Here is a 57,034-nt window from a genome sequence, read left to right on the forward strand (position 1 = left end):
CGGCTGGAACACCCACGAGGTGAACGGCGAGTGGGTCCCCACCTTCCCCAACGCCCGCTACCTCACCTCCCGCGTCGAGCGGGAGTTCTGGGCCGGCTACGACATGGAGGAGCCGCGCAAGCAGATGTTCCGCGACTCCGTGATCCCCATCGAGGAGGCGGGGCTGCTCGACCTCGTCGACGTCCCCGCCGACGGCGTCGAGGTCGTCCCCGGCCTGCGCCTGATCCCCACCCCCGGGCACACCCCCGGCCACGTCGCCCTCGAGCTGACCAGCCGCGGCCAGACGGCTCTGATCACCGGCGACTGCATCCACCACCCCGTCCAGCTCGCCCACCCCGCCATCGGGGCCTGCGTCGACATCGAGCCCGAGCGGTCCGAGGCCTCGCGCCGCACGCTGCTCCGCTCGCTCGCCGGCACGGACACCCTCGTCCTGGGCACCCACTTCGCGCCGCCCACCGCCGGCCGCGTCGTCACCCATGAGGGCACCTACCGGCTCTCCCCCGTCCCCGCCGACTCGCACTGACCCGGTGCGGCCCAGCCCATGTCCGGCCGGAACTCCGCACAGCCGGCCGTTGCTTGGTTCACCCTCGCCGGATTCTGGAGGCGTATCTGACGTACTCGACTTCGACGGCGTGACCAGCCGCCGTACCACGTCGGACACTTCGCGGCCCAGCAGCAGCGTGGCCACCGAACCCACAGGAGCCGCCTCCCACAACACGAAGCGCTAACCAGCCCGCCGGGCGAGCCGCCTCCCCGGAGGAGCCTTCGCATCGTCAGCATGCGGCTGCGGCGGATCCGCAGGCGGAGCCACGGGGCGTGCGGCCTCCGGCGGGGCCACGTCGTTCTCCTTGTGCCGCAGCCGGTTGTGGAGGGAGTTGAGCACAGTGGCGAGGATCAGGCCACAAGCGAGCTCGAAGACCCGTCCGTACCAGGCGTCGGCCTCCGCACGGTCCGCCAACAGGTGGGCCACGGGATAAGCCAGCAGGCATCCCACCGGAACCAGCCACAGCGGACCGCTCCAGCGTCGTCCGGCGACCGCGACGATTCCCACGGTCAGGACCACGACCGCACTCATCAAAACGGAGTAATTGATCTGCATCGACAACTTTCCTGCCCTTCAACGGGCGATAGGCGGTGCGCCCGCGACGTTTGGAACGAGGGCAAGGCGGGACCGGTTCACCAGCCGCGCTCGTTGCCGAGTGAGAGGTGTACGGGAGGACGGGCGCGTCGACGAAGCCTCCGGTGGCGAGACGGGCGGGCAGCCTCGGGCGCGCCCAGCGGCGGAGCTGACGCTGCCGAACCCCATCTGGTTCTCGTTGGGCCACTTCGGATGAATGGGTTACCTCACGTTTCTCCCATCGAACCGAGACATCCGCCTGCCCCTAGGAACCGACTGTGCGGCGCGGCGTCCGGGTTTTGCGCCCCCGTCGCGTGCGAACCGCTCGGTTGCCGCCGCAACTCCCACACCACCGGCACCGAACACCGCGAAGAGTCCGTCCACGGAGGAGCAGACAAAGATGAAGCACATTGGCAAGAAGATGATGACCACGGGAGCCGCCCTCCTGACAGCTGCCGGGCTTGTCACGGCGGCCGCACCGTCGGCACACGCCGCAGGCAGCTACAACATCATGATCAATACGGCCGCCTCTACGTATTTCATCGCCGACTACTGCCTGCTGACGACCACCAGCGGTAACGCACAGGCCGCGTGCAGTGGCAACATGGGGAAGTCGAGCTCCTTCCGGCTGGGCACGGTCCACAACCCGGGCGACCGGGTGTGGATCGACATCAACATCGTCGCCGGTACGGACCGCAAGGGGATCGACCTGAGGGGAATGCACTACATCAAGGTGAGGGGAGACCTGGGCGCCGTGGAGGTCTGCGGGTGGCCGAGCCTCGCCTCGGTCCCGACCACCAAGGGACTTCCTCTCCACGGCGACACCATCTGCGAATGGTGATCGCCCGCGAACCCTGAGCAGTCACCGTTTCACCGTCAGGGCGCCGGTGGTTATTCCACCGGCACGTCGATGGTGAACAGCTGAGTTCGACGTCGGGGCGGCGAGGACGCGGAGCATGAGCGTCCGCCACGCGCAGGAGATCGGCATGGCCCCTACTGCCCGGGGGTCGGCCGCGGCGTGGTCGCAGGTTGTCGACGATGCGCGCCGACGGAGCACCGACTGACGGCGCGTCAACATTTCATCGCCTGGATACCGGTGCAGTTCGAGCGACTACGGGGATCTTGTCGTTACCTGAGCAGGGCGTCCTTCCAGCTGACAAGAACCTGGCATCGAGAGCTCGCCGGACCGGACCGCGAAGCCCCTGACGCCGGCCAAGGACACCGGTCCCCCGCCACCGGGCCGAGACAAAGGACTGTTCCCGGCCCGGTGTTTCCACGGCGGGCGCCACCGCCGCGATCATGACGATCGCGCGCGGCGACCAGCGAATCAGTCCTCCGCCACGCCCACCCACTCGGTGCCGCCGACCGGGTACTCGTACAGAGGACGGCCCCCACTGCCGCTGGTGCGGAACGGTTTTCCGTGGTCGTCGATCCGGATCGTCCCCTGACGGCCGCCACTGGACCACTGCAGTTCCACGTACCAGCTCACATCGTGGGCACTGGCCTGTGCGGTGATGTACAGCACCTCGGGATCGGACTGGCTGACCTTGTACGGGAAACCACGCTGTCCGGCCTTCGGCACGATGGCGGGGTGACCGGCGTCGAGATCCGTGTCGAACGACCTCGTCTCCACGCCTCCGCCGCAGCCCGACGACCCGAGGTACGCGTTCCAGGCCGGGGGCGCGCTCGAGCTGACCACACGGACGTGCATGGACTCGATGACGACGGTTTCGTCCCCGGCACCCTGGACGGTCAGCGCCACCCGCTGCCTGTCGGCGGCGACGGCGCTGTGCGCCTTCACCCAGCCCGGCACGTCCTGCCCCATCACCGGCGGCGAGACTTCGCCGGGAGGCCGGTTGATCAGGTACTTCCCCTCGCACTGCGGGTCGTCCCAGGCGTAGGTGCGGGTGGTCACCGTCAGCGGCACGCCCGCGCTGCCCTGTGGGCCCGTATCAGTGCTTTGCGCCGACGCCGACGGCTTCGCGCCCGCCGCCTTGGGGCTCGGGGAGCGACTCGGACGCGCGGAGGGGGACGCGGACGCCGAAGGAGGCGTCGTGGAGGAAGCGGAGGGCTGCGGTCCGGAGGACGACACGGCGCCGGCCGGCCTGCCGTTCCCCGCCACCTCCGTCCCCCCGCCCTTCAGGTTGACCGTGATCGCGGTGGACACGGCGACGACGGCGGCGGTGCTCGCCGCGATCAGGGCCCACCGCTTGCGGGCGCTCCGGACGGGCGTCGGCGTGCGGTGGGTGAGGATGTCCGAATCCGGCGACGAGTCGCCAACGGACCCGGGCGGGTCTGCGGGCGCGCTCATGGATGAGGGCGCAGTCGCGGACGCGGTCTGCGGCGCGGGTGCGGGCGGGGTCGGTGAGGCGGGCACGGCGTCCGGTTGATGTTGGTCGGTACGCGCCTGCACGGAACGGGGCTCCGACGCGGCGTCGGACGTGGGCGCTTCGGCCCGGTCCGCGGAGGCCGGTTCCGTATCCGCCGCGGCCCGCCGGGCGCGTTCCCGTGCCGCGTCCGCCAGGGCCCAGCGCCGGTGCAGTTCGACCAGTTCCTCGGGAGTCGCCTTGCACACCCGGGCGAAGCGGGCGACGACAGCGTTGTCGGCCGGCACGCCTTCCCCCTTGCAGTAGCGGTGCAGCGTCGAGGTGCTCATGTGTGCCCGCTTCGCCAGGGCCTCGTAACTCAGCCCGGAACGCTGCTTCAACTCGCGCAGCAACGCCGCGAAATCAGCTGTCTCCTCAGCCGCCCCCACCAGTTCTCCATTCCGTTCAGCATCCCAGGAAGGTCACGTTTCACCAGGTCAGAGCCGGTGCGAGCATCCCATCATTCCGAAATCCCCGATGGAATGGCGGACGGGACGCGGCATGGCACAGGCTTGGGCCATCCAAGCACGCCGCCTCACCGGACACGGTGATCGGCCCCGCTTAATCCCCTTTCACGGCCCGCACTTCCGGCGCGCCCACTCACACCCCCACCCAGCACACCCAAGACAAGACCGACCGACACAGTTCACAAGCGGAAGATCACCTTCCTAATATCCACAGAAAGCAGTCCACTCATGCGTATCGCCACCCGTTTCGCCTCCCGTGCGGCCGCCTCCTCCGTGGTCGTCGCCGCCGCCCTCGCGCTCATCGGCTTCCAGGCCGCCGAGCAGACCGCCTCCGCCGCCACCAAGAAGGCCCCCTCGGTCACCACCTGCACCACGGCGAACACCAAGCTGACCGTCACCGAGGTGTCCCGCCCGATCAACCACTTGCTGCTCAAGGCCACCAACACCGGCACCAAGCCCTGCTACGCCTACAGCGCCCCCTACCTGAAGGCCGGCGCCGACGCCCAGGCCCCGCTGCCGTGGGCGGAGGAGACCACGCCGCACGCCGTGGTGATGCTCAAGCCCGGCCAGTCCGCGTACGCGGGCATCACGACGTACTCCCCCGACGGCGAGGGGGGCGGCAAGGCGAAGACCCTGGGCGTGTTCCTCGCCGACAAGAAGGGCGACGCGACCAACAAGGAGAAGACCCTGAAGCTGCCGAAGGGCGGTGTCTTCTTCAACAGCGCCGCCACCGTCACCTACTGGCAGGACAACCCGAAGGACGCCCTCTCCTGGTAGTCGCCCCGGCGTCCCACGGCACAGCCGCCGTCCGGCCGCACCGAATGTCCCGCCTTCACCGGGGACGCGGTGCCGCCGGCGGCGGTGCCACGGACGCCACGCGGACTCCCCGCCATCTGTTGCCCAAGACGAATTTCGCGTGAGGAAGTGTGACGCCGTGACGCTTGTCGCAGAGGTCCGCCCGGCCGGGGCGCCGACCAGGAACGAGGCGCCGTGCCAGGAATGGAGCGACGCGGACGCCGAGACGTTCATCCGCACCGTGTACCTGCAGCACGGGAAACAGTTGCTCTGGTACGCGGCCCGGCTGCTGGAGGGTGACTGGCACAGGGCGCAGGACGTGCTCCAGGAGGCAGCCATCCGCGCCTGGCGTCACGCCGCGAAGCAGGGAGGCGCGCCCCAGGCGATGCGGCCCTGGCTTTTCACGGTCGTACGAAACCTGGTGATCGACCGGCATCGTGCGCGGATGCTGCGCCCGGTGACACCGGATCCCTTGGAGGACACGGTCGTCGCCGTTGCCGACGAGGTGGACCGGCTGCTGACGACGCAGATGGTGGCGGACGCTCTGGGAGAACTCACCCAGCAGCAGCGGGAGATCCTCCGGCTCATGTACTTCAACGGCAGCAGCGTGGCAGAAGTGTCGGAACTCCTCGGCATTCCGCAGGGCACGGTGAAGTCCCGTACGCACAACGCGCTGCGGGCACTGAAGAGAGTGCTGGCCGCCCGAGGCTTCCACGGCTGACGTCCGCCGTCCGCCCCCGGCCGACGGGGCGGCACCCCGCGACCGGCATCCGCGGCCTTGTGCGCCACACCCATCCAGGCCCTCAAAGAGCCCAGGCAGCGAAATCCGCCTCAGGGACGGTGAGTTACCGTTCCGTGGGATGGTCCGGGTGCACGGAGAACACCGTGTTGCCGGCCACCGCCACGATCGCGTCCTTGACGAGCAGCACGCCGGGCGGCGTGTCCTGCGCCGCGTCCCCCGGGTCGTCCAGGGCGGCGGTGCGCCACAGCTCCGCTCCGGTGGCACCGTCCAGCGCCAGCAGCCGGCCGAAGCGGTTCGCGAAATACAGCCGCCCGCCCCGCTTCGACTCCATCGGAGCGGACAGGTTTTCCGTCTCCGTCGTCGTCTGCCACAGCTCCTCGCCGCTGCCCGCGGACACCGCCGTCACCGCGCCGTTGGTCCGTACGAAGTAGACGACCCCGTTCAGCAGAGTGGCCGCGCCGCGCTGCGGACGTGACAGCGCCGTCCGGCTGAGCCTCCCGCTGTCCGGATCCACCCGCAGCAGCGCGTTGTACGGCCGTTCGTACCCGCCCTCGTAGACGTCCTCGGCGGTCTCCGGGGCGAGGAACAGCGGCTGCCCGCCGACCGCGCCGAGGCTGACCGCCTTCCGGGGCAGCGAGGCCAGCGCGCGTGCGGAGCCGTCGTCGGGATCCAGCCGCAGCAGGGTATAGGGGCCGTCGCCCGGCTCGTAGGGCGTGCACAGCCCGTACGGATCGTCCGCCAGCACCAGCGGATGACACAGCAGTCCTTGCGGGGTCGGCGACTCCCACAGCACGTCACCGTCCGGCCCGTAGGCGACGAGTTCGGTGTCCTGGGCGGACAGCGTCAGCAGCCCGTCGCCGTACAAGGACGCGGGGATGGACAGGCTGACGCTCTGTTCCCACTTGCGTTCCTTGGTGTCGGCGTCCAGCGCCACCACGCGCCTGACCAAATCGTTCGGGGCCTCGTAGATGTGGACGAGCCCGTCCCGTACGCCGATCGGCTGCTTGTTCTGGGGCTCGTTGCCCGCCCGCCACAGGATGCGACCGGTGGCGGCATCGACCTTGGCGACCGTGAAGCCTTCTCCGCCGCAGTACAGGGAGGTGTCGTCCGACACGCACCCGGACTCCTGGTGACCACTCGGCGTCTGCAAGTCATCCTGCCCCAGGACCGTCTGCCACGGGCGCCAGCCGTCGGGCAGCGACACCGGGCCCAGGCGGGCTGTCCCCGAGGGGGTCGGGGAGCCGCCCGTCGGTACGAGCAGCCCGGTTGTGACGATCACGCCGGTGACGGCCAGGGCCGCGCCCAGGACCGTGAGGATCAGCCGCGCTCGCCGACGGCCGGTGCGGGGCGTTGGGCCGGCCCCGCCGCCATTCCTGTTCGCGCCGGGGTCCTGGACTTCTCCGGAGGAGACGACGGGTGCTCCGGCTTGCCCGGCGTCCGTTGTGAGGGAATCCGGCAGCGTCTGCAGCATGCGGTGCAGTTCGGCGATGTCCGGCCGTGCCGCAGGGGTCTTGTCCAGGCAGCGCTCGGCGATGCCGCGGAGCGGTTCGGGGACCTGGTCCAGCCTCGGAGGCTCATACATCACCTGGTAGCCGGTCATGTACGGGGTGTCCGCGTCGAACGGCCCCGCGCCGGTGACCGCGTACACCAGCAGCGACCCGAGCGAGAAGACATCGGTGGCCGTGGTGACCTCCCGAGGGGAACGCAGCTGCTCCGGCGACATGAAGGGCGGGGTGCCCATCACCTGCCCGGTCATGGTCAGCGCCTGGTTGTCGGCGGCGCGTGAGATGCCGAAGTCGATGACGCGCGGCCCGTCCTCGGCCATCAGGACATTGGCCGGCTTCAGGTCGCGGTGCACCACCCCGGCCTGATGGATGTCACGCAGCGCCTCGGCCAGCCCCAGCCCCAGCGTTCGCACCTCTTTGCCGTTCAGGGGGCCTTTCTTCTCCACGACTTCGGCCAGTGTCGGCCCCGGTACGTAGAGAGTGGCCATCCACGGCCGCTCGGCGTCGGGGTCGGCGTCCACCACCGGTGCGGTGAACGCTCCGCTGACCCTGCGCGCCGCGGCGACCTCCTGTCGGAAGCGCGCACGGAACCCCTCGTCCTCGGCGAGTTGCGTGTGCACGATCTTGACCGCGACCTGCCGCCCGGAGGCCGCCAGCCCCAGAAAGACGACTCCCATGCCACCGGAACCGAGCCGGTTCACCAGGACGTAGCCGCCTATGGACTCCGGGTCGCCGGTTGTCAGCGGCATCGCGGATGCCCTCCTGTTCTTCCCTGACGGTTGCGCGGCGATCAGAGGACTCGCTGATCACGTGCGGGAGCCTAGTCGGGGACTCCGGGCTCGCTCATGCCGCCTGTGAGCTGCGGCGGAGCCCCGGAACACGGTCAGGGTGCTCCGCTCATACACTCCGCCTCATCACAGCCGAGGCAGGTGCGCCAGGATGACCGCCGTGATCTCCCCGAACTGCGAGCCGGGCAGGAAGAGTTCGTACGACAGCAGCAGACAGACGGCGACGTTGACGGTCTTGTGCGACAGGACTACCGCGGCGAACTCCCTGATGATCGCGCTCGGCCGGAAGTAGGAGGCGGTGGGGGAGCCGAGCACCTGGCCCCTGATGCCCGTGGCCCGGGCGATGAGGGCGGCCCGGAACGCGTGGAAGTCGTTGGTCACGACCAGGCATCGGTAGTCCGTTCCCTTCCGCTGCATGATGGCCTTGCTGAAGCGGAGGTTCTCGTCGGTGGTGCGGGATTCCGCCTCCCGTTCGATGCTTCCGGCAGGCACTCCGCGGTCGATCAGGTACTGCGCCATCGCGTGCGCCTCGGGGAGGCTTTCGTCCGGGCCCTGTCCTCCGGACGTGATCAGCACCGGCGCGTTGCCGCGCGCGACCTGCTCCTCGTAGACGTCGCGGGCCTTCTCCAGCCGGCTGGCGAGAAGCGGCGGCACTCGGTTTCCTCCGACGAGACCGGACCCGAGCACGACGATGTAGTCGAGGTCGGCCCGGACCCTCAGCCGGTTGTAGAGGAAGCCGTAGGCGACGAAGCAGACGAACAGGAAGGCGGAGTAGACGCTCACCACCATGGGGATGGCGAGGATGGCGAAGAAGAGGATCCGGAGCGCATTCGAGTCGATCACCCTGTCCGGGAACAGCGATACGGCCGCGGCTGCCGGCGGCGCCGACAGGATGCTGATGCCCGCCAGCAGCGAGAGCAGATGGGCCAGACGCCTGCCCTCCTTCCGGATCATCTGCACCCCGTTGAGGATCAGGTACACGGCGAGCGTCAGGACTGCGGGGATGAGCATCAGGGAGAAGACCGCGTCCATGCTCAGGAAGCCCAGGGATGTCTTGCGGAGCGCGGAGGTCAGAGAAAGGCCCAGCAGCACGACGAACAGGCCGAGGAACACGGCATTGATGAACCGCCGCGGATCGGTCGCCACACCGATGCCGAAGAGCAGCAGCGCGGTGGCCGTCAGTATGGAGAGCAGCACCTTCAGGATCCTTGGGTGAGTTCGACCTGGTATTTACGGCAGAGGACGCTCGTGGGGCGATGCGCCGGCCGTCGATCACCACAACGGGAAAGGTGCACGGAGGGTTCGACCGTTCCTCGGTGAATAACGGCAAGGCACCGCCTGTCCTCGGACGGGACGGGCCGACCGAGGACAGGCGGTGGTGTGGTGCGGTATGCGCCTCTGTGCGGGTTACTTGATGGTGCGGTACGCGCGGTGGATCGTCTGCTTCACCGTGTTGCCGTCCGCGTCGGTGAGCGCGACGCGCAGGGAGACGGTGCCGGGGCGGGCGGGGTGGCGCAGTTCGAGTCGCTTGTGGTCGACCGCCTTGACCGCCTTCCAGGTCCTGCCGTCGTCGTAGGACACGGCGAAGTCGAGCCGGCTGGCGGTACGGGCGGTGGCTGCGCCCTCGACCGTGAACGGGACGGTGAGAGTCCTGCCCGCCTTGGCCGTACTGGCCGCCCCCAGCTCGGGCGTGAAGCGCACCACCGACAGCGGCAGCCGCTTCGCGGTGTCACCGGCCACGTGCGCGGAGCGGAAGGTCCACTCGGCGGTGACCCGGGTGCTGGCCGCGGAGACCGACGCGGCGCGGGAGACATCGGTGGTGAGCCGGTAGGTCCGCTCCCCGGTGGGAAGGGTGTGCACATCGCCGTTCAGGGGCGTGTCCGTGGTGAACACCGGCCTGCCGCCGGCGTACAGGGCGCTCTTGGCCTTGGTGTACTCGGATTCGCCCAGATGGCCCCCGCCGTCGGAGAACAGCGGCACATAGGCGGCGAACTTGTCGCCGACACGGACCGCGCCCGTCGCGTCCTCGCCGGAGCGGACCAGGTGCGGGCCGAAGACGCCGATGTTGAACCGCTCGGTGTACTGCTTGCCCGCGGTGTAGGCCCTGGGTCGTCCGGTCCAGTAGATGCTCTCCAGCACCGGTTCGCCATCCGCCCCCGGGGCACCGCTCTGGCTGACCGCGTACCGCCACTTCACGTCCGGCAGGACGTAGTCGGTGCTCGTCAGCGGCAGCGCGCCGGTGGTCGGGTAGAAGTCGAACCAGCTGCCGCCGGGCGTCTGGGGTGCGGCGATGACGCCCGCGGTCTTGCCCTTGGCGGGCTCGCCGATGATGACCTTGAGCTTCGCGAACTGCTCGCGCCGCAGGTTCGCGGTGAAGCCCGACAGATCGCCGGTACGGTTCCAGGCCGGGCGGTAGTTCACCGAACCACGGGTCCACGTCCCGTGGTACTGCGCGTGGGCCTCGACCGCGGGCAGCTGGGCCCCGAGCTGCCCGACGCGCAGGTTGCGGAAGCTGCCCACGTCATAAGTGGACACATAGCGCGACCCGTTGATGTCGATACCGAAGTTGAGCATGGCGTCGGTGTGCTTCGCCGCCCTGTCGGGCACGGTGATCCGGACGGGCTCGGCCTTGCGGGCGTCCATGACCAGGGTGGTGTCCCGGGTCAGTGCGAACTTCGGGTTCAGCAGGAGGGCCAGCTTCCCGTCGTCGGGCTGGGCACCGGTGGATATGCGGCCCTCCAGGGTGTAGCGCCCCTTCGGCAGCCGCACCGTGAACTCTCCGTCCCTGTCGTCGGAGTAGTCCTCCCAGACCTCGTTGTCCAGACCGTAGACGCCGGTCTGCGAGTCGCCGGTGGGCTTGCCCTGCAGGTCGAGGTGCTTGACCGTCAGGTTGTACGACTCGACCTCGCGGTCCACACCGAGGGCGGTCCGTACGGTGGTGCCTCCGGCCGTCGCCATCACGGAACCGCCGAACGCGCCGTCGGCTGTGCCCGCGCGGGGGTCGGCGGTCACGGTGGCGGTCGCGGTGCCGCCCACCGGGACGGTGAGCTGCTTCGGTGAGACCTCGAACATGCCCTCGGCGGCGGGCTTTCCGTCCGCGCCGAAGGCCTCCGTGGCCAGGTCCAGGGTGACCGGACGGTCGCCCGCGTTGCGGTAGGTGATCTGCTTGGTGACCGGCCGGTCGTCGGTGTGCGGCCATCGAGCAGTGCCGAAGCTCAGCGACGTGGGGCTGCTCGTGACCTGCTGACCGATGGCTCGCGCGATGTCCGTACGGCCCGTGCCCTGCGCGAACGCGGAGAGGCCGGCGGTCGGTTCGGCGGAAGCGGTGAGGGCGGCCTTGATCTGCTCACCGGTCCAGTCCGGGTGCCGCTGCGCGAGGACGGCGGCGGCGCCCGCCACATGCGGGGTGGCCATCGACGTACCGCTCATCGACACATAGCCGTCGGCGGCCGGGTCGCCGCCCTCGCCCTTGGCCGCCTTCGCGGCGACGATGTCCACGCCGGGCGCGGTGAGGTCCGGCTTGAGGGAACCGTCGGCGGCGGGCCCGCGGCTGGAGAAGTCCGCGATGGCGTCCGCCCGGTCCACGGCACCCACGGTGAGTGCCGCGGCAGCGCTGCCCGGCGAGCTCAACGTGCCGTTCTTCGGTCCTTCGTTGCCCGCCGCGACGACGAAGAGAGCGCCGGAGGAGGCCGACAGCTCGTTCACGGCCTGTTCGATCGGGTCGATCCCCGGGGTGTCCGTGGCGCCCAGGCTCAGGTTGACCACCTTCGCACCCTCGGCGACGGCCCACTGCATACCGGCGATGACGTCGGAGGCGTTGCCCCCGCCGCTGTCGTCGAGCACCTTTCCGTTGAGGATCCGGGCGCCGGGCGCGACGCCCTTGTACTTCCCGCCCGACCGGGCCCCGGAGCCCGCGACGGTCGAGGCCACATGTGTGCCGTGGCCCGCGCGGTCCACGGTGTCCGGGGACTCGGAGAAGTTCTTCTCGGCCTCGATACGGTCCTTCAGGTCCGGATGCGTGGCGTCCACCCCGGTGTCCAGCACCGCGACGGCGACGCCCTTGCCGTCATAGCCGGACTTCCAGGCCTCGGGGGCGCCGACCTGCGCCGTGCTCTTGTCCAGGCTCGCCCTGACCTTGCCGTCGAGCCAGATCCTGTCGACCTTCGCCGAGATGGCGTCAGCCGCCGTGCGGGATCCCGCGCCGCTGCCCGTGAGGGTCTGCCAGAGCGCCGCTCCCTCGGACTTGCGGAACCGCAGGGCGTCGCCGTTGATGCTGGACAGGTCCCGGCCGACCCGGGCACCGGAGGCGGTCAGCGAACGCTCCGCGACGGAGCGGCCCTTGTCATAGGTGACGATCAGAGGCAGCTCGGGCCGCGACGCGTCGTCGTACCCCTGGCTCACCAGCCGCGACACGTCGAACAGCCGCCGGTCGGCCGTGCCGCCCGCGATCAGTCCCTCGGCGTCACGCGGTACGACGTAGGTGTGGCCGTCGGCCTGCGATATACGGAAGGCCGTCCCTTCCCGGCCCTTGGCGGCCACCACGCCAGTGACCTTTCCGGCGGCGTCCAGGGTCACTTTGTCGCCGGTGATGAGAGTGACGGTCTTCCTGGCGCCGTCCGACCCGGCAGCTAACTCGGACCCGCCGCCGGCGGGCGCGGCCTGGGCCCCGTCGGCCGGATCGCTGAGCACCACAGTGGAGAGGGCGGCGACGCTCAGCGCGGCGATCGCGGCCATTCGTCTTTTGTGCAGGCGCAGGCGCGCCTGCGGGAGGTCGTTCAAGGGCATGCCTTTCTTTCCGGGCACGGCGAAGCAGCCTGTGCCGGTGAAAATGGGGGTGGGGGTGGAAAAGGGCGAGCGGGTGCGGCCGTCACACGAGCCGCTTGCGGCCCCAGAAGAAGACGAACGCCGTGATGGCGCCGGTCAGCGCCAGCAGGATCGCGGCCCCGAGCCACTGCATGGCGGGCATCTGCGAGATGGGCAGGTAGTCGACCGACCAGCCGACGACATCGGCCTTGCGCATGCAGACGTCCATCGCCTGCTCGGTCTCCTCGGTCTGGCAGGTGCTCCAGCCCAGCAGACGCCCCGAGCCGGTGTAATACGAGTGGTCCAGCACGTACGCACCGTCCGGGACCGACGCGAGGGCGTCCTTGTCGACGCCGGGAGTGCGGACGGTCACCACGTCGCCGAGGGCCAGCCGGACGTATTCCCAGACGCCCTGCACGGCGATGACGAACCCGAAGGTGACCACCATCGAGATGAGCGTGCGGCGCAGCAGCACGCCGATGGCCATGCCCCCGGCAACGGTGAACAGCGTGAGTGCCACTGGTACCGGCCCAGTGACGTCGAAGGCGGTGCCGGAGGTCCACGTGATGGCGAATGCGGTCTCCGTGCGGACCGGTCCCCACCACCAGGCGAACGCGATCGAGAGCACAGTCGTGCAGATGACCAGCACCAGCGCCGTCATGCCGAGTTTGGTCGCCAGCCAGCGGGTGCGGCCTGCCGACTGGGAGGCGATGAGTTTCGCGGTGCCCTGCTCGATGTCCTGGGCGAACAGCGGGGCGCCGATGAACACGCCGAGCAGCACGGGAATGACACGCAGGGCCCCTCCGGTGGCGTCCAGCCACTGTCCGCCCTGCTGCTGGAAGTCGTTGCGCCACTCGTCGGACAGCGAGTGCGGCCAGCCGTAACCGCTGAGGTAGTCCGTCATCTGGCCGCGCTGGTAGCCGATCCATACCAGCGCGGCCGCGGTGATGGCGAGCATGGTCAGGAACGCGGCCCGGTGCTGGCGCCACACCAGCCAGGGCATGCCGCTCAGCAATGAGCGAGGCGCAGTACCGGACGGGGCGGTGCGATTCGGGGTGCTGGTCACCGTGGTCATGCCGCCACCGCCTCTCCGTCGGTCCGGTCGTCGAGCCGGGCGCTGGAAGTGATCAACGGCGGTGTCTGGTGAGAGCGCAGGTAGGCGAGCAGGAGTTCCTCCATGCTCACGGGGCCGGCCTGCCATGCGCCCTCGATCGGCCCGTTGGGCCGTACCAGGGCGGAGACCTGGCGCCCGACGGCGCGTGACTCGACGACGGTATGGCGGCCCAGGTCGACCGGCCCGCTGTCGCTGCCCCGTACCCCGGTGAGCAGGACGTGCGCCTCCAGCAAATCGTCCGTCTCGCCGGCCAGACGCAGGCTGCCGCCGGAGACGACGAGGAGGTAGTCGCAGACGTTCTCCAGCTCGGAGAGCATGTGGGAGGACATCACGACCGTGGTGCCGCGCTCGGCGGCTTCCGCCATCAGGGTGCCCATCATTTCGTGGCGCACCAGCGGGTCCAGGTCCGACATCGGCTCGTCCAGCAGCAGCAGGTCTGGGCGCTTGCCGAAGGCGAGCGCGAACGCGACCCGGGTGCGCTGCCCGCCGGAGAGGGTGCCGATCCGCGCCTCGAAGGGCACGTTCCCCGCGCGGACGATGTCCTCCGCGGCCTGCTGGTCCCAGCCGGGGTTCAGCTCCCGGCCCAGCCGCAAGGTCTCCTCCACCGTGAAGCGGCGGAAGAGAGGCTTCTCCTGGGCGAGGAAAGCTGTACGCAGTCCGGCCTCCCTCGACTGCGGAGCCGCGCCGAACACCTGCAGCGTGCCGGTGGTCGGTTCCAGCAGGTTGGCCGCGACCCCCAACAACGTTGTCTTGCCTGCTCCGTTGGGGCCGACCAGCCCGCATATGCGGCCGGCCGGCAGTCGGAAGGAACAGTCACGCAGCGCCCACCCCCTCCGGTATTTCATGCCCAGGCCGCGCACTTCCAGCGCGTACTCGCCCAAAGGTCTCGTGATACCGGTTCCGTCACTCATCCGTGCTCCTCAACGGTTCATTCCCACGTCAGCTGTCGTGGCCGCCGCGCTCGGCGCGGTACTTCTCCTCCAGGGCCGACGTGAACAGCGCGATCACGTCCTCCCGCTCCAAGCCCCCCTCGCGTGCCCGGTCCATCCATGTCTCCAGTTCGCCACGCAGCGGCGATTCCGCGGCGGTCTGTGGGCGGGCCAGCGACCGGCGTACGAAGGTGCCCGATCCGGGGCGCGCTTCGACCAAGCCCTCCCGTTCCAGCTCGCGGTACGCCTTGAGCACGGTGTTCGGGTTGATCAAGCAGGTCTTCGACACTTCCTTCGCAGTCGGCAGCTGGTCCCCGGGGAGCAGGGCGCCCAGCCGAAGCGCCTGCTTGGTCTGCTGAACGATCTGCTGGTAGGCGGCGACGCCGCTCCTTCTGTCGATACGGAACTGCATCGCCACCACCAAATAGCTAGTTGATTAGTGATTTGAGGATGACACGGCATCTCTGTGTGCGTCAAAGAGACACGCTGCGAGATGAGCGCGGGCGGAACCACCGCAGCGCTGTGACCACGGTGAGCCTCAACCGGCATGCCGGGGCGGAACTTGGGGCGCTGACGTCCCAGTACAGACAGTCGATGCGGCCGGCAGTGCCGAGTGCTGGCGCTGCTACTTCCGCGGGCTCCCGCCGTATCCGCGGCATCGCGGCGCAAACGATCCTGCTCGCCTTCCAGCCGGCCCACGCGAACCGCCGGAAGATCAAGAAATGGCTGAACACACTGTCGTTCGGCGGCGAGCGTCCCCGCCGACGCACCCACCACCACCGTCCGAAAAGAGAGCCGAGGAGCTGGACCCCGACCGGCCATCTGGCGCCAGCGGCATAGATCAATCCGGCCCCGGCGCTGCAGCACAACGGAGACAGGCCCCCACTCGTGAGATAGCTCACGCGTCGGGCCTGTGGTGTGACCTGACCAGGCTGTGTGATGCCTCACAGCGATCATGGAAACGAGAAACGGGCCCCTGCGGTGACTTTCGTCACTGCAGAGACCCGTTCATCGGTCTGGTGCGCGAGGGGGGAGTTGAACCCCCACGCCCTTGCGGGCACTGGAACCTGAATCCAGCGCGTCTGCCTATTCCGCCACCCGCGCATTGGGTGTGTCCTCGGGCTGCTTTCCCTTGGGTTCGGCGCCCTCCGACACCCAGAACATTAGCACGCTGGACGGGGTGGGTTCACATCCCTTTGTTCGGGGCAGGGGCAGCCCCCGTCAGTCCCCAGGGGCCCCGGTCAGCATCGACGGCCCTCCGTCCGTATCAACCTCGTACCGGTCCGGCCCGTCTGCCCACGAGGAGGGCGGAGTCCACAGTCTGGTGCGGGACACTTGTTTGCGGCCCCCTCTACGATCCATGGAGTTCGAAGGGGAGCGCCGAAGGGAACTTCGTCAGGCGTCGACACCCGTCGACCGGGCTGACAGGGGGAACCACCCGATTCACCGGCGCGTGGATACGATCAGTAAGCAGTACCGGATAAGCAGTACGGACGGCAGTACCGCCGATACGAGCACGACCGGCAGTACCTGCAGTACACAGGACGGCAACAACGGAGGAGGTGCCCCATGGGAGTCCTGAAGAAGTTCGAGCAGCGTCTCGAAGGTCTGGTCAACGGCACCTTCGCCAAGGTGTTCAAGTCCGAGGTCCAGCCCGTGGAGATCGCCGGTGCGCTCCAGCGCGAGTGCGACAACAACGCGACCATCTGGAACCGCGACCGGACGGTCGTCCCCAACGACTTCATCGTGGAGCTGAGCGCCCCCGACTTCGAGCGCCTCAGCCCGTACTCCGGCCAACTCGGCGACGAACTCGCCGGCATGGTCCGCGACTACGCCAAGCAGCAGCGCTACACCTTCATGGGACCGATCAAGGTCCACCTGGAGAAGGCGGACGACCTCGACACCGGCCTGTACCGGGTGCGCAGCCGAACGCTCGCCTCCTCCAGCAGCCAGGAGGCCCCGAACCGCGCCCCCGCCGCCGGTGGCGCGCGCCCCGGCGGCTACGGCTACCCGCAGCCGGGCAGCCCCGCGCAGCCCGCCGGCGCTCCCCCCATGCCCGCCGCGCCACCGCCCGGCGCCCGCCCCGGCGGCTACGGTTACCCGCAGCCGACCCAGCCCGCCGCACAGCGCCCCGGCGCCGCGCCGGGCGCGCGCACCAGGTACTGGATCGAGATCAACGGCACCCGCCATCAGATCTCCCGCCCGACCCTGGTGATGGGCCGCAGCACCGAAGCCGACGTGCGGATCGACGACCCCGGCGTATCGCGTCGGCACTGTGAGATCCGGACCGGAACGCCCTCGACGATCCAGGATCTCGGGTCCACCAACGGCATCGTGGTGGACGGGCAGCACACCACCCGCGCTACGCTCCGCGACGGCTCGCGGATCGTCGTGGGCAGCACCACCGTTATCTATAGGCAAGCCGAAGGGTGATCCGGGGGCAATGTCAGAGCTGACCCTCACGGTCATGCGGCTGGGTTTCCTGGCCGTACTGTGGCTGTTCGTGATCATGGCCGTGCAGGTCATCCGCAGCGACCTGTTCGGGACGCGGGTCACCCAGCGCGGGTCCCGCCGGGAGGCCGGCCGGCCACAGCCGGCCGGCCGCCAGGCACCCCCGCAACAGCGCCAGCAGCCCGCCCAGGGCCGCCAGCGTCGTAACGCCCCGACGAAACTGGTCGTGACCGAAGGCACACTCACCGGCACGACCGTCGCGCTCCAGGGACAGACCATCACCCTGGGCCGGGCACACGACAGCACGATCGTGCTGGACGACGACTACGCCTCCAGCCGGCATGCCAGGATCTACCCGGACCGGGACGGCCAGTGGATCGTGGAGGACCTCGGGTCCACCAACGGCACGTATCTCGACCGGAGCCGCCTCACGACCCCCACGCCGATCGCGCTGGGCGCACCGATCCGCATCGGCAAGACCGTCATCGAGCTGCGGAAGTAGTACGACAATGAGCGAGCGGAGCGAGCACGCAGCGGCGGTCCACACCCGGGGCCCCGGCGCGCTCCCGACCGGAGGGTGGGCAGTGTGGCTCGACACGATCGGCTGTACCCGGAGCCGACGGGCGAGGTGCGCATGAGTCTGTCACTGCGCTTCGCCGCCGGTTCGCACAAAGGCATGATCCGGGAAGGCAACGAGGACTCCGGATACGCCGGCCCACGCCTGCTCGCCATCGCCGACGGCATGGGCGGCGCCGCAGCCGGCGAGGTTGCCTCCTCCGAGGCGATCTCCACCATCGTTCAGCTCGACGACGACGTCCCCGGCTCCGACGTACTCACCTCACTCGGCGCCGCCGTCCAGCGGGCCAACGACCAGCTGCGGCAGATGGTCGAGGAAGACCCGTCGCTGGAAGGCATGGGCACCACGCTCACCGCCCTGCTGTGGACCGGCCAGCGCCTCGGCCTCGTCCACGTCGGCGACTCACGCGCGTACCTGCTCCGCGACGGTGTCCTCACCCAGATCACCCAGGACCACACCTGGGTGCAGCGGCTCGTCGACGAAGGCCGCATCACCGAGGAGGAAGCGACCACGCACCCGCAGCGCTCGCTCCTGATGCGCGCGCTCGGCAGCGGCGACCACGTCGAACCCGACCTGTCCATCCGTGAGGTCCGGGCCGGCGACCGCTACCTGATCTGCTCCGACGGACTGTCCGGAGTCGTCTCCCACCAGACGATGGAAGACACCCTCGCCAGCTACCAGGGCCCCCAGGAGACCGTCCAGCAGCTGATCGAGCTGGCACTGCGCGGCGGCGGCCCCGACAACATCACCGTCATCGTCGCCGACGTCCTCGACCTCGACACCGGCGACACCCTCGCCGGACAGCTGTCCGACACCCCGGTCGTGGTCGGCGCCGTCGCCGAGAACCAGAACCACCTGCACGACAACGGCATCATGCAGACCCCGGCCGGCCGCGCCTCCGGCCTCGGCCGCCAGGTCCCCGGACAGGGCGGCGCAGGCGGCGAGTTCGGCCCACCCGGCTCCGGCGACACCACCGGCTACATCCCCACCAGCGGCTTCGGCGCCTACGGCGACGACGACTTCGTCAAACCACGGCCCGGCCGCAAATGGCTGAAGAGATCCCTGTACGGGGCGCTCGCCCTGGCCGTGGTCGGCGGCGGACTCTACGGCGGCTACCGCTGGACACAGACGCAGTACTACGTCGGCACCAACGGCGAACACGTCGCCCTCTACCGCGGCATCAACCAGGACCTCGCCTGGGTCTCGCTGTCGAAGGTCGAGAAGGACCACCCCGAGATCGAACTCAAGTACCTGCCCCCGTACCAGCAGAAGCTGGTCAAGGCGACCATGGCCGAAGGCGGCCTGAAGAACGCCCAGGCCAAGATCGACGAACTGGCCGTGCAGGCCTCCGCGTGCAAGAAGGAAGCGGACCGGCGCACCGCCGAAGCCGAGAACAACGCACAGACCGGCCAGGGCGAAGCCGGCGGCACCACGGGAACCACCCGCGCCTCCCTCACGTCCAAGGCCACGCCGAGTCCTTCGGTTTCCGGATCACCGACCCCGACCCAGACCCCGTCCGCGACCGCCACTCCCAGCCCCGGCCCCAGCCTCTCGGAGGAAGAGCAGAAGGTCGTCTCGCTGTGCGGTAAGCAGTAGGCAAGCCGTGAGAGGCCCCGTCACACGATGAGCAGTACTACCAACACGTCGACACAGCACACCTCCACGATCGGCTCGATCGGCACACCGAGCCGGCGCAACACCGAGCTCGGACTCCTGGTGTTCGCCGTCCTCATCCCGGTCTTCGCCTACGCCAACGTGGGACTCGCCATCAACGACGAGGTGCCGACCGGCCTGCTGAGCTACGGACTCGGCCTCGGCCTGCTGGCCGGCGTCGGCCATCTCGCCGTCCGGAAATTCGCGCCGTACGCCGATCCGCTGATGCTGCCGCTGGCCACCCTGCTCAACGGGCTCGGCCTGGTCGCCATCTGGCGTCTGGACCAGTCCAAGCGCCTCCAGCAGAGCAGCACCTACGTCGAGGCGGCACCCCGCCAGCTGCTGTACTCCGCGATGGGCGTCGCCCTCCTGGTGGGCGTGCTGATGCTGCTCAAGGACCACCGCGTCCTCCAGCGCTACACGTACATCTCCATGGCCGGTGCACTGTTCCTGCTGGTCCTGCCGCTCGTGCCCGGACTCGGCGCGAACGTCTACGGCGCCAAGATCTGGATCAAGATCCCCGGCCTCGGCACGCTCCAGCCCGGTGAGTTCGCGAAGATCGCCCTCGCGGTCTTCTTCGCCGGCTACCTCATGGTCAAGAGAGACGCCCTGGCTCTGGCCAGCCGCCGCTTCATGGGCCTGTACCTGCCGCGCGGCCGCGACCTCGGTCCGATCCTCGTCGTCTGGGTGATGTCGATCCTCATCCTGGTCTTCGAGACCGACCTCGGTACATCCCTGCTGTTCTTCGGGATGTTCGTCATCATGCTGTACGTCGCCACCGAGCGGACCAGCTGGATCGTCTTCGGTCTGCTGATGTCCGCGGTCGGCGCCGTCGGCGTGGCGAGCTTCGAGCCGCACATCCAGACACGTGTGCAGGCCTGGCTCGACCCGATGCGCGAGTTCGAGCTCTCCCGCGCCGGCGTCCAGGACGGCGTCGTCCACTCCGAGCAGGCCATGCAGGCCCTGTGGGCCTTCGGCTCCGGCGGCACCCTCGGCACCGGCCTCGGCCAGGGCAACTCCGACCTCATCGGCTTCGCCGCCAACTCCGACTTCATCCTCGCCACCTTCGGCGAGGAACTGGGCCTGGCAGGCGTCATGGCGATCCTGCTGCTCTACGGCCTGATCATCGAGCGCGGCATCCGTACCTCGCTCGCAGCCCGTGACCCGTTCGGCAAACTGCTGGCCATCGGCCTGTCCGGCGCCTTCGGCCTCCAGGTCTTCGTCGTGGCCGGCGGTGTGATGGGCCTCATCCCGCTGACCGGTATGACGCTGCCGTTCGTGGCCTACGGCGGTTCCTCCGTCATCGCCAACTGGGCCTTGATCGGCATCCTGCTGCGCATCAGCGACACCGCACGCCGCCCGGCGCCCGCCCCCGCCCCCAACCCCGACGCCGAGATGACCCAGGTGGTCCGACCGTGAACAAGCCCCTGCGCCGGATCGCGATCTTCTGCGGACTTCTCGTCCTGGCACTGCTCATCCGCGACAACTGGCTCCAGTACCTCCGCGCGGACGAGCTGGCCAGCGACACCGACAACCGCCGCGTCGCCATAGAGCGATACGCCACCCCACGCGGCGACATCATCGTCGACGGCAAAGCCATCACCGGCTCCAAGCAGGCCTCCAGCGGCGACTTCGAGTACGTCCGCACCTACAAGGACGGCCCCATGTGGGCGCCCGTCACCGGCTACGCCTCCCAGGCCTTCGGCACCAACCAGCTGGAGAACCTCGAGGACGGCATCCTCACCGGCAACGACGACCGGCTCTTCTTCCGCAACACCCTCGACATGCTGACGGGCAAGAAGAAGGAGGGCGGCAACGTCGTCACCACCCTCAACTCCGCCGCCCAGAAGGCCGCCTACGACGGCCTCGCCGAACGCGGCAAGGGCGCGGTGGTGGCCCTCGACCCGGAGACCGGCAAGATCCTCGCGCTGGCCTCCTACCCGTCGTACGACCCCTCGACGATCGCCGGATACTCCGGCGACGACGCGAAGGCCTGGAACAAACTCCAGAAGAAGAACAACGCCAACGACCCCATGCTCAACCGGGCGCTGCGCGAGACCTACCCGCCGGGCTCCACCTTCAAGGTCGTCACCGCGGCCGCCGCCCTCGAGCACGGCCTCTACACGGACGCGAACGCGCCCACCAAGACCCCGCTCCCGTGGACCATGCCCGGCACCACCACCGAGCTGGAGAACGAGGGGAACATCCCCTGCGAGAACGCGACCCTGCGCGTCGCCCTGCAGTACTCCTGCAACACCGTCTTCGGCAAGGTCGGCTCCGACCTCGGCAACGACAAGATGCTCGAGACAGCGAAGAAGTTCGGCTTCACCTCCGAGCAGTACACCCCGGTCCGCGCCAACGCGTCCGTCTTCTCCGACGACATGGCCCCCTCCGAGGTGGCGCTGTCCTCCATCGGCCAGTTCAACACCGCCGCGACCCCTCTGCAGATGGCCATGGTCGCCTCCGCCGTCGCCAACGACGGCAAGCTGATGAAGCCGTACATGGTCGACGAGCTCCAAGGGCCGGACTTCGACCCGGTCGAGAAGACCGAGCCGGAGCAGATGAGCGAACCGCTGTCGCCGGAGAACGCACAGATCCTGCAGTCGATGATGGAGACCGTCGTCAGCGAAGGCACGGGAACCAGGGCACAGATCGACGGCGTCACCGTGGGCGGCAAGACCGGTACCGCCCAGCACGGCGTCGACAACAGCGAGAAGCCGTACGCCTGGTTCATCTCCTACGCCAAGCTCGGCGACGGCAGCTCGCCGGTCGCCGTCGCCGTGGTCGTCGAGGACGAGCAGGCGGACCGCGGCGACATCTCCGGCGGCGGCCTCGCGGCGCCCATCGCGAAGAGCGTGATGGAGGCGGTCATCGAAAGCAAGAAGTGAGAGCCCCGTCACGTCGTCTTCACATCGATGCACGTTGCGATACCGGTCCTGTATCGGCTGACGGGCTTGGCCAGGTCACACAAAGCGAGCCGGGTACGGTAGGCCCGGACGGCAGCCTCCGGCCGCACGACGTGCCGGTCGGGACCGACGGAGAGGGCTGGTAGGTAGCTTATGGAAGAGCCGCGTCGCCTCGGCGGCCGGTACGAGCTGGGCCAGGTGCTCGGCCGTGGTGGCATGGCGGAGGTATACCTCGCGCATGACACCCGCCTCGGCCGCACCGTGGCGGTGAAGACGCTGCGCGCGGACCTCGCACGCGACCCGTCGTTCCAGGCCCGCTTCCGCCGGGAGGCCCAGTCGGCCGCCTCGCTCAACCACCCCGCAATCGTGGCGGTCTACGACACGGGCGAGGACTACATCGACGGGGTCTCGATCCCGTACATCGTCATGGAGTACGTCGACGGCTCCACCCTCCGTGAGCTCCTCCACAGCGGCCGCAAGCTGCTCCCGGAGCGCGCCATGGAGATGACCATCGGCATCCTCCAGGGCCTGGAGTACGCCCACCGCAACGGCATCGTCCACCGCGACATCAAGCCGGCCAACGTCATGCTGACGCGCAACGGCCAGGTCAAGGTGATGGACTTCGGCATTGCCCGCGCCATGGGCGACTCCGGCATGACGATGACCCAGACCGCGGCCGTCATCGGCACCGCCCAGTACCTCTCCCCGGAGCAGGCGAAGGGCGAGCAGGTCGACGCGCGGAGTGACCTCTACTCGACCGGCTGCCTGCTCTACGAGCTGCTGACCGTCCGTCCTCCGTTCGTCGGCGACTCCCCGGTCGCGGTCGCGTACCAGCACGTCCGCGAGGAAGCCCAGCCCCCGTCGGTCTTCGACCCCGAGATCACGCCCGAGATGGACGCCATCGTCCTGAAGGCACTGGTCAAGGACCCGAACTACCGCTACCAGTCCGCCGACGAGATGCGCGCCGACATCGAGGCCTGCCTCGACGGCCAGCCGGTCGCGGCCACGGCAGCCATGGGCTCGGTCGGCTACGGCGGCTACCCCGACGACCAGCCGACCACCGCCCTGCGCTCCGACGGCCACGCCGGCGCCACCACCCTGCTCCCCCCGGCCAACCCGGACGACGGCGCCTACGGCTACGACGACCGCCCCGACCGGCGCCGCCAGAAGAAGTCCAACACCTCCACGATCCTGTTGGTCGTCGCGGCCGTGCTGGTCCTCGTCGGCGCGATCCTGATCGGGCGGTGGGCCTTCGGCGGCGGGGGTGTCGGCAACGACACGGTGAAGGTGCCGAACTTCGTGGGGCTGACGCAAGAGGACGCGCAGAGGCAGGCGAACAACTCCGATCTGAAGCTGTCGGTCAGCAACAAGCCCTGCGAGAACCAGAAGAAGGGCAACGTCTGCGACCAGGACCCGGATCCCGAGACGACGGTCGACAAGGGCACCTCGATCAACGTCGTGGTGTCGACGGGGGCGCCGAAGGTTGCGGTGCCGAGTGTCGTGGGCGACAGCCTTGAGGACGCGCAGGCGACGCTTGAGAGCGACAAGTACGAGTTTGTCGTCAAGACGAAAGAGAAGGAGTCCACAGCGGAGGAGGCGGGCACGGTTCTTGAACAGGACCCGGCCCTCGGTGAGGAAGTGGAGAAGGGCTCCACTATCACCCTCACCATCGCCAAGGAGAAGGAACTGGTCACCGTTCCGAACGTCTCCGGCGGCAACCTCACCTGTGACGAGGCGAAGGCCCAGTTGGAGGCCAGTAACCTGAAGGCCAATTGCACAGAGGAGGAGAACACCACGGTCGAGGCTGGCAAGGTCTTCTCCCAATCCCTCAGCCCGAACAGCCAGGCCGAGCCGGGCTCAACGGTGGAATTGAAGTTTGCCAAGGCGGCCGAGCAGGTCCAGATTCCTGCAGACATCGTCGGCAAGAAGCTCAAGGACGTGCAGCAGCAGCTGTCCGGCCTGGGCCTCACCGTCCAGCTGGCGCCCGGGTCCTCCAACGACCAGAACGCGACGGTCGTCACAAGCCAGCCGACCCCTGGCAGCCCTGTGAACAAGGGCGACACCGTGCAGCTGTTGACCGCCGCCCCTACCAATAACAACAACGGCGGCCTCTTCGGAGGCGGAGACTCCGACTGACGCTCCGCACCACGCAAGGCGAGAGCCCCGGCACCCCCTCGTGGGGGGTGCCGGGGCTCCGTGCTCGTCACTGCCGCGGCGGGATCAGCGACGGTGGGGCGAGTGTTCCCTGGGCGGTCTGATGCTGGATGGGTAGCGCAAGTCGATTCAACCAATGGCTGAGCAGCTGCTGGATGGCAACATGAAGGCTTTGCGGCAGTTCGTGAACCGGTCGGACGCCGGTGCGGCAGCGGAGGCGGCACGAGCGGCTGGCGAACTCCCAACCTAAACCGACGGGTCAATCAAGCTCATTTTTGCCCCCTGAGTTTCAACTCGGCGGGGCAAAGCGCTGTTAAGCCACCGTCGAGCGTATGGAGAAGCACCGCCGGGTTATTGACACGTTCAGAGCCTCACACTTTAAAAGAACATCTATGGACATGTCACCCCACTGCGAGGAGATTCTGTGACCAGGATCACATCGATACCTGCCCCATATAGCCACTACATGCTACTTTATTGATCTTGAAGCAGTCATTACTGGGAACGGTGTTCCTGACCTACAACTCTTCCAACGGCTACAACTGTGCGGTTGCCATCCGAGACACGCCGGACTACTCAGCCCCGGAGTACATGGGCGTGCGACTTGAGAGAACTGGCGACATCTACAGCGCAAAGACGGACGGGGGCAACTACACCACTTACGCAGGTCCCGTCTACGTCTATGGTGTGGGGTCCTGCATGGACTGGAACGGTGTAATCGTGAAGAACAACCTCGCCTACGTCGGGGAAGGTAACGCCACGAACTGTGGTTGAGCGCAGGTGCAGGACAGCTGATTCAGGTCATCAAAGGTAGGCACTGTGGGTGTGTTCGTCGGCGTGAACGACGAACAATGAGTGGGCGATAGCACCGCGAAGAAGCCCGCAACATGTACATGAATCACCCAAAAGCCTGATGCTTGTCCAGATCTGCCAGTCCATTTTATTCGGACTGGCAGATCACACATATCCGCCACCGTCCCCTGATCACCCGGGCGACACTCGCTTCGGAGCAGTAATAGCTCCAGATCGGCGTTCCGGACGGACAAGGGCCCCTCCAAACTTGACGCTCGATCGACGTGGTCACCACCAGACACGGTCCTGACTTCTACTGCTGGGTCCAAGCCTGCACGACTGGCCGAAATGTGGAGAAGCAGGCGCCGGGCCATACGTTGACACCGGGGCTGCGGGCCGCGTTGTCGCATGTCCGCTCGTACGTCGATCGTGTCTTTCCATATGGCCTTTCGTGGGTCTTCGAATTTAGGCGGGGTGGAGGTGTCCGCGGGCTCGGGGGGTGGTGACGCAGCGTGTGCGTAGGCGTTGGTTGGCGGGGTTGCGGAAGCCGTGGGCGGCGCGGGCGACGAGCTTGATCACGCGGTTGATGCCTTCGCTCTTGGCGTTGCTGTGGCCGGTGGCCATGAACGCGGCGATCTCCGGCCACCAGCGGTCCACCGTGACGGCCAGCCGGCGAACTTCGGGGATCTCGGAGTCGGTGCACCAGGTCAGGAACTTGAAGCGCAGGTGGCCGATGCGGTGGTGGTCGGCGCCGGTGCGGGCGCAGGCGAGCAGGTCCCGCAGCCGTTCCTTGGCGATCCAGGCGGTCAGCAGGGTCATGCCGATGCTCCCGGCGTCGATGAGCGCGTTCCACATGATGCTGAACTGGGCGTCGGTGAGGTCTTCCCGGTTGCGCAGGAGCCGACACCGGGCTTTCCACTCCGGGTCGCAGGCCCGTCCGGCGCCGGCCGCGCAGGGCGGCGGTTGTCCGGCGCCGGACGATGTTCAGCATCTTGTTGGCGAGCTGCACCACGTGGAAATGGTCGACGACCACGGTGGCATGGGGCAGCCCGGTGCGGATGGCGGCCCGGTAGCCGGGGGACATGTCGATCGCGACGTAGCGGATCTGCCGGCGCCATTCCAGCGGGGTGGTGGCGAGCCAGGCCAGCACGTCCGAGGGGGCGCGGCCCTCGACCTGGCCGAGCAGTCCCTGGATGCCGAAGGGCGTCCACGAAGCCGGTGTGCCAGCGGTTCGCGGCCGGTTCCCACCGGCCGCCGGTTACCAGCGGCCGGTTTCCGGGTTCTGGCGCCATTGCATGCGGCCCCGGCGGGTCTCGTCGATCCCGAGGACGGTGACCGGTTCGAGGGCCGCAGCCGTCACCGCCTGCCCGGCGGTGCGGAAGGCGTCCATCACCGTGGGCCAGGACAGGCCCAGGTCCCGGGCCGCCTGGACGACCGTGGAACCGGCGTCGCGCACCCGCCGCCCGGCCGCGTTCCGCAGCCGGGTGGTGATCCTCGCCCCGGCCGGGACCTGGCGCACCTGCTCGGTGAAGCTCCGGCGCGGGCAGGCCGGCTCGGTGCAGTACCAGCGGCGCTTGCGCCACACCAGCTCCAGCTTCCGCTCGCCAAAGGGCAGATCCCGTGGGCGGGTGTGCACGAAGCCCTTGACGCGCACGGCGAACACCCCGCAGGAGGGGCAGGCCCGTGCGCCTCGTCCGCGGTGGTCAGGTGCACCCGCCGGGTGCCGTCCGTGAACCGCTCGACTTTCTCAACGGCCAGGCCGTCCAGGTCCAGCAGCAACGTCGTATTGTTGTCCAAGCCCGTGTGTCCAGGTGATCAAGCTGCGTAGAGAACAGTCATGATCACCCATGACCACGGGCTTCCTGCGTCCGGGGACCGACCCCAACTCGCCTGATCTCACCGCCCGTGACGATGCGGCAGGCCACCCCCCAGTTACGCCCCGCTCAACTTCGAAGACCCCCTTTCGTTGATCGGATGGGGTGGGGTGCCGAAACTCTGCCCTGGCCAGAAAAGCCACACCGCAAGCGGAAGGGCAGAACGTGATCAACGAATCGGCGCTGCTGGAGTCGAAGAGCCTGCGCGACAGCGTGCTGGAACGAACCGACGTACTCGACAGGGTGAAGGCTCTGTCACTGCTGCCGGACGGGATGCATGTGACGACGGCGATGGTGGCGGCGTACTTCAACGTCACTGTGGAGACCATCCGAGCCCTGGTGCACGACCATCGAGCGGAGCTGGAATCGAATGGGTACCGAGTGCTGACAGGCCAAGAACTGAGTGACTTCAAGCAACTCAGTGGAATCCAGTCACGCACACGTTCCCTCGCTCTCTTCTCCCATCGGGCCGTCCTCAACGTCGCCATGCTGCTCCGAGACAGCGAAGTCGCACGTCAGGTGCGTGTGTACCTCCTCGACATGGAGTACCTGGCGCGTACACAGCCTGTGGAAAACCCAGCCCCCACTGACCCCACAGACGTCGCATCCCTCGACGACCGCATCGACCAACGCATCACCCACATCCTCGGCAAGACGGTCGTCCCGATGTTCAACGCCCTGATCGAGACATCGGGCGAGCACCGCAAGGAGCTGATCGCCCTGCGGGCGGGAGTCCAGCGCATCGAGCGACGGCTGCACCAGCACCACGCCCGGCTGAAGCGGCTCGAAGGGGTACGGGACAACCGCCCCGCCGTCGGAGTCATGGCCGCCATGGACGCCATGAACGGCCGCACGTTCGAGCGCCACATCGCCAAACTGCTGCAACGCGACGGCTGCACCAACGTCGTCGTACAAGGCGGTCACGGCGACCGGGGCGTCGACATCATCGCGCTCACGGCCGACGGGCGACGCCTCGTCGCCCAGTGCAAGAGGTTCGCGCCGTACCTCTCCATCACCAGCCCGGACGTCCAGAAGTTCATCGGGTCGGCGAAGGTTCTGTACGGCGCGGACGTGGCGCTCTACGTGGCGACGTGCCCCTTCACTCCTGAGGCCCTGAGCATCGCCGCCGAGGCCGGCATCACCGCCGTACACCGCGGCGTGCTGGAGGAGTGGAGCGCCGGTGAACCGCTGAAGATCCTGGAGTAGGCATGGTGTGACGCGAAGAGGCCCGAAGCCGCAAGAGAAGGTTGCGGCTTCGGGCCTCCGCCATGCTAGGTGACTGACCTCCCATAAGGAGGCCTGTCAGCGCAGTTCCTCCGGCACCGTCCGCTCCCCATCCACCTTCTCCACCCGCTCCAGCTCCCCCCACACCACATACCGGTACCGGCTCGTGAACACCGGCGTGCACGTCGTCAGGGTGATGTACCGGCCGGCCTTGTTCCTGCCGGACTCCTTGGGGATCGGGTCGAGGACCTTGACGTTGTACTTCGAGGTCTCGGGAAGGACGGCGTAGACCTTGTAGACGTACCACTTGTCCTTCGTCTCGAAGACGATCGGGTCGCCCTTCTTCAGCTTGTCGATGTCGTGGAACTTAGCGCCGTGGCCGTCGCGGTGGGCGGCGAGGGAGAAGTTGCCGTTCTTGCCGCTGGTGGGAAGGGCCGCCTTGACGGGGTCGGTGTAGTAGCCGGCGACGCCGTCGTTGAGGAGCTCCGTGGACGTGCCCTTCTTGATCAGGATCTCGTCCTTGTCCATCGCGGGTACGTGCAGGAAGCCGATGCCGTCCTTGGTGTCCAGCGCGCCGGGCCCGGAGGGCGCGGAGCTGGCCCAGTTGTCGCGGACCTTGTCGCCCTCCTCGTCCGCCTTGCGGTCCGCGAGGACGTTCGTCCACCACAGCGAGTAGACGACGAACAGACCGAGAACGAGACCTGCGGTGATGAGGAGTTCACCGAAAAAGCTGACCGCCATGGCGATCCGGCCGGGGCCGCGGCGCCGCGGCCCGGGCGCAGCGGGGCCGGTGTCGGTGTGCTCTTCGCGATCGGTGGTCGCTGCCACTGTTCCTCTGCCCCTGCCCTTAACTGACGAGCGCATCCGGCTTGCCCTTGCTGCGCGGCCGTTCCTCGACCATCTTGCCCCAGACGATCATCCGGTACTTGCTCGTGAACTCCGGCGTGCAGGTCGTCAGGGTGATGTACCGGCCGGGCTCCTTGAAACCCGAGTCCTTGGGGACCGGATCCAGGACGCTGACGTTGCTCGGCGAGGTCACCGGAAGGATCGACGCCATCGAGTAGACGAAGTACGTGTCCTGCGTCTCCACAACGATCGGATCGCCCGGGTCGAGACGGTTGATGTACCGGAACGGCTCACCGTGCGTGTTGCGGTGGCCGGCCAGCCCGAAGTTACCGGTCTTCGCATCCGGCATCGCCGTCTTCAGCGCGCCCTCCGCGTAGTGGCCGACCATGCCGCGGTCGAGCACCTTCTTGTTGCTGGTGCCCTCGGCGATCGGCACGACCACGTCCAGCTTGGGAATGTGCAGCAGCGCGAAGCCCTGGCCCGGCTCGAAGGTGCCCGGGTTGCGCTGGCCGCTCGCCCAGTCGTCCTGGAGCTGGCTCGCCTCGTTGCCGGCCTGCGCATGCGCCCGGACGTTCGTCCACCACAGCTGGTAGGTGACGAACAGCAGCATCAGCACGCCGGTGGTGATGAACACCTCACCGATCACCCGGCTGGCGACCACCGCCGGGCTCGGCCTGCTCGCCCGCGCCTGCCGCCGCGCCTCCACCCGGGACAGGGGACGCTGCGGAGCCGTCGTCGTGGCATCGGTCGCGGCGGGCCTACGGGAGCCTCCGTGACGCCCGTGACGCCGCTTGGCGGCCTTTCTGCGGGCCGCACGGCCACCGGGGGCGGGTCCGGCAGCGGAAGGGGCCGACGGGGCGGGAGAACCCGATATGGACTCGCCGACGGAACGCACCTCGCCCGGCGGCTCGGGTATCCGCAGCGCGACGGTCTCCTCATCGACGGGAGGCTCGTACGACGCCTGATACGGCTCCTGGGACGGGGGATACCCCTCCGTGCCGTACCAGTCCGTACCGGGCGCCGCGGTCACGCCGTGGCCCTGCCCACCACCGGGGCGAGCCCCGCCGACCTCGCCACCGCTCCGTGGTCGCCGCACTCCACCAGCCAGTTGGCCAGCATCCGGTGACCGTGCTCGGTCAGCACCGACTCGGGGTGGAACTGCACACCCTCGACCGGGAGTTCACGGTGTCTCAGGCCCATGATGATGCCGTCGTGCGTCCGCGCGGTGACCTCCAACTCGGCCGGCACGGTGACCGGCTCGGCGGCCAGCGAGTGGTAGCGAGTCGCCGTGAACGGCGAGGGCAGACCCGCGAAAACGCCCTTGCCCTCGTGCTCGACCAGCGACGTCTTGCCGTGCAGCAACTCCGGCGCACGATCCACGACACCGCCGTACGCCACCTGCATCGACTGCATACCGAGGCAGACACCGAACACGGGCACCCCGGCGTCCGCACAGTGCCGGACCATGTCGATACAGACACCGGCCTGTTCGGGGGCGCCGGGACCGGGCGACAGCAGCACACCGTCGAAACCGTCATCGGCGTGCGCGGTCGAAACCTCGTCGTTGCGCAGGACCTCGCACTCGGCACCCAGCTGGTACAGGTACTGCACCAGGTTGAAGACGAAGCTGTCGTAGTTGTCGACGACGAGAATGCGCGCGCTCACTGGTTGTCCACCGTCACATCGTTGAAGGGAAGCAGCGGTTCGGCCCACGGAAAGACGTACTGGAACAGGACGTAGATCACGGCCAGGATCAGTGCCAGTGAGATCAGCGCCTTGACCCACGCGTTCCCCGGCAGATGCCGCCAGATCCAGCCGTACATGCCGTCCCTTCCGTCGCACCACGGCACCAGACTCACGCCGTACTGCACCAGACTAACGGCGCAGGGCCGCTGGTTTCCCGGCCTCCACAGGCTGGGTGGAATCCAGATGCGCCCAGACGATCAACCGATGGCTGTGACCCCACTCCGGTTCGCAGGTCGTCAGGGTCAGATAGCGGCCCGCACGCTTGTACCCCGACGAGCGGGGCACGGGGTCGATCACCGCCACATCCGTGGGCACCGTCTTGTACGGCCCCTTGCCGATCCGGTACGTGAACCAGGTCGCCCCATCGGTCAGCACCACCGCGTCGCCGCGACGCAGCCGGGGGAAATCCTTGAAGGGATCACCGTACGTGCGCCGGTGACCCGCCACCGAAAAGTTCCCCTTCTGACCGAGCTGCGCGGTGCCGGCGTAGTGGCCGAGGCCCTTCTTCAGGGTGTCGGTGGCGGTGCCCTCGAGCACGGGCTTGTTCCACGTGAAACCAAGACGCGGGATGTACATGATCGCGAACGGTTTCCCGTTCTCGTACGCCGCCGGCTTCGGAGGACTCGCGGAGGCACCGGGGGCTGCGCCCGGCTGCACGGCCCCCTGCGACCACTGCTCCTGGAGCCGGTCGACCTCGTCGTCCATGACGTTGTCGGCCTTCACGCCGGTCCAGAACAGCACATAGACGACAAAGAGCACGATCACAGTGCCGACGGTGATGCACAGTTCGCTGACGGTCCTGACGATCACGCGCACCGGCGGCTCCTGAGCGGCGCTTACTCCACGGGTTTCGCGTAGTGCAGGTCCACTGTGCCCGAGTAGCCGGGCAGAGTCACCGTCCCGTTCTCCTCCACTTTCCAGCCCAGGCCGTAGACATTGACGTACACCATGTAGTTCTGGATCGCCGGCGACGCCGAAAGCGCCTGCTGCAGCTTCTCCGGGTCACCGACCGCCGTGATCTTGTACGGCGGTGAGTAGACCCGGCCCTGGAGGATCAGGGTGTTGCCCACACAGCGCACCGCACTGGTGGAGATCAGCCGCTGGTCCATGACCTTGATCCCCTCGGCTCCGCCCTCCCACAGGGCGTTCACCACGGCCTGGAGGTCCTGCTGGTGGATGACCAGGTAGTCGGGCTGCGGCTCCGGATAGCCGGGGAGCTTGGCGGTGGCGTTCGGCGGAGCGTCGTCGAGCGTCACCGTCAGCGCCTCACCCGTGAGCTCCTGAGTACCCGCCTTCTCCTCCAGAGCGGCGAGCTTGTCGTCCTCCGCCTTGGTGCTGCCGTCATCGCGCTCGGCGAGGGACTCGACGTCCTCACGCAGGGCCGCGTTGGACTCGTCCAGCTCGCCGTTGTTCCGGCTGCGCTCCTCAATCAGGTCGGAGAGCTTCAGCAGAGACGCATCCGTACGGATATTGGTGCCTTTGGCCGTATGGAAACTGGTGAAGAAAATGAGCCCCGCGAGAGCGAAGACGCCCACCGTGAGCAGCCGCACGGGCCGGAAAGCCCACCGGCGGGCAGGGCTGGATCCCGTCCCGGGGGAGTCGGCAGAATTGCTCAACGTACCCTTATCTCCTTCGGCGCCACGGAAGCACTACGCTAACGGACGCCCGGGGGAGCGCTCTGAGCCCCTTTGCACACGCCCCCGGGCGTTGCCCCGAGCCCGACCCAGTTCCCTGCGCGGCCACGCAGCGCATCGACAGGAGAGACCCTCGTGCCGAAGTCACGTATCCGCAAGAAGGCCGACTACACGCCGCCGCCGTCGAAGCAGGCGACCAGCATCAAGCTGAACAGCCGCTCCTGGGTCGCGCCGGTCATGCTCGCCATGTTCCTCATCGGGCTGGCCTGGATCGTCGTCTTCTATGTGACCGACGGTTCGCTGCCGATCGACTCGCTGGGCAACTGGAACATCGTGGTGGGCTTCGGCTTCATCGCGGCCGGATTCGGCGTCTCCACCCAGTGGAAGTAGGCTGGTCGAAGACCAGGCGAGCGGCCGGTGAACACAGCTCTGCCCACGGCTATCCGCTGAGTTATCCACAGCCGTGAGAATTTCCACAGCTGACCTGGGGAAAAGACCGACGATCTGTGGATAACGCATCGGACGTTGACACCGGTACGACAGCCACACCATCCCCTGAAGCCTTGTTCGCCCCCTGTCTGACCTGCGGAAACGCCGGTCCTCGACAGGGGGCACACCTGTTCCCGCACAGTGTGCACAAGATTCACCACGCACTGTGGACAACTTGAACAGCTCAGTGGATAACCACCCGGCTCAGCTGAGCTGAGCGGTCCGCAGCAGCGTCATCCCCACGACGACCGCCAGGACCAGTGCGCAGGTGCCGTACTGGACCAGTGCCCGGCGTTCGCGCGGGGCGTGGACCATGGCGTAGCCGATGACCAGGCCGGCGGCGAGTCCGCCGATGTGGGCCTGCCAGGCGATGTCGAAGCCCGGGCTGAACGTGAAGATCAGGTTGATCGCGAGCAGGGCTATGACCGGGCGCATGTCGTAGTTGAGCCGGCGCATGAGCACGGCTGTCGCGCCGAAGAGGCCGAAGATCGCACCCGAGGCACCGAGCGAGGCCGTCGTCGGGGCTTCCAGCAGGTAGGTCAGGGCGCTGCCGGCGAGGCCCGAGACGAGGTAGAGCGTGAGGTAGCGGGCGCGGCCGAGGGCGGCTTCGAGGGGGCCGCCGAGCCACCAGAGGCTGAGCATGTTGAAGCCGATGTGCCAGATGGCTTCGTGGGTGAACATCGAGGTGAACAGGCGGTACCACTCGCCCTCTGCGACGCCTTCTGTCGGTCCCCAGGGCGCTGGTGGCCATTCGCCGATGAGGACGATGTGGTTGAGGAGGGATGGTTCGGCCCGGCCGGCGATGAATACCGCGAGGTTGATTCCGATGAGGATCTTGGTGAGGAGTCTGGGGTCGGCGACGACGGTGCCGCCTGCGATGGTGCGGGGGCGGGAGGCGCCCGGCGCGTGTCCGGTGCCGGCGGCGTCGCGGACGCATGTGGGGCATTGGAAGCCGACGGAGGCGCTGACCATGCAGTCGGGGCAGATCGGGCGTTCGCAGCGGGTGCAGCGTACGCCGGTCTCGCGGCCGGGGTGGCGGTAGCAGACGGGTGTGCCGGCGGCGCCCTGCGGGCTCTGGTTGTCCGGGCCGTGGTTGTGCGGGCCGTTCGGGCTGCCTGGCGCCTGGTCCATGAGGTCCCCTCATTGTCGAGTCCGACAGAAACGCCCCGCTCTCTTTACGGACGAGCGGGGCGTTTGGTTCCCTACGGGAGGTCTTGGACTCGGCTCTTGCGGGTCCTTTGACTCGGTCCTCGCGGGCCTTCCGGCTCAGCCCTCGCGGGTCTCCACGACGACCGACTCGATGACGACGTCGTTGAGGGGGCGGTCGGTGCGCGGGTTGGTCTGGGCGCTCGCGATCGAGTCGACGACCTTCTGGCTGGCCGCGTCCGTGACCTCGCCGAAGATGGTGTGCTTGCGGTTCAGCCAGGCCGTCGGGGAGACGGTGATGAAGAACTGCGAGCCGTTGGTGCCCGGGCCGGCGTTGGCCATCGCCAGCAGGTAGGGCTTGTCGAACTGCAGGTCTGGGTGGAACTCGTCCGCGAACTGGTAACCGGGGCCGCCCGTGCCGTTGCCCAGCGGGTCGCCGCCCTGGATCATGAAGCCGCTGATGACCCGGTGGAAGACCGTGCCGTCGTACAGCTTGTCCGTGGACTTCTTGCCCGTGGCCGGGTGGGTCCACTCACGCTCGCCCTTGGCGAGCTCGACGAAGTTCTTGACCGTGATCGGCGCATGGTTCGGGAAGAGCCGAACCTGGATGTCGCCGTGGTTGGTCTTCAGGGTGGCGTAAAGCTGCTCAGCCACGATCTGCCTTCCGTTGTCTTCCTGTGACCCCACGATCCTCGCACGGCCTGCGCCGTACGTCGCCCGACGTGCTGTTTCGGGGGGAATCCGGGCGGAGGGCTTGCAGATTTTCCGATGAGTCGTTCCGTGGCGGGAGCGCGGAGCGGCGATCCGTGGCATTGTCGACGACAAGCTCCTGTTGCCGTATTCATCCGCTATTGCGCGGCGACCATGACTCGGATGCCCGCTCTCACATGCCACGTCATGCTTGGGCAGGCATGATCCGTAAAAGGGTGGAAAGTCGAAATACGTACGCCACCGAGGAGGAGGAACCCGTGACCCGCATCGACAGCGTGCGCGCCGCGACCGGCTCGGCGAAGGACAGCGTGCTGCACGCCGCGGAAGTGGTGGCGCCGTACGCCGACACGGCGAAGGACCGGGCCGCGCACTACGCACATGAGGCACGCGTACGGCTCGCGCCCAGGGTGTCGCAAGCCGCCGGGCAGGCCCGCGTCCAGTACGAGTCGCATCTCGCGCCGCGCCTGGAACAGGCCCGTTCGCATGTGCCGCCGAGGGTGGACCACGCCGCCCACGAGGCCGCTTTCCGTACCCGTATGGCTGCCCGGCAGGCTGCCGGTTACTCCCGGCCGAGGATCGAACAGGCAGTGGCCGCGGCCGGGCCTGTCAAGGACGAGGCGGCGTCGCGTGGTGCCGCCGCGCTGGCCGCGCTGCGTGGCCAGGTCTCGGCCGAGGAGATTCACAAGCTGGTCCGCAAGCATGAACGGCGGGCCAAGGCCGGCCGGGCCGTGAAGGTGCTGGCGGTTCTCGGCGTTCTCGCGGGCGGCGCTTTCGCCGCCTGGAAGTGGTGGGACAAGCAGGCCAACCCTGACTGGCTGGTCGAGCCGCCCGCCGCGACCGAGGTCTCCGAGTCGGGCCGGCTCACGTCGGTGGACGGCAGCGGACAGTCCGTGCTCGATCCCGAGGTGCAGGCGAAGGAGGCCGAGGAGGAGGCCGCGGACCGTGAGGACCGCGGCTGAGCGGCCTGACCGTGGGGCGGGAGACTTGTGGGTCTCCCGCCCCGCAGTGATGATTCACGCGAATGCTTCCCGCGGAGCGGCGTTTCACGTGAAACCGGCGAGCGGCGCGCGCCCTGCGTCGTACGGCCGTAACTTGCTTGCTATTGCACCCGGTTGACGATCACGTGGCACAGCCGTACACCACCTGTCACATCCGCGAGCTGCGGCGCTGAATGCCAAGAACGGCACCGTGCGTCCGGAGCGTGGGACACCGTTCATCAGTGCGCACGGGGGTGAGTCCGGTTGCTCTTGCAATGAGCTGTCGCAGATGCGCCGGCCGTCAACTGTTGAGCTGGGATATCCACCGGGGCACCGATCCTCCGGGGTGAGTGGCTCAGCCGGGTCCGCCGCGCCGGATCCGTGATCCGCCGGCGCAGTGCCTGGGCCGGGTCGGGCAGGTCGACGTCCCACAGGCCGGCAGAGTCCACGGCGTCGTGGGCCAGGGTGCGTCCGCTGGGCTGAGCGGGACGCGCGGAAGCCTGACCGATCCGGTCGGCGCGCTTCGAGGTGCCGCTGCCACTCCCCGTGCGCACACGTGTGTTCTGCGTGTCCCGACACACGAAAAATGCCCCCTGAAACCGCGTTTCCGCAGGTCAGGGGGCATTTACTGGTGGAGCCTAGGGGAGTCGAACCCCTGACATCTGCCATGCAAAGACAGCGCTCTACCAACTGAGCTAAGGCCCCGGAAGGGAGACGTCCGGCCGGAAGAACCGCGTACCGGCGGGCGCCGCAGACCAGAGTAGCGGGTGACCCCCGGTATCTCGCAAAAAGATTGGGGGGTCCCCGTGAACGACCACTCTCCGTAAGATGCTCGGCGTGGTTCGCTACAGCGAACCGCGGTTTTGGGGAAAGCGATGGGGAGACGCAATGGACGCCGCACAGCAGGAAGCCACCGCAAGAGCGCGGGAACTGCAGCGGAACTGGTACGGGGAGCCGCTGGGGGCGCTCTTCCGTAAGCTCATAGACGATCTTGGACTCAACCAGGCTCGTCTCGCGGGGGTGCTGGGACTGTCCGCGCCGATGCTGTCCCAGCTGATGAGCGGTCAGCGGGCGAAGATCGGAAACCCTGCCGTGGTCCAGCGGGTGCAGTTGCTGCAGGACCTGGCCGCACAGGTGGCGGACGGCAGTGTGAGCGCGGCGGAGGCCACCGATCGGATGGAGGAGATCAAGAAGTCGCAGGGGGGCTCGGTGCTCAGCAACAGCACACAGACGACGAGCAGTTCGGGAGCGCCCACGGTCAAGCGGGTGGTCCGCGAGATCCAGTCGCTGCTGCGTTCGGTGGCGGCCGCGGGAGACATCATCGAGGCTGCGGACACCCTCGCCCCGACCCATCCGGAGCTGGCAGAGTTCCTCCGGGTGTACGGCGCGGGCCGCACCTCCGACGCCGTCGCGCACTACCAGGCGCACCAGAGCTGACCGCACGGCCCGGTCGCCGCATGGGGGCGCGGGCAGTCGGGCCTGTGCGCGGCGGCCGCGAGAGCGGCGCGAGGAGAGGTCGCGAGAGGGGTCGTATCACTCGTCGAGGGGCAGGCAAGGGGGGAAGCCCTGGGATCGTAGGGGGAGGAGCGGCGCACAGCGATGGGTGAGGTCTTCGCCGGGCGGTACGAACTGGTCGACCCGATCGGGCGCGGAGGAGTCGGCGCCGTCTGGCGTGCCTGGGACCACCGCCGACGCCGCTATGTGGCCGCCAAGGTCCTGCAGCAGAGTGACGCGCACTCGCTGTTGCGCTTCGTACGCGAACAGGCGCTGAGGATCGATCACCCTCATGTTCTCGCGCCGGCCAGTTGGGCCGCCGACGACGACAAGGTCCTGTTCACCATGGACCTGGTCGCCGGCGGTTCGCTGGTTCATCTCGTCGGGGACTACGGCCCTCTGCCGCCGTACTTCGTCTGCACCCTCCTCGACCAGCTGCTGTCGGGGCTGGCCGCGGTGCACGCCGAGGACGTCGTGCACCGGGACATCAAGCCCGCCAACGTGCTGCTGGAGGCCACCGGCATGGGCAGGCCCAAGCTGCGCCTGTCCGACTTCGGCATCGCGATGCGGCTGGGCGAGCCCCGTCTGACGGAGACCAATCTCGTGGTGGGAACGCCGGGGTATCTGGCGCCGGAGCAAATGATGGGCTCCGAGCCGGACTTCCCGGCGGATCTGTTCGCCGTGGGACTGGTCGGGCTGTATCTGCTGGAGGGCGCCAAGCCGGACGCCAAGGCGCTCGTGCAGTACTTCGCAGCGCATGGGACTCCGAGTGCGCCCACGGGTATCCCGGAGCCGTTGTGGCAGGTCGTGGCGACACTGCTGCAGCCGGATCCGCAGGCCCGCTTCCGCACCGCCACGGGTGCGCGCAAGGCGCTCGCTTCGGCGGCCGAGCTCCTGCCCGGCCCCGGCCCCGACGACGAGCAGATCGAGATCTTCGATCAACTCGGGCCGCTTCCCTCGGGGTTCGGGCCCGCGGGGCCGCTCGCTTCGGCGGCCGGGACGCGCACGCCGGCGGGTGCGGGGTCCGGAAGCAGGGCAGTGCCTCCGGATGCCGGGGACGCAGCCGACTCGCTGTCCTCGCGGTCCGGCAGGGGCTCCGTACGTTCTGGGGCGCGCAGGGAGGACGTAGTCGCGGATCCCCGTCAGCAGTCCACCGCTCACTCCGGCGCCGTCACCCCGGCGCAGCCCTCCACTCCTTCGCAGCCGGCCAGCATGTCGGACACCGGCAGCTTCCACCTCCCGCCCCCGCAGCCCACCGTCAGCTCCCCTCGGGGGGCCGCCCCCCAGGCCCGGTCCGCAGAGGCACCCGCACCGGCACAGCAGGGCACACCACAGCCACAGCACCAGCGGCATCCACAAGCACAGCAACAGCCACAGCTGCCTCCACAGCAACCCTTCCTCACCTCCCCCCACGAGACCACGCACGTGCTGTCCTCCCCTCAGCCGCACGCACCGCTGTACCCCACTCCGGCGCCGGCCCAGCGCGCTGACGCCTCTACTGCTTCGTACACCGCTCAGGACGCGCAGGTTCCACCCTCCGCACCACCGATTTCGCGGCACCCTGCCGACCAGCCCGCCCACCGCCCGCTCACCGGCAGCCCGAGCGGCCCCCAGCCGAGCGCCCCTCACTCCAGCCGCCGCCACCCCGGCCACCGCCAACCCAGCCGACGCCGCCCCGGCCCGCCCGCGAAGGTGGCGGTCCTGCTGGTCCTGCTGGCTCTGGCCTGCTACGCGGTGGGTTTCTGGGCGTTGACCCAGGTCTGACTACCCGGCGAGGCCGGCCCTCCGCCGCGCCACCATCGTCCAGACCCCGAGCCCCACCAGAATCACCGTGCCGGCGCCGATCCCGCCCGCCGCGAGCGCCGTCATCGCGGCGTTGCCGCCCGCCGCACCGCCGGAGCCGGCAGCTCCCCGATCCTGGCCTGTGACCTCGAAGACGTCGTCCGGCACGGACTGCCCGGCATAGGCGGGCGCTTCCTGCGCCGTCCCCGCCACCCGTACGCGCAACGTCAGCCCGAACGGACCGTCGCCGAAGTCCTCGGCCACCTTCGTGGAGAGATGCACCACGAGGTAGTACGAACCGGCGAACCGCATGCCGGCCACCCGGTCCGTGAAGGAGTGGCGGTTGGCGTGTGCGACCGGCGGAAGCGGATCGAGCGTGGCCGACCGCTGTTTCCCGTCGTAGCCGACGCCTGCGTCCTCGACCTGCCCGCGCGCGGGGTTGTAGAGGGACACGTCGAGTGCTCCGACCACGTAACCGGAACCGGAACCGGCGGTGCCGAGTTCGGCGGTGGCGTACAGCTGCCGGCCCCAGTCGACCGGAACCTCGTAGAAGAGGGTCTGTCCGGGTTCGATGTCGTCGGTCCAGACGCCCTGGTCCAGCGAGGTCGCCGTGGCGAAGCCGGCGCCGCCCGGCCGCCGTTCGGGCTCGTCGGTGGGCGGCGCGGGCGTGGCGGATTCCCAAGCCTGCGGCGCCCTGGTGGCACCGGGCTGCGCAAGGCCCGGCTCCTCGACCACGGCCAGCTCCAGGTCCCAGGCGGCCGGTGCGGAGTCCTTCGCACCGACGTGCTCGACGACCACGTAGTACGTGCCCTCGGCCTGGCACCGGCTTGTGCCGGACTCGCGTGCGCCCCAGGCGGCGATCGGGTGCGGGCTGCGGCCGGCGCCGAAGGTCGTCGTGTCGAAGGAGCAGGAACTGCCGTCCGTCTCCTGCACCGTCACCTTGATCCCCTCCACGGCGGAGACGGTGGCGTCCGGGGCGGGTACGGCGGTGGCGGAGACGTACGTGTTCGAGGTGGCGTCGAGTGCGAGGCTGTAGTAGGCCTTTCCGCTGCTCGGCAAGGTGCTCTTGTATGTCCTGCCGGGCTGGAGGCGTGCGGCGTCCGTGGTGCCCGTGGCGCCCGGTACGGACCGGGCGTCCTCGGCGAAGGCGTAGGCGGTACCGCTCGCCGTACCGTCAGCCATCGCTGTGGGAGCGGGCAGGGCGGCCGCCGTCACCACCGTCGCCGCGAGGAGGGCGGCACGCGCGCGTGCCGACGGAAAACGGCCCCGGTGCGCCTCAGACCCTGCCGTACGTCGCCCCATCACGCGCCACCCCTGGAAGTGCCGAATCATCGAACCGTCCGTACCCTGGCCCATCCTGCCCCGCAAGGCCACGGCTCATCGGCACAATCCGCACGAGCGTCCGAAACGCCCACGACGGAACCGCCCGTGCCAGAGAGCGCCCGTACCGGAAACCGTCCGCGGACACGCAAAACCCCGACCGCAAAGGCGGCCGGGGTCTGTTCAGTATCGGATGTCGGTACTCACGAACCCGTGGGCACGGAGTCAGTCGCCTCCGTCCACAGATCCTGCTCGGCGCGATCCGCCTGGATCTGGCGGTACACGAGGAGCCCGCCGATGGCGGCCAGTGCGACCAGGAGAAGCTTCTTCACCGCGCGACCTCGTCTTTCCTTGACGTAGGGGACCTCTGGCGCCCGACTATACACACCGCCCGATATCGATCGGTGACCTGCGCCGGGCCCCAACTCCCCGGCGGCGCAGCCCACTCCGGGCGGACGGCGCCGCTTCGATCTGGCGGTGCTCGCACCCCCGCATTTTTCGGGTCTCTTGCGACCATCCGGGTGGTGTTGATCCGAAGATCGCTGCGCCACGGGCGTCGGTCCACCACTTCCCGAGCCTCATACACATGATGAGCAAAGTACGCAAATCGCCCAACCCGAAAGTGAGGGGCCATGGCCCGGAACAAGGTCATGAAGCTGTGGAACGTCATCATCACCGCCTTCCTCGCGCTGTGCACGGCGCTCGGACTCGCCACGACGACCGCCGGCGCGGCGGTACTGCAGACCGAGGCTTCGCGCAACAGCACCGCACGACCCAACACGGCGCCGACGATGTCCCGCTGGGCCCGGCCCCACGCCACGGCCCTGCCCCCCACGATGAAACAGCGCATCCAGGCCGAGGCACACGGCAAGGCCCCGACCTGCCGCCACCGCCCCCTCACAAAGACGGACACGGACCAGACCGGCGCTGATCCGGAGGCCGGCGACTGCGGCTCCCGGACGTCGGCCCCGGACGATCCCGTCACGCTCCCTCTCTCATCAGTCCCCTTCCCCTGAGTTCCTCTTGATTCCGTCAAACCCTGTCGTCACGGCGAACCTGCGTACACCGCCCTCATGACGAGGCCCGGCCACTGGATCAGTGGCCGGGCCTTCACGCGTTCCGCGCCCGTTTCGGGCGGATCCGCCGGTCAGGCACCCGGCAGTCGTAGCGCCAGCCCGTCGAGGACGACCTCCAGGCCGTACGAGAACTTGGCGTCGCGCAGGGCGACGGGATCGGATTGGGCGTATCCCTGAAAGGAACGGCCATGGAAACCCGCAATCCACGTCGCTGGTGGATCCTCGACTCCTACACCTGGTTTTCGCGGGTCTCCTGCTGACCTCGGGCAGCCTGGGTGACCGGTTCGGCCGCCGGAAGGTGATGCTGATCGGCCTGTTGCTCTTCGGAGCGGCCTCACTGGGTGCGAGCTTCTGCTCCAGCCCCGGGGAGATGATCGCCATACGGATCGCGATGGGCGTCGGCGGAGCGCTGACCATGCCCTCCACCCTGTCGATCCTCATCACCGTCTTCGACGAGGAGGAGCGCGGCAAGGCGATGGCAGCGTGGGGTTCGGTGTCGATGCTGGGCCTGGTCGGCGGCCCGGTGCTCGGCGGCGTACTGATCGACCACTTCTCCTGGCACTCGATCTTCCTCATCAACGTCCCGGTCGTCGCTCTCGCCGTCGTCGCCGGTCTCACTCTCATGCCGGAGTCCAGGGCGCCGTGGCAGAAGCCCGACCCGCTGGGCGCGGTGCTGTCCGCCGTCGGTATGACCGCCCTGGTCTGGTGGATCATCGAGATTCCGCAGCACGGCGCCTTCGAGGGCCGCTCGGCGGTCACCCTGGCCGTCGCGGTCGTTGCCCTGCTCGGCTTCGTGATCTGGGAGAACGTCACCCCGCCCCGATGGTCCCGCTGGTCCTCTTCAAGCACCGAAACTTCAGCGGCGGTTCGCTCTCCCTTGCGTTGGTCCAGATCGGCAACGGCGGTCTGCTGCTCGTCCTGACCCAGTACCTACAGTTCGTGCTCGGCTACTCGCCGGTCAAGGCGGGCGTGGCCTTCCTGCCGATGGCGGTCGCGGCCCTGCTCGGCAACGGCTCGGGCGTCAAGCTCGCCGAGAAGATCGGCAACCGCTACGTGATCCTGTCCGGCATGCTCGTGATGGCTGCCTCGTTCGGCCTCCTCACCACGGTCTCGGCCGACTCCGGCTTCCCGGTCCCGGCGGTGGCCCTCGCCCTGCTGGGCCTCGGCACCGGTTTCGCGATGCCGGCTGCGGTCGCCGCGCTGATGGGCACCATCCCGGCCGACAAGGCGGGCGTCGGCTCGGCCCTCAACGACACGATCCAGCAGGCCGGCACCGCCCTCGGTATCGCCGTCCTCGGCTCCCTCCTCACCAGCGGCTATGCCGCCGAGATGCCGGCTGACGCCCCCAAGCAGGCCAGGCAGTCCATCACCGGCGCTCTGGCCACCACCGACAGCGCCCTGATCGGCACCGCCCGCGAGGCCTTCACCGCCTCGATGACCACCACCTTCACACTCAGCGCGATCGGCGTCCTGGCCGCCGCCGTCCTGGCCACGCTGGTGATGCGCGACCGCAAGCCGCAGCAGCCGACGGAGGCCGCCGCCCCGCAGGAACCCCAGCTGGTCGCCTGACCCTCGTCGGCCAGGAGCGGGCGCTTCCTCTTCAGGCGCCCGCTCTTCGCGTCGCCGAGCGCGGGCCGCATCACGGACGGCCCCGTGACGACCGACCAAAAACACGCAGAGGGCGCCTTCCACCTGGGGAGACGCCCTCTGCCTTCGTTCTGCATCTGTGGGGCTAACAGGATTTGAACCTGTGGCCTCATCCTTATCAGGTCGATACTGGGGGACCGTCGATGTCGACCAACCGCCCCCGCACCTCGGCCGATCGTCCATTGAGGTCCGACATCGACCGCTGCTGTTCGCGCTTGTTGGTGTCAGCCGCTGATGTCAGTCGCCGCACGCGGTCTTGACAAGCGCTGCTCGGTCCGGCTTAGAGCGCCAGTTTGGAGGATCGCGTGACCGGATGGGCCCTGATCTGGCGAGACGTTGACCTGCGCATTCCTGCGAGGCTCGCTGAGGTTCCCTGCTGTTCCCCGTCGCTCACTGCCCGATCGGGCACGCAGGGGGCACGCGTGCCTTTCTCCCGCCTCAGGACCAGGGCAGCGCCGCACGCGGGGCGTGCCCGCTAGCTCAGCTAGGCGCCGGGCATCGGCTGCATCTGGATTCCGTGCCGCTTGGCGATCTCGATGAGGCGATCAATGTCCGGCGGCACGTCCGACTGAGGCGGCAGCTCCCGTCGCTGGGCTGGTTCACCCGCCTCGGCGAAGAATCCGTCGATACCGCCCGGAGTGTAGGTGATCAGGAGCCGCACCGTGCTGGTGGGCTCGAACCGCTCCAGAATGCCCTCAGGGATATGGATGAAGGACCCGGGACCGCCTTCGACCGTTTCGTCGCCAATGTGGTAGCGCAGCGTTCCCTCGATGACATAGACGCTCTCGGTTCCGGGGTGGGTGTGGGGCGGTGGGCCCATCCCCTCCGGAATGGTCATCTCCATGACGGTCATCGCGCCGTTGGTCTCGTCGCTCGACGCCTTGACCTCGTAGAGGCCGTTCAGCATCCAGAATGCCTTCCCGTCACCGCTGTGGCGCACGTGAGCGTTCTTGGCCATGGGTCCGCTCCTTTCCTCGGTGGACCTTCTCAAGTGTTCCCGTCGGCGGGCCGACGGAAGTCCGCCGTCCGGGTGCGTGAGCCCGGGGCCGCGAGTCCGTCATGATCGACCGGACAGGCCCTATCCACGCGGTCGGCGGAGCGGGTTTGGGCTGGAGTTTCAATGACCGAGTCAAGGTCATGGGGCGCCCTCCACCGATGCGGGCGGCACCTCGTCTCCGGAGATTGGCTGTGCCTCAGCCGACGAAAGTCAGCCACGGCGGCGGGCACGCTGACCGATCAGGCGCGCGTGTGCCTCGCTGGACGCCCACCGGCCTCAACCACGCTGCTGGCTCTGTGGCGTCGGGCCGAGTCAAGCCGCCTGCGCGGTGGGCGGGATGGGGGTGAAGGCCCGGTTGTCGCGTAGCAGAGCCCACAGCACACTGGTCCGTCGTCGCGCGAGGGCGATGACGGCCTGGACGTGTTTGCAGCCCTCGCCGCGCTTCTTGAGGTAGAAGGCCCGGTTGGGGCCGTCGCGGATGATGCTGGTCTGCGCGGAGAGGTAGAAGACTCTGCGCAGGCGGCGGCTGTAGCGCTGGGGGCGGTGCAGGTTGCCGGTGCGGCGGCCGGAATCGCGTGGGACGGGGACCAGGCCGGCTGCTGAGGCCAGGTGGCCGGCGTCGGCGTAGGCGGTCAGGTCGCCTGCGGCGACGATGAACTCGGCTCCGAGGATGGGTCCCATGCCGGGCAGGGACTCGATGATCTCGGCCTGTGGGTGGGTGCGAAAGGTGTCGCGGATCTGCCGGTCGATGCGCTTGAGCCGGTCGTCCAGGGCCAGAATCTGCGTAGCCAGGTCGGCGACGATCTGTGCGGCGGTGTCCTCGCCCGGCAGCGCGGTCTGCTGGGACTGGGCCGCTTCCACGGCCGTGGCGGCCACGCTGTCCGCGTCGCGGACCCCTCGATTGACCAGCCAGGCCGTCAGGCGGGCCAAGCCGCGTCGGCGGAGGGCGGCCGGGGTCTGGTAGCCGGTCAGCAGCACCAGCGCTCCCTTGTGGGCCGAGTAGTCGAAGGCCCGCTCCAGGGCGGGGAACATGCCGGTGAGCACGTCGCGGAGCCGGTTGACCGTTCGCACCCGGTCGGTGATCAGGTCGGTGCGGTGGGCGGTCAGGAGCGCGAGGTCGGCGGCCAGCTGTGCGGGCACGTCGAGGGTGGTGAAGTCCCGTCGGTGGCGCGCGGTTTCGGCGATGACATAGGCGTCGCGGGCATCCGTCTTGGCCTCGCCCCGGTAGGCGCCGGCCATGCGGTTGACGGTGCGGCCGGGCACGTAGACGGCCTTTTGGCCGTGGGTTGCCGGCAGCGCCAGCAACAGGGCGGAGGACCTGCTGGAGATGTCCACTGCCCAGTGCACCTCATCGGCCAGGTCCAGGATCTCGCCGAGCGCGGTCAGGATCGCCGACTCGTCATTTTCGATCTTCTTCGACCACAGGGTCGCCCCGGTCTCGTCGAGCACTGCGGCCCAGTGATGGCCCTTGCCCGCGTCGATACCCACCCATATCCGGGCCCGCTGTTTGCTCACGCGTCCCTCCTGCAGCCGAGTTTCCTGCCGTCGGGCCCGTAGGACACCCCGTCGTCAGCTCCGTAAACAGCGACCCGTTCCGCACATTTCAATCAGCGACCAGGGCGCCCCGGAGGGCCGGACGGCCACTCCAGCCGAGCCACGGTCGGCAAGCTGCTTTGAAGCCACATCCGGCCCTCCCGGGCCACCGAACAACTTACGGAGCTGCGTTGGCGCGAGTGATCATGGCCCCTTACGCTGGCCCGCGGATCGGGCAGGCTTGTGAGCCTGCCCGTTAGCGCCCGATCTTGGGCCATGATCTTCGAGGCTCGCGCCAAAGTGGCTGGCTGAAGCCGTGGAGCCGACCGCCCCAGCCACAGACGTTTGGACCTTGGAACTGTCAGACGAGGCTTTCCAAGCCGAGTTTCGCCAGTCGCGACCGGATGGCGCTGGGCTTCCGGCCGAACTGCTTTCCGAGGGTGTCGAAGTCACGCTCCCCTTGCTGGTAGAGCGCGAGGAGCTGCGCGCCGTCCTCCGGGGACCACGGGTGGCCCATCCGCGGATAGCGGGCACGCAGTTCTTCCGGCGACTCCCGCTTCCTGCCGGCATCGCCATGAGGGCAGACGGACTCGATGATGTCGAGCGGGAACTCTGCGACATGGGTGCCTGCGAGCCAGAGATTCAGGTGACCCTCGTCGAAGGTGATCCGATCGGCCTGGACGGTGACCGCTCGTCGAAGGACGTCGCTGTCGTTCGGATCTTGGTGGTAGTCGGTGAACGTCAGACGGAACGCTGTGCGCACGGTGGATTCCCCCATGGGGCCATCCTGACTCGACCGTTGCGTACGCGGAAGATCGTTTCTCGCCCTTGCCCGCGCCGTGCGCGGGCCTTGATGAGGTAGAGAAACCTGTAACAGCTCTCGCTCTCGCCTGGGTCAAGCCGAAGGCGCGTCGGTGGTCATGAGTCGGCTCGTGAATCCGGCTTGGCACAGGCGCTCGTACGCCTCGACCACGTCGGTGGGTAGCGGTTGGCTGATCATGAACCCCTGCTCCGGGTAGATCATCAGCCGCTGTAGCGCACCGACCAGCATGTCGATGACCAGGCGGGCGTCACCGATGGAGTCGACGTACTCGTCGAGCGTCATCGGAGTGGAAGCGCTGATGACCTCGACTTCGGGCCAGAGCTTGCGTGCAGTGGCGTACGCGCGCCGCTCCTCGTACGGCTTGCTGATCAGGAGCACCGAGGACACCTCGATGCCGGCCTCTTCAAGCAGCTCTCGTGAGAAGCGGATGTTCTCACCCGTGTTGCGGGCGCGCGGCTCCACGAGAACGGCCGTACTGGGGACGCCAAGCTCGAGCGCCCGTTCCTGGTAGTGGACGGCTTCACCGCGGGGCATGCGCTCCCGCGTCGTGGGGCTGGTGGCACCGGTGAACACGAGCAGGGGAGCCATGCCGCGCTTGTAGAGGTCTACCGCCGTGTCGGCCACCCCCAGGTCGTGGCTGCCGAGTCCGATCGCAACCGAACATGGCCGGGGTGAGTGGCCCATCTGGTGGTAGTCCCAAACGCGCCGGGCATCTACCCAATCCTGTGTCGAGATCACTGCTGACCTTCCCTGTCCCTCGCCGAGTCGGGCACCTTGAACTCGTACTCCCATGCGAAGCGCGATGCCGCGTGTACCCCGATGGCGAACTCCACGACAGTGCCCGTGGCCGTATAGGTCGTCCGATGCAGCTCGACGACCGGTTCGCCGGGCGGCAGCTGAAGGAGCTTCACCTCGTCCGGTGTGGCGGCACGGGCAAACAATCGCTCCTTCATGTGATCGATCTCGTAACCCGCGTCGTACAGCACGCGAAATCCGCCGCCTCGACCGGCGGGCCCTGGCGTGGTCCTGCGCTCGCCTTCCTCGGCGGCACCCTGCTCGCCCACCAACCCGCCAGCCGGACGCCAACACCACCTGCGGAGCCTGCACCCCGCTCCGCGCCGGTTGTCGACCGCCCCGAAGCACCCGCCACGGCCCCCGAGCAGGTCCCAGAGATCACCAAGCCGGAGCCTGCCCCCAGCCCTGCCTGAGGCCACGGTGCCGGACCCGTACCGACGGTGCCCCCGGCGCTGATCGACCACGCCCGGAAGCTCGCCGCCGAGCACCGCACCCGCACCGGAACCGACATCGACACCGCCACCCTGCGCGCTCGGCTCGGAGTCCCGGAAAACCTCGCCGGGGCGATCGTCGCCCAACTCGCCTGACAGACAAGGAGGTCCACCCGTGCGCCCGAACCGCTTCTACGACGTGATCCGCATCGGCCCGGTCAAGGTCGGCACGTTCAACAACGGCCGTGGCCAGACCCGGCACACCGCGGCATGCACGGCACCGAAGTGCGGGTTCTCCACCGAGCACCGCGACCGCTCGGCCGCCGAACTCGCCGCCCGCACCCACCGCTGCCACCCCTGAGGAGTGACCCTGATGCGCCTGCCCGACGAACAGCTTCGCGCCGGTCACATCCCCGCCGACCTGTACCGGCAGATCCCGCCGGGCGCCGACATGCGCCGGGTCCTGATCGTCCAGGAAGCTCCGCGGTCCTACACCGGCCCGATCGTGCTGACCCTCGTCATCACCGCCGGATCCGTCGCGGTGCTGCTGGTGATCGCCTTCGTCACCCAGGTCATCACCGCGTCGATCGTCTCGGTCCTGTCGGCCACCTGCGGCATCAGCTACACGCTCAGCCGCACCTCGAAGCGCAAGAAGGCACCACGCGCGCTCAGCAAGTAACGCCCTCCGGGGCGGCTCTCTCGCCAAAGATCCGCCGCCCCGGACGGCCTGCGCCACTTCCAGACCCATCGATCCGAAAGGGCTCCACTCATCATGCCTGCCCGTATCCCGAACCGTCCGGTCTGTCACCACTGCGACGGCTTCCCCGTCGTCTCCGTCACCACCGGCGCCCGCAATCGCGACGGCTCCCGCGTCCTGCTCCGCGTCTTCTGCCACGCCTGCCAGGGCACCGGCCACACCCACCGCGCCGCCCTCGCCCCGGCCACAGAGGTGACGGCATGAAGAGCCTGACCACTTCGGCCCACATCGAGCCGGACACCCGCTTCCGCGTCACCCCGTTCGCGGACAGCGCCAACCCCTTCGTCAGCCTCCGCATCGGGGGCGACTTCGTCGAGATCGCGTTGATCGCTTCCCCCGGCACCTCCGAGACCCTGCGCAACCTCGCCGCCGCAGCGATCGAAGCCGCTGGCGCCCTGGACGCCATGACCGTGGACCCCAGGAGGTGCGCACGTGACCGACGCCGCCACCATGGCGGGCCTGGACCCGGCCACCCTCGCCGCCGTGCTGAGGCTGGCCGGGTCGGACGGCTTCGACCGCGTCCAAGAGCAGATCCGGCGTACCGGTGGCTGCTCCGACCCGATCCACCTGCAAGGCTCCATCGTCACCCGCGACGCGGCCACCGGACAGGTCTTGCACTCCTACTCCACCGACACCGAACCCGGCGGCCGACTTCACCTCGCCTGCGGCAACCGCCGCGCCTCCCGCTGCCCCGCCTGCGCCTGGACCTACGCGGGCGACACCTACCACCTCATCCGCGCCGGCCTCGTCGGCGACCCCGACAAGGGCACCCCTCACACCATCCGAGACCACCCGCGCGTGTTCGCCACCCTCACCGCGCCCTCGTTCGGTCCCGTCCACAACCGGCCCTGCGCCTGCGGCACTCGCCACACCGAGGACGCTCCCGAGCTGGGCACCCCGCTCGACCCCGCGTCGTACGACTACGCGGGCACGGTGCTGTGGAACAACCACGCCTCCGAGCTGTGGCGCTACTTCACGATCTACCTGCGCCGGGAGATCGCGAAGCGCGCCGGGCTCACCCAGAAAGCTGCTTGTGAGAAATCGCGGGTGTCCTTCGGCAAGGTCGCCGAGTACCAGAAGCGCGACGCCGTGCACTTCCATGCCGTGATCCGCTTCGACGGCCCCGAGGGACCCGACGACCCGCCGCCCGCTTGGGCCACCCTCGACCTCCTCACCGACGCCATCCGCGCCGCCGCAGCCCGCGTCGAAGTCGACGTGCCCCCGGCCGGGGACCAGCCGCCCGAACCCTGCGCTGGGGCACCCAGCTCGACGTACGCCCGATCCGCGCCTTCGGCGACGGCGAGGACATCACCGAACAGGCCGTCGCCTCCTACGTCGCCAAGTACGCCACCAAAGCCGCCGAGACCACCGGCATCGTCGACCGCCGCATCGGCAACAAGGAGGCCCTGGCCCTGCTCGGCGTACCCGACCATCCCGCCCGGCTCATCGCTGCATGCCTCGACCTGCACGCCCTCTACCCGGACCGCAAACTCCGCGACTGGGCACACATGCTCGGCTTCCGCGGCCACTTCTCCACCAAGTCCCGCCGCTACTCCACCACCCTCGGCGCCCTCCGCCAGGTCCGCGCCGACTACCGCGCCGCCCAGCAGCGCGCCGCCCTCGGCCTGCCCGACCCCGACGACACCGAGGCCACCACGCTCACCCTCGCCCACTGGACCTACGCCGGGCACGGCCACACCCCCGGCGAATCCTGGCTCGCTACCAACATCCGCCGGGACATCCAGCTCAACCGCGAGACCGCCCGCGAAGAGCTACCCGCCCTGCTCGACCTGGAAGGAGCCGCCGCATGACCTCCGCTGTGCCCGAGCTGCTGACCGTGCCTGAGGTGATGGCGCGGCTCAAGGTCGGTCGGACCAAGGTCTACGACCTGATCCGCACTCACCGCCTCGTCTCCATCAAAGTCGACGGGTGCCGGCGCATCCCGAACGACGCGGTCCGCGACTTCATCGCCAGCCGGATCGGGGAGGCTGCCTGATGGCCAAGCGGCGCCCCAACGGCGGTGGCACCATCACCAAGCGCAAGGACGGCCGCTACCAGGGGGCCGCGTACGTCACCGACACCGACGGCAACCGCGTACGGAAGTACGTCTACGGCTCCACTTGGGACGAGGCGAACAAGAAGCTCGGCAAGCTCCAGGATCAGGAGCGCAACGGCATCCCGGTGCCGTCCCGGTCCTGGACACTCGGCGAGTGGCTCTCGTACTGGCTGGAGCACATCGTCAAGCCGGAGCGGGAGCACAACACGTACAGCAAGTACGAGTCCAAAGTGCGGCTCTACCTGCTGCCGCACCTCGGAAAGAAGTCTCTGGTCAAGCTCACACCGGCACAGATCCGCACCTTCATGGCTGCGCTCAAGCGGGAGAAGGTCGGCCCTTCCGCTCGCTTCGAAGTACTCCGGGTGCTCCGCAACGCCCTCAACCGCGCCATCCGTGAGGAACTGGTGACGCGTAACGTCGCGCTCCTGGTCGACATGCCCAAGGTCACGAAGGACAAGGGCAAGGCGTGGAACGCGCGGGAGGCGATCACGTTCCTGCGTTCGGTCCGAGCTCACCGCCTCTACGCGGCCTGTGTCCTCGTGCTGGTCCTCGGCCTCCGCCGGAGCGAGGTGCTCGGGCTGCGCCAGCAGGACATCGACTTCGAGGCCGGCCACTTCACCCCGGTCAAGCAGGTGCAGCGGGTCAAGGGTGTCGGCCTGGTCCTCAAGGACCTCAAGACGGAGTCTTCACAGGCGGTGCTCCCGCTCCCGGAGTTCTGCGCCCGTGCCCTGGAGGACCGCCGGAGCTGCAAGAGCTGGAACGGAAGATCGCCGGTGAGCACTGGTCGCAGGAGCCGGACCATGACCTGATCTTCTCCTCCGAGCATGGCGGCATGATCGATCCGGTGGGCTTCTCCCGCACCTTCGATCGGCTCGTGAAGCGGGCCGGTGTGCGCCGCATCACGGTCCGCCTCGCCCGGCACACCTGCGGGACCCTACTCGCCTTCCTGAAGGTGCATCCCAAGGTGGCTCAGGCGATCCCCGGCACAGCCAGATCAGCATGACCATGGATGTCTACACGCACGTGGTGGGCGACAGCGAGCGGGAAGCGGTCGGCATGCTCGCCGAGCTTCTGGAAGATCCGCTCATCGGCTGATGTCACTCGTAGATGTCAAAGACCCCCAGTCTTGATCGACTGGGGGTCTTCGTGCTGGTGGGGCTAACAGGATTTGAACCTGTGGCCTCATCCTTATCAGGGATGCGCTCTAACCAACTGAGCTATAGCCCCGCCGCGCTGTGCGGTGTGTGTCCCGCGCGCTGACTCCTGAAGATTAGCGCACGACCGGGGCAGTCCCAAAATCGATAATCGGTGGAGGTTTGAAGCGGCCGTCAGCGAACCGGCTCGTCCGGCCTCACTCGTCCTCGGCCAGTGTCAGCTCCACTCCGCCGACGAAGCCCGCGGAGAGGTTGTAGATGAACGCGCCGAGTGTCGCGAGGGCCGTCGCCAGGACGACGTCGATGACCGCGATGATCGTGGCGAACAGCAGGACGTTGGGCAGCGACAGGAACGCCTGCAGGTCGAAGCCGTTGGACTCGTTCGAGCCGGTCGCCTCGGAGATCGTGCCGCCGACGGTCGAGAACACGCCCATCGCGTCCATGACCATCCACAGCACGGCGGACGCGACGATCGTGCAGATGCCCAGCGCGATGGAGAGCAGGAAGCTGACCTTCATCACGGACCACGGGTCGGCCTTGGCCACCCGCAGCCGGGCTTTGCGGACCCGGGGTGTGGTGCGCGCGCCGGTGCGCGGGCGCCGTACCGCGCCGGCGGGAGCGGGCGTCTGGTACGCCTGCGGCGGGTGGTAGGGCCCGGTGGATTGCTGAGGCTGGCGCTCCCCGGGGAGCGGGGACGCCGCCTGCTGTGCCCCGGCCGACTGGGCCGACGGCTGGGCGCCCGGAGCGGCCGGGCCCGCTCCAGCCGCGTACTGCTGGGTCTGCGGGCCTCGGGTGTCCGTCACAGTTCCCCCCTGGGATCCATGAGTGTCAGGCGAGTGCGAGTCGGTCGCGTGGGGTTTGATCGCCTGCAGGTTGGTCGTGTGCGAGTCCGTCGCAGGCGCGGCGGAGCCACGACCGCCGCCGTCCGTTTCCGTACCGGTCGAGGTACCGGCAGGGATACCGGCAGATCCGGCGCCCGTGGCTCCGCTCACGCTGACTCACTCCTCGTGCTACTCGGCCGAGGGCGCCTCACCCTCGTCCGTGCCGATGGTCGCGGCACCTTCGACGGTCTCGTCGACGGCAATGGCGCCGTCAACCTCCTCCGCCTCACGTCCCGCCTCGGCGTTACGTGCGATACCGACCACGGCATCGCGCTTGCCCAGATTGATCAGTTGGACGCCCATGGTGTCACGGCCCGTCTCCCTGACCTCGTTGACTCGCGTGCGAATCACACCGCCGGACAGCGTGATGGCGAGGATCTCGTCGGTCTCCTCGACCACCAGCGCGCCGACGAGCGATCCACGGTCCTCGACGATCTTGGCGGCCTTGATGCCGAGGCCGCCGCGACCCTGGACCCGGTACTCGTCAACAGCGGTCCGCTTCGCGTACCCGCCGTCGGTGGCAGTGAACACGAACGTACCGGGTCGAACAACATTCATCGAGAGCAGTTCGTCTCCCGCACGGAAACTCATGCCCTTGACGCCCGAGGTCGCGCGGCCCATGGGGCGCAGCGACTCGTCCGTCGCGGTGAACCTGATCGACTGCGCCTTCTTGCTGATCAGCAGCAGATCGTCGTCGGGCGACACGAGTTCGGCTCCGATCAGTTCGTCGTCGGAACCGTCCTCCCTTTCACGGAGATTGATCGCGATCACGCCGCCGGAGCGAGGCGAATCGTAATCCTTCAGCGGCGTCTTCTTGACCAGACCGGCCTTCGTGGCCAGGACCAGATACGGCGCCGCCTCGTAGTCGCGGATCGCGAGGATCTCGGCGATCGCCTCGTCCGGCTGGAAGGCCAGCAGGTTGGCGACATGCTGGCCGCGCGCGTCCCGGCCGGCGTCCGGCAGCTCGTAGGCCTTGGCCCGGTACACCCGGCCCTTGTTGGTGAAGAACAGCAGCCAGTGGTGGGTCGTCGAGACGAAGAAGTGGTCGACGATGTCGTCTTCCTTCAGCTTCGTACCGCGTACGCCCTTGCCGCCGCGCTTCTGCGCCCGGTAGTCGTCCGTCTTGGTCCGCTTGACGTAACCGCCGCGCGTGACCGTGACGACGATGTCCTCCTCGGCGATGAGGTCCTCGATGGACATGTCACCGTCGTAGGGGATCAGCTGGGTCTTGCGGTCGTCGCCGTACTTCTCGACGATCGCGGCGAGTTCCTCGCTGACGATTCCGCGCTGGCGGATCGGCGAGGCGAGGATCTCGTTGTACTCGTTGATCTTCGCCTGGAGCTCGTCGTGCTCCTGGACGATCTTCTGGCGCTCCAGGGCGGCCAGTCGGCGCAGCTGCATCTCGAGGATGGCGTTGGCCTGGATCTCGTCGATCTCCAGGAGCTCCATCAGGCCCCCGCGCGCGATTTCGACGGTGTCGCTACGCCGGATCAGCGCGATGACCTCGTCGATGGCGTCCAGGGCCTTCAGCAGACCGCGCAGGATGTGCGCCCGCTCCTCGGCCTTGCGCAGCCTGAAGCGCGTACGGCGGACGATGACCTCGATCTGGTGCGTCACCCAGTGGCGGATGAACGCGTCCAGGGACAGCGTGCGCGGCACACCGTCGACCAGCGCCAGCATGTTGGCGCCGAAGTTCGTCTGCAGGTCGGTGTGCTTGTAGAGGTTGTTCAGTACGACCTTGGCGACCGCGTCCCGCTTCAGGACGATGACGAGGCGCTGGCCCGTGCGGGAGCTCGTCTCGTCGCGGACGTCCGCGATGCCGCCGATCTTGCCGTCCTTCACCAGATCGGCGATCTTCTGCGCGAGGTTGTCGGGGTTGACCTGGTACGGCAGCTCCGTGACCACCAGGCACTGGCGGCCCTGGATCTCCTCGACCTCGACGACCGCGCGCATGGTGATCGAGCCGCGGCCGGTGCGGTAGGCCTCCTCGATGCCCTTACGGCCCACCACCAGGGCGCCGGTCGGGAAATCGGGGCCCTTGATGCGCTCGATGAGCGCGTCCAGCAGCTCCTCGTGGCTGGCCTCCGGGTGCTCCAGGTACCACTGGGCGCCGGCCGCGACCTCGCGCAGGTTGTGCGGCGGGATGTTGGTGGCCATGCCGACCGCGATACCGGCCGAGCCGTTGATCAGCAGGTTCGGGAAACGGGCGGGCAGGACGGTCGGCTCCTGGGAGCGGCCGTCGTAGTTGTCCGTGAAGTCGACGGTCTCCTCGTCGATGTCGCGGACCATCTCCATCGACAGCGGCGCCATCTTGCACTCGGTGTAGCGCATGGCCGCTGCCGGGTCGTTGCCCGGGGAGCCGAAGTTGCCGTTGGAGTCGACGAGCGGCATGCGCATCGCCCACGGCTGGGCCAGGCGGACCAGCGCGTCGTAGATGGAGCTGTCGCCGTGGGGGTGGTAGTTGCCCATGACGTCGCCCACGACACGCGCGCACTTGTAGAAGCCGCGCTCGGGGCGGTAGCCGCCGTCGTACATCGCGTACAGGACGCGGCGGTGGACGGGCTTGAGTCCGTCCCGGACGTCCGGCAGGGCGCGGGAGACGATGACGGACATCGCATAGTCGAGGTAGGAGCGCTGCATCTCCGTCTCGAGCCCGACGGGCTCGACGCGGAGGGCCAGGCCCTCTTCTTCAGGCGTGACTGGAGTGTTCTCGTCGGCCATAGCTGGTGAAGATCCTTCCTGGTGCGGTCAGCTGAGACCGACTCAGATGTCGAGGAAGCGGACGTCCTTGGCGTTGCGCTGGATGAACTGGCGGCGCGCCTCGACGTCCTCGCCCATCAGGACCGAGAAAAGCTCGTCGGCCTGGGCGGCGTCGTCCAGGGTGACCTGGCCGAGGACGCGGTGCTCCTGGTCCATCGTGGTGATGCGCAGCTCCTCGGCGTTCATCTCGCCGAGACCCTTGAAGCGCTGGATCGAGTCCTCCCTGATCCGCTTGCCACGCTGGCGGCCCATCTCGATCAGCGCGTCGCGCTCGCGGTCGGAGTACGCGTACTCGACGTCCTCCCGGCCCCACTTGATCTTGTAAAGCGGGGGACGGGACAGGAACACATGGCCCGCCTCGACCAGCGGCCGCATGAAGCGAAACAGGAAGGTCAGCAGCAGGGTGTTGATGTGCTGGCCGTCGACGTCGGCGTCCGCCATGAGGATGATCTTGTGGTAGCGGAGCTTCTCGATGTCGAAGTCCTCGTGGACCCCGGTGCCGAAGGCGGAGATCAACGCCTGGATCTCCTGGTTCTGCAGGATCTTGTCGATCCGCGCCTTCTCGACGTTGAGGATCTTGCCTCGGATCGGGAGGATCGCCTGGTACTCCGGGTTGCGGCCGGACTTGGCCGAGCCGCCGGCGGAGTCACCCTCGACGATGAAGATCTCGCACTTGATGGGGTCGTTCGACTGGCAGTCCGACAGCTTGCCCGGCAGCGACGCGCTCTCCAGCAGCCCCTTGCGGCGGGTCAGGTCACGGGCCTTGCGGGCCGCCACGCGCGCGGTGGCCGCCTGGATGCCCTTGCGGACGATGTCCGCGGCCTCGTTCGGGTTGCGGTCCAGCCAGTCGTTGAGGTGCTCGTAGACCACCTTCTGTACGAAGGTCTTCGCCTCCGTGTTGCCCAGCTTGGTCTTGGTCTGGCCCTCGAACTGGGGCTCGCTCAGCTTGATCGAGATGATCGCCGTCAGACCCTCGCGGATGTCGTCACCCGTGAGGTTGTCGTCCTTCTCCCGCAGCAGCTTCTTGTCGCGCGCGTACTTGTTGATGAGCGAGGTCAGCGCGGCGCGGAAGCCCTCTTCGTGCGTACCGCCCTCGTGGGTGTGGATGATGTTGGCGAACGAGTACACGCCCTCGGTGTAGCCGTTGTTCCACTGCATCGCGACCTCGACGGACAGGTTCTTCTCCTTGTCCTCCGCCTCGAGGTCGATGACCGACGGGTGCACCACATCTCCCTTGCGGGAGTTGAGGTACGTCACGAAGTCGACGATGCCGCCCTCGTAGTGGTACGTGACCGTCTTGGGCTCGGCCTTCTCGTCCGCGCCCGCCTCGTCCGCACCGGCCGTGGCCTTGGCCGACTCGCGCTCGTCAGTGAGTTTGATCGTCAAACCCTTGTTGAGAAACGCCATCTCCTGGAAGCGCCGCGAGAGCGTCTCGAAGGAGTAGTCGGTGGTCTCGAAGATGTCCGGGTCGGCCCAGAAGGTCACCGACGTGCCGGTCTCCTCCGTGGCCTCGTGCTGGGCGAGCGGGGCGGTCGGGACGCCCATCTTGTAGTCCTGCGTCCAGCGGTAGCCGTCGGTCTTGACCTCGACGGAGACCTTGCTCGACAGGGCGTTCACGACCGAGACGCCGACACCGTGCAGACCACCGGAGACCGCGTAGCCGCCGCCGCCGAACTTGCCGCCCGCGTGCAGCACGGTCAGCACGACCTCGACGGCCGGCTT

50 protein-coding genes, 3 tRNA genes and 7 pseudogenes (1 of these 60 cut by a window edge) are annotated in these 57,034 nt (G+C 68.4%); 27 read left to right on the forward strand and 33 right to left on the reverse strand.

All coding sequences use genetic code 11. The features are described 5' to 3' along the window. On the forward strand, window positions 1–523 hold a 523-nt coding region (locus tag ACFVJQ_RS11285), incomplete at its 5' end, for an MBL fold metallo-hydrolase (protein WP_385782848.1). A 201-nt stretch (window positions 524–724) separates the two neighbouring features. On the opposite strand, the gene ACFVJQ_RS11290 is transcribed toward ACFVJQ_RS11285, so the two are convergent. Continuing rightward, window positions 725–1,099 (reverse strand): hypothetical protein, encoded by a 375-nt coding sequence (locus tag ACFVJQ_RS11290; RefSeq protein WP_385510404.1) that lies wholly within the window; start codon window positions 1,097–1,099, stop codon window positions 725–727. Window positions 1,100–1,517: 418 nt separating this feature from the next. On the opposite strand from ACFVJQ_RS11290, the gene ACFVJQ_RS11295 reads away from it, so the two are divergent. Continuing rightward, window positions 1,518–1,958 carry a hypothetical protein gene (locus ACFVJQ_RS11295; protein ID WP_385510405.1) on the forward strand — a complete coding sequence of 147 codons (441 nt, stop codon included), beginning with the start codon at window positions 1,518–1,520 and terminating at the stop codon, window positions 1,956–1,958. A 486-nt stretch (window positions 1,959–2,444) separates the two neighbouring features. Here ACFVJQ_RS11295 and ACFVJQ_RS11300 read toward each other — a convergent pair whose 3' ends face one another. Further along, window positions 2,445–3,872 carry a helix-turn-helix domain-containing protein gene (locus ACFVJQ_RS11300; protein ID WP_385510406.1) on the reverse strand — a complete coding sequence of 476 codons (1,428 nt, stop codon included), beginning with the start codon at window positions 3,870–3,872 and terminating at the stop codon, window positions 2,445–2,447. Window positions 3,873–4,178: 306 nt separating this feature from the next. On the opposite strand from ACFVJQ_RS11300, the gene ACFVJQ_RS11305 reads away from it, so the two are divergent. Together ACFVJQ_RS11305 and ACFVJQ_RS11310 are read left to right on the forward strand one after the other, a co-directional pair. Next, window positions 4,179–4,727, forward strand: a complete 549-nt coding sequence (locus ACFVJQ_RS11305; RefSeq protein WP_385510407.1) for a DUF4232 domain-containing protein — start codon at window positions 4,179–4,181, stop codon at window positions 4,725–4,727. Between the two features lie 157 nt (window positions 4,728–4,884). Then, on the forward strand, window positions 4,885–5,466 hold the full coding sequence (locus tag ACFVJQ_RS11310) for a sigma-70 family RNA polymerase sigma factor (protein WP_385782853.1): 582 nt from the start codon (window positions 4,885–4,887) through the stop codon (window positions 5,464–5,466). A gap of 124 nt (window positions 5,467–5,590) precedes the next feature. Here ACFVJQ_RS11310 and ACFVJQ_RS11315 read toward each other — a convergent pair whose 3' ends face one another. The 7 genes from ACFVJQ_RS11315 to ACFVJQ_RS11345 all read right to left on the reverse strand — a co-directional run bounded on the left by ACFVJQ_RS11315 (window position 5,591) and on the right by ACFVJQ_RS11345 (window position 15,730). Then, window positions 5,591–7,741: a PQQ-binding-like beta-propeller repeat protein gene (locus ACFVJQ_RS11315; RefSeq protein ID WP_385782856.1), complete on the reverse strand. Its 2,151-nt coding sequence runs from the start codon at window positions 7,739–7,741 to the stop codon at window positions 5,591–5,593. Window positions 7,742–7,906: 165 nt separating this feature from the next. Beyond that, window positions 7,907–8,977, reverse strand: coding sequence for a YdcF family protein (locus ACFVJQ_RS11320; protein WP_385782859.1), 1,071 nt, complete (start codon window positions 8,975–8,977; stop codon window positions 7,907–7,909). Between the two features lie 210 nt (window positions 8,978–9,187). Next, entirely contained in the window at window positions 9,188–12,565 is a 3,378-nt protein-coding gene (locus ACFVJQ_RS11325; protein ID WP_385782861.1) for a S8 family serine peptidase, read from the reverse strand. An 82-nt stretch (window positions 12,566–12,647) separates the two neighbouring features. Next, window positions 12,648–13,658 (reverse strand): ABC transporter, encoded by a 1,011-nt coding sequence (locus ACFVJQ_RS11330; protein WP_385782864.1) that lies wholly within the window; start codon window positions 13,656–13,658, stop codon window positions 12,648–12,650. Next, the gene (locus ACFVJQ_RS11335; protein WP_385782867.1) at window positions 13,655–14,608 is read right to left on the reverse strand and encodes an ABC transporter ATP-binding protein; all 954 of its coding nucleotides are present in this window, start codon (window positions 14,606–14,608) and stop codon (window positions 13,655–13,657) included. Before ACFVJQ_RS11335 ends, ACFVJQ_RS11330 begins: the two co-directional genes overlap by 4 nt. 28 nt (window positions 14,609–14,636) lie before the next feature. After that, complete coding sequence (locus ACFVJQ_RS11340; protein WP_385510416.1) at window positions 14,637–15,038, reverse strand: GntR family transcriptional regulator; 402 nt, start codon at window positions 15,036–15,038, stop codon at window positions 14,637–14,639. A 605-nt stretch (window positions 15,039–15,643) separates the two neighbouring features. Beyond that, window positions 15,644–15,730: transfer RNA gene (locus ACFVJQ_RS11345), tRNA-Leu, on the reverse strand. A gap of 465 nt (window positions 15,731–16,195) precedes the next feature. Between ACFVJQ_RS11345 and ACFVJQ_RS11350 the strand changes: the two genes are divergently transcribed. From ACFVJQ_RS11350 to ACFVJQ_RS11385, 8 genes and pseudogenes are all read left to right on the forward strand, one after another. Beyond that, on the forward strand, window positions 16,196–17,059 hold the full coding sequence (locus tag ACFVJQ_RS11350; protein WP_385510417.1) for an FhaA domain-containing protein: 864 nt from the start codon (window positions 16,196–16,198) through the stop codon (window positions 17,057–17,059). A 10-nt stretch (window positions 17,060–17,069) separates the two neighbouring features. After that, on the forward strand, window positions 17,070–17,579 hold the full coding sequence (locus tag ACFVJQ_RS11355; RefSeq protein WP_224738523.1) for an FHA domain-containing protein: 510 nt from the start codon (window positions 17,070–17,072) through the stop codon (window positions 17,577–17,579). Window positions 17,580–17,711: 132 nt separating this feature from the next. Further along, window positions 17,712–19,250 carry a Stp1/IreP family PP2C-type Ser/Thr phosphatase gene (locus tag ACFVJQ_RS11360; RefSeq protein ID WP_385783334.1) on the forward strand — a complete coding sequence of 513 codons (1,539 nt, stop codon included), beginning with the start codon at window positions 17,712–17,714 and terminating at the stop codon, window positions 19,248–19,250. A gap of 27 nt (window positions 19,251–19,277) precedes the next feature. Further along, complete coding sequence (locus tag ACFVJQ_RS11365; protein ID WP_385510419.1) at window positions 19,278–20,726, forward strand: FtsW/RodA/SpoVE family cell cycle protein; 1,449 nt, start codon at window positions 19,278–19,280, stop codon at window positions 20,724–20,726. Beyond that, window positions 20,723–22,195 carry a peptidoglycan D,D-transpeptidase FtsI family protein gene (locus ACFVJQ_RS11370; protein ID WP_385510420.1) on the forward strand — a complete coding sequence of 491 codons (1,473 nt, stop codon included), beginning with the start codon at window positions 20,723–20,725 and terminating at the stop codon, window positions 22,193–22,195. Before ACFVJQ_RS11365 ends, ACFVJQ_RS11370 begins: the two co-directional genes overlap by 4 nt. 171 nt (window positions 22,196–22,366) lie before the next feature. Further along, the gene (gene pknB / locus ACFVJQ_RS11375) at window positions 22,367–24,349 is read left to right on the forward strand and encodes a Stk1 family PASTA domain-containing Ser/Thr kinase (RefSeq protein WP_385782872.1); all 1,983 of its coding nucleotides are present in this window, start codon (window positions 22,367–22,369) and stop codon (window positions 24,347–24,349) included. 40 nt (window positions 24,350–24,389) lie between these two features. Further along, window positions 24,390–24,563, forward strand: a pseudogene (locus ACFVJQ_RS11380) (transposase); the annotation flags it as partial. 281 nt (window positions 24,564–24,844) lie between these two features. After that, window positions 24,845–25,141 (forward strand): hypothetical protein, encoded by a 297-nt coding sequence (locus tag ACFVJQ_RS11385; RefSeq protein ID WP_385510423.1) that lies wholly within the window; start codon window positions 24,845–24,847, stop codon window positions 25,139–25,141. Window positions 25,142–25,624: 483 nt separating this feature from the next. On the opposite strand, the pseudogene ACFVJQ_RS11390 reads toward ACFVJQ_RS11385, so the two are convergent. The 4 genes and pseudogenes from ACFVJQ_RS11390 to ACFVJQ_RS11405 form a co-directional block, all read right to left on the reverse strand. Beyond that, window positions 25,625–26,065: pseudogene (locus ACFVJQ_RS11390) on the reverse strand (transposase); the annotation flags it as partial. 34 nt (window positions 26,066–26,099) lie between these two features. Beyond that, window positions 26,100–26,354 (reverse strand): annotated as a pseudogene (locus ACFVJQ_RS11395) (transposase); the annotation flags it as partial. Between the two features lie 63 nt (window positions 26,355–26,417). Beyond that, entirely contained in the window at window positions 26,418–26,744 is a 327-nt protein-coding gene (locus ACFVJQ_RS11400) for a helix-turn-helix domain-containing protein (RefSeq protein WP_385783337.1), read from the reverse strand. After that, window positions 26,724–26,831 (reverse strand): annotated as a pseudogene (locus ACFVJQ_RS11405) (transposase family protein); the annotation flags it as partial. The gene ACFVJQ_RS11400 and the pseudogene ACFVJQ_RS11405, both read right to left, overlap by 21 nt. Before the next feature lie 367 nt (window positions 26,832–27,198). On the opposite strand from ACFVJQ_RS11405, the gene ACFVJQ_RS11410 reads away from it, so the two are divergent. Further along, a complete protein-coding gene (locus ACFVJQ_RS11410) occupies window positions 27,199–28,239 on the forward strand; it encodes a restriction endonuclease (protein ID WP_385782875.1) in 1,041 nt (346 codons plus the stop codon). A 96-nt stretch (window positions 28,240–28,335) separates the two neighbouring features. On the opposite strand, the gene ACFVJQ_RS11415 is transcribed toward ACFVJQ_RS11410, so the two are convergent. Genes ACFVJQ_RS11415 through ACFVJQ_RS11440 form a run of 6 tightly spaced genes read right to left on the reverse strand, consistent with a single transcriptional unit; the run spans window position 28,336 to window position 32,465 of the window. After that, the gene (locus ACFVJQ_RS11415; RefSeq protein WP_385782878.1) at window positions 28,336–29,085 is read right to left on the reverse strand and encodes a class E sortase; all 750 of its coding nucleotides are present in this window, start codon (window positions 29,083–29,085) and stop codon (window positions 28,336–28,338) included. A gap of 19 nt (window positions 29,086–29,104) precedes the next feature. After that, window positions 29,105–30,211 (reverse strand): class E sortase, encoded by a 1,107-nt coding sequence (locus tag ACFVJQ_RS11420; RefSeq protein ID WP_385510667.1) that lies wholly within the window; start codon window positions 30,209–30,211, stop codon window positions 29,105–29,107. Continuing rightward, complete coding sequence (locus tag ACFVJQ_RS11425) at window positions 30,130–30,768, reverse strand: aminodeoxychorismate/anthranilate synthase component II (RefSeq protein WP_385510428.1); 639 nt, start codon at window positions 30,766–30,768, stop codon at window positions 30,130–30,132. Before ACFVJQ_RS11425 ends, ACFVJQ_RS11420 begins: the two co-directional genes overlap by 82 nt. Beyond that, entirely contained in the window at window positions 30,765–30,962 is a 198-nt protein-coding gene (locus ACFVJQ_RS11430; protein ID WP_385783357.1) for a hypothetical protein, read from the reverse strand. Before ACFVJQ_RS11430 ends, ACFVJQ_RS11425 begins: the two co-directional genes overlap by 4 nt. Window positions 30,963–30,978: 16 nt before the next feature. Then, entirely contained in the window at window positions 30,979–31,665 is a 687-nt protein-coding gene (locus ACFVJQ_RS11435; protein WP_385510429.1) for a class E sortase, read from the reverse strand. A gap of 20 nt (window positions 31,666–31,685) precedes the next feature. After that, the gene (locus ACFVJQ_RS11440) at window positions 31,686–32,465 is read right to left on the reverse strand and encodes a DUF881 domain-containing protein (RefSeq protein WP_385782882.1); all 780 of its coding nucleotides are present in this window, start codon (window positions 32,463–32,465) and stop codon (window positions 31,686–31,688) included. A gap of 153 nt (window positions 32,466–32,618) precedes the next feature. Here ACFVJQ_RS11440 and crgA point away from each other — a divergent pair, with 153 nt between their 5' ends. Then, window positions 32,619–32,873, forward strand: a complete 255-nt coding sequence (gene crgA, locus ACFVJQ_RS11445) for a cell division protein CrgA (RefSeq protein ID WP_385510431.1) — start codon at window positions 32,619–32,621, stop codon at window positions 32,871–32,873. A gap of 303 nt (window positions 32,874–33,176) precedes the next feature. On the opposite strand, the gene ACFVJQ_RS11450 is transcribed toward crgA, so the two are convergent. Both ACFVJQ_RS11450 and ACFVJQ_RS11455 read right to left on the reverse strand, forming a co-directional pair. Next, window positions 33,177–34,103 carry a rhomboid family intramembrane serine protease gene (locus ACFVJQ_RS11450; protein WP_385510432.1) on the reverse strand — a complete coding sequence of 309 codons (927 nt, stop codon included), beginning with the start codon at window positions 34,101–34,103 and terminating at the stop codon, window positions 33,177–33,179. A 135-nt stretch (window positions 34,104–34,238) separates the two neighbouring features. Next, entirely contained in the window at window positions 34,239–34,772 is a 534-nt protein-coding gene (locus ACFVJQ_RS11455) for a peptidylprolyl isomerase (protein WP_224734938.1), read from the reverse strand. 314 nt (window positions 34,773–35,086) lie between these two features. Between ACFVJQ_RS11455 and ACFVJQ_RS11460 the strand changes: the two genes are divergently transcribed. Beyond that, window positions 35,087–35,788: a DUF5324 family protein gene (locus ACFVJQ_RS11460; RefSeq protein WP_385510433.1), complete on the forward strand. Its 702-nt coding sequence runs from the start codon at window positions 35,087–35,089 to the stop codon at window positions 35,786–35,788. 647 nt (window positions 35,789–36,435) lie between these two features. On the opposite strand, the gene ACFVJQ_RS11465 is transcribed toward ACFVJQ_RS11460, so the two are convergent. Beyond that, window positions 36,436–36,511, reverse strand: a tRNA-Ala gene (locus ACFVJQ_RS11465). A gap of 183 nt (window positions 36,512–36,694) precedes the next feature. On the opposite strand from ACFVJQ_RS11465, the gene ACFVJQ_RS11470 reads away from it, so the two are divergent. Next, on the forward strand, window positions 36,695–37,243 hold the full coding sequence (locus ACFVJQ_RS11470; protein WP_129802951.1) for a DNA-binding protein: 549 nt from the start codon (window positions 36,695–36,697) through the stop codon (window positions 37,241–37,243). A 162-nt stretch (window positions 37,244–37,405) separates the two neighbouring features. Continuing rightward, window positions 37,406–39,064, forward strand: a complete 1,659-nt coding sequence (locus tag ACFVJQ_RS11475; protein WP_385782887.1) for a protein kinase — start codon at window positions 37,406–37,408, stop codon at window positions 39,062–39,064. On the opposite strand, the gene ACFVJQ_RS11480 is transcribed toward ACFVJQ_RS11475, so the two are convergent. Both ACFVJQ_RS11480 and ACFVJQ_RS11485 read right to left on the reverse strand, forming a co-directional pair. Further along, entirely contained in the window at window positions 39,065–40,414 is a 1,350-nt protein-coding gene (locus tag ACFVJQ_RS11480; RefSeq protein WP_385782890.1) for a hypothetical protein, read from the reverse strand. A 191-nt stretch (window positions 40,415–40,605) separates the two neighbouring features. After that, window positions 40,606–40,734, reverse strand: coding sequence for a DLW-39 family protein (locus ACFVJQ_RS11485; protein WP_003999697.1), 129 nt, complete (start codon window positions 40,732–40,734; stop codon window positions 40,606–40,608). Between the two features lie 300 nt (window positions 40,735–41,034). Here ACFVJQ_RS11485 and ACFVJQ_RS11490 point away from each other — a divergent pair, with 300 nt between their 5' ends. Further along, a complete protein-coding gene (locus ACFVJQ_RS11490) occupies window positions 41,035–41,418 on the forward strand; it encodes a DUF6344 domain-containing protein (RefSeq protein WP_385510438.1) in 384 nt (127 codons plus the stop codon). A 248-nt stretch (window positions 41,419–41,666) separates the two neighbouring features. Next, a pseudogene (locus ACFVJQ_RS11495) lies at window positions 41,667–43,047 on the forward strand (MFS transporter). A gap of 562 nt (window positions 43,048–43,609) precedes the next feature. On the opposite strand, the gene ACFVJQ_RS11500 reads toward ACFVJQ_RS11495, so the two are convergent. The 5 genes and pseudogenes from ACFVJQ_RS11500 to ACFVJQ_RS11520 form a co-directional block, all read right to left on the reverse strand. Beyond that, on the reverse strand, window positions 43,610–44,083 hold the full coding sequence (locus ACFVJQ_RS11500; protein WP_385510439.1) for a cupin domain-containing protein: 474 nt from the start codon (window positions 44,081–44,083) through the stop codon (window positions 43,610–43,612). Between the two features lie 351 nt (window positions 44,084–44,434). Then, window positions 44,435–45,637 (reverse strand): IS110 family transposase, encoded by a 1,203-nt coding sequence (locus ACFVJQ_RS11505; RefSeq protein ID WP_385782894.1) that lies wholly within the window; start codon window positions 45,635–45,637, stop codon window positions 44,435–44,437. Between the two features lie 379 nt (window positions 45,638–46,016). Then, the gene (locus ACFVJQ_RS11510) at window positions 46,017–46,433 is read right to left on the reverse strand and encodes a hypothetical protein (protein WP_385510440.1); all 417 of its coding nucleotides are present in this window, start codon (window positions 46,431–46,433) and stop codon (window positions 46,017–46,019) included. A 117-nt stretch (window positions 46,434–46,550) separates the two neighbouring features. Further along, complete coding sequence (locus tag ACFVJQ_RS11515; RefSeq protein WP_385510442.1) at window positions 46,551–47,216, reverse strand: YdcF family protein; 666 nt, start codon at window positions 47,214–47,216, stop codon at window positions 46,551–46,553. Next, window positions 47,213–47,500, reverse strand: a pseudogene (locus tag ACFVJQ_RS11520) (UTRA domain-containing protein); the annotation flags it as partial. The pseudogene ACFVJQ_RS11520 and the gene ACFVJQ_RS11515, both read right to left, overlap by 4 nt. A 213-nt stretch (window positions 47,501–47,713) precedes the next feature. Between ACFVJQ_RS11520 and ACFVJQ_RS11525 the strand changes: the two are divergent. The 8 genes and pseudogenes from ACFVJQ_RS11525 (at window position 47,714) to ACFVJQ_RS11560 (ending at window position 51,520) form a co-directional block, all read left to right on the forward strand. Then, window positions 47,714–47,860: a hypothetical protein gene (locus ACFVJQ_RS11525; protein WP_385510443.1), complete on the forward strand. Its 147-nt coding sequence runs from the start codon at window positions 47,714–47,716 to the stop codon at window positions 47,858–47,860. 19 nt (window positions 47,861–47,879) lie between these two features. Next, window positions 47,880–48,065, forward strand: a complete 186-nt coding sequence (locus ACFVJQ_RS11530) for a mobile element transfer protein (RefSeq protein ID WP_385510444.1) — start codon at window positions 47,880–47,882, stop codon at window positions 48,063–48,065. Between the two features lie 12 nt (window positions 48,066–48,077). Next, window positions 48,078–48,383 (forward strand): hypothetical protein, encoded by a 306-nt coding sequence (locus ACFVJQ_RS11535; protein WP_385782899.1) that lies wholly within the window; start codon window positions 48,078–48,080, stop codon window positions 48,381–48,383. 93 nt (window positions 48,384–48,476) lie between these two features. After that, window positions 48,477–48,665, forward strand: a complete 189-nt coding sequence (locus tag ACFVJQ_RS11540; protein WP_385510446.1) for a hypothetical protein — start codon at window positions 48,477–48,479, stop codon at window positions 48,663–48,665. A gap of 228 nt (window positions 48,666–48,893) precedes the next feature. Then, window positions 48,894–50,272: pseudogene (gene repSA, locus ACFVJQ_RS11545) on the forward strand (replication initiator protein RepSA). Next, window positions 50,269–50,457, forward strand: a complete 189-nt coding sequence (locus ACFVJQ_RS11550) for a helix-turn-helix domain-containing protein (RefSeq protein WP_385782902.1) — start codon at window positions 50,269–50,271, stop codon at window positions 50,455–50,457. Before repSA ends, ACFVJQ_RS11550 begins: the two are co-directional and overlap by 4 nt. Then, entirely contained in the window at window positions 50,457–51,326 is an 870-nt protein-coding gene (locus ACFVJQ_RS11555; protein ID WP_385782905.1) for a tyrosine-type recombinase/integrase, read from the forward strand. Before ACFVJQ_RS11550 ends, ACFVJQ_RS11555 begins: the two co-directional genes overlap by 1 nt. A gap of 23 nt (window positions 51,327–51,349) precedes the next feature. Next, window positions 51,350–51,520 (forward strand): hypothetical protein, encoded by a 171-nt coding sequence (locus ACFVJQ_RS11560; RefSeq protein WP_385782907.1) that lies wholly within the window; start codon window positions 51,350–51,352, stop codon window positions 51,518–51,520. 147 nt (window positions 51,521–51,667) lie between these two features. Here the strand turns inward: ACFVJQ_RS11560 and ACFVJQ_RS11565 are convergent. The 4 genes from ACFVJQ_RS11565 to gyrB form a co-directional block, all read right to left on the reverse strand. Further along, window positions 51,668–51,744: transfer RNA gene (locus ACFVJQ_RS11565), tRNA-Ile, on the reverse strand. Window positions 51,745–51,868: 124 nt separating this feature from the next. Next, complete coding sequence (locus tag ACFVJQ_RS11570; protein ID WP_385510449.1) at window positions 51,869–52,663, reverse strand: DUF3566 domain-containing protein; 795 nt, start codon at window positions 52,661–52,663, stop codon at window positions 51,869–51,871. A gap of 18 nt (window positions 52,664–52,681) precedes the next feature. Further along, window positions 52,682–55,273, reverse strand: a complete 2,592-nt coding sequence (gyrA, locus tag ACFVJQ_RS11575) for a DNA gyrase subunit A (RefSeq protein ID WP_385782910.1) — start codon at window positions 55,271–55,273, stop codon at window positions 52,682–52,684. Window positions 55,274–55,315: 42 nt separating this feature from the next. After that, window positions 55,316–57,034, reverse strand: the 3' portion of a protein-coding gene (gyrB, locus tag ACFVJQ_RS11580) for a DNA topoisomerase (ATP-hydrolyzing) subunit B (RefSeq protein ID WP_385510451.1). It continues 366 nt past the right edge of the window; only the last 1,719 of its 2,085 coding nucleotides appear in the window; the start codon falls outside the window, past its right edge; the stop codon is at window positions 55,316–55,318.

This window comes from Streptomyces sp. NPDC127197 (assembly GCF_042672405.1).
Lineage (GTDB): Bacteria > Actinomycetota > Actinomycetes > Streptomycetales > Streptomycetaceae > Streptomyces > Streptomyces flavusporus.

Coding starts and splice junctions, on each gene's coding strand:
- ACFVJQ_RS11290 (WP_385510404.1), bottom strand. CDS start 1,099: ATGCAGATCAATTACTCCGTTTTGATGAGTGCGGTCGTGGTCCTGACC.
- ACFVJQ_RS11295 (WP_385510405.1), top strand. CDS start 1,518: ATGAAGCACATTGGCAAGAAGATGATGACCACGGGAGCCGCCCTCCTG.
- ACFVJQ_RS11305 (WP_385510407.1), top strand. CDS start 4,179: ATGCGTATCGCCACCCGTTTCGCCTCCCGTGCGGCCGCCTCCTCCGTG.
- ACFVJQ_RS11315 (WP_385782856.1), bottom strand. CDS start 7,741: ATGCCGCTGACAACCGGCGACCCGGAGTCCATAGGCGGCTACGTCCTG.
- ACFVJQ_RS11325 (WP_385782861.1), bottom strand. CDS start 12,565: ATGCCCTTGAACGACCTCCCGCAGGCGCGCCTGCGCCTGCACAAAAGA.
- ACFVJQ_RS11330 (WP_385782864.1), bottom strand. CDS start 13,658: ATGACCACGGTGACCAGCACCCCGAATCGCACCGCCCCGTCCGGTACT.
- ACFVJQ_RS11335 (WP_385782867.1), bottom strand. CDS start 14,608: ATGAGTGACGGAACCGGTATCACGAGACCTTTGGGCGAGTACGCGCTG.
- ACFVJQ_RS11340 (WP_385510416.1), bottom strand. CDS start 15,038: ATGCAGTTCCGTATCGACAGAAGGAGCGGCGTCGCCGCCTACCAGCAG.
- ACFVJQ_RS11350 (WP_385510417.1), top strand. CDS start 16,196: ATGGGAGTCCTGAAGAAGTTCGAGCAGCGTCTCGAAGGTCTGGTCAAC.
- ACFVJQ_RS11355 (WP_224738523.1), top strand. CDS start 17,070: ATGTCAGAGCTGACCCTCACGGTCATGCGGCTGGGTTTCCTGGCCGTA.
- ACFVJQ_RS11360 (WP_385783334.1), top strand. CDS start 17,712: ATGAGTCTGTCACTGCGCTTCGCCGCCGGTTCGCACAAAGGCATGATC.
- ACFVJQ_RS11365 (WP_385510419.1), top strand. CDS start 19,278: ATGAGCAGTACTACCAACACGTCGACACAGCACACCTCCACGATCGGC.
- pknB (WP_385782872.1), top strand. CDS start 22,367: ATGGAAGAGCCGCGTCGCCTCGGCGGCCGGTACGAGCTGGGCCAGGTG.
- ACFVJQ_RS11450 (WP_385510432.1), bottom strand. CDS start 34,103: ATGGACCAGGCGCCAGGCAGCCCGAACGGCCCGCACAACCACGGCCCG.
- ACFVJQ_RS11470 (WP_129802951.1), top strand. CDS start 36,695: ATGGACGCCGCACAGCAGGAAGCCACCGCAAGAGCGCGGGAACTGCAG.
- ACFVJQ_RS11475 (WP_385782887.1), top strand. CDS start 37,406: ATGGGTGAGGTCTTCGCCGGGCGGTACGAACTGGTCGACCCGATCGGG.
- ACFVJQ_RS11480 (WP_385782890.1), bottom strand. CDS start 40,414: ATGATTCGGCACTTCCAGGGGTGGCGCGTGATGGGGCGACGTACGGCA.
- ACFVJQ_RS11490 (WP_385510438.1), top strand. CDS start 41,035: ATGGCCCGGAACAAGGTCATGAAGCTGTGGAACGTCATCATCACCGCC.
- ACFVJQ_RS11500 (WP_385510439.1), bottom strand. CDS start 44,083: ATGGCCAAGAACGCTCACGTGCGCCACAGCGGTGACGGGAAGGCATTC.
- ACFVJQ_RS11510 (WP_385510440.1), bottom strand. CDS start 46,433: ATGGGGGAATCCACCGTGCGCACAGCGTTCCGTCTGACGTTCACCGAC.
- ACFVJQ_RS11535 (WP_385782899.1), top strand. CDS start 48,078: ATGCGCCTGCCCGACGAACAGCTTCGCGCCGGTCACATCCCCGCCGAC.
- ACFVJQ_RS11540 (WP_385510446.1), top strand. CDS start 48,477: ATGCCTGCCCGTATCCCGAACCGTCCGGTCTGTCACCACTGCGACGGC.
- ACFVJQ_RS11550 (WP_385782902.1), top strand. CDS start 50,269: ATGACCTCCGCTGTGCCCGAGCTGCTGACCGTGCCTGAGGTGATGGCG.
- ACFVJQ_RS11555 (WP_385782905.1), top strand. CDS start 50,457: ATGGCCAAGCGGCGCCCCAACGGCGGTGGCACCATCACCAAGCGCAAG.
- ACFVJQ_RS11560 (WP_385782907.1), top strand. CDS start 51,350: ATGATCGATCCGGTGGGCTTCTCCCGCACCTTCGATCGGCTCGTGAAG.
- gyrA (WP_385782910.1), bottom strand. CDS start 55,273: ATGGCCGACGAGAACACTCCAGTCACGCCTGAAGAAGAGGGCCTGGCC.